General features: G+C 68.3%; 52 protein-coding genes, 2 tRNA genes, 2 pseudogenes and 2 riboswitches (1 of these 58 only partly in view). Of the genes and pseudogenes, 34 read left to right on the top strand and 22 right to left on the bottom strand.

Annotated elements, in window-relative coordinates; all coding sequences use genetic code 11:
* The 3 genes from ligA to AB0J62_RS29495 form a co-directional block, all read left to right on the top strand.
* A protein-coding gene (gene ligA / locus AB0J62_RS29505; RefSeq protein WP_363877850.1) for an NAD-dependent DNA ligase LigA crosses the window boundary here: on the top strand, positions 1 to 2,050 show its 3' portion. The gene continues 59 nt to the left of window position 1, outside the view; only the last 2,050 of its 2,109 coding nucleotides appear in the window; its start codon lies beyond the left edge, outside the window; the stop codon is at positions 2,048 to 2,050.
* Positions 2,051 to 2,492: 442 nt separating this feature from the next.
* Positions 2,493 to 3,659, top strand: coding sequence for a hypothetical protein (locus AB0J62_RS29500; RefSeq protein WP_363877848.1), 1,167 nt, complete (start codon positions 2,493 to 2,495; stop codon positions 3,657 to 3,659).
* Between the two features lie 75 nt (positions 3,660 to 3,734).
* Positions 3,735 to 3,959 carry a hypothetical protein gene (locus AB0J62_RS29495; RefSeq protein ID WP_363877846.1) on the top strand — a complete coding sequence of 75 codons (225 nt, stop codon included), beginning with the start codon at positions 3,735 to 3,737 and terminating at the stop codon, positions 3,957 to 3,959.
* 105 nt (positions 3,960 to 4,064) lie between these two features.
* Here the strand turns inward: AB0J62_RS29495 and AB0J62_RS29490 are convergent, their stop codons facing one another.
* Positions 4,065 to 4,709 carry an ACT domain-containing protein gene (locus tag AB0J62_RS29490; protein WP_363877844.1) on the bottom strand — a complete coding sequence of 215 codons (645 nt, stop codon included), beginning with the start codon at positions 4,707 to 4,709 and terminating at the stop codon, positions 4,065 to 4,067.
* 210 nt (positions 4,710 to 4,919) lie between these two features.
* Between AB0J62_RS29490 and gatC the strand changes: the two genes are divergently transcribed.
* Genes gatC through gatB form a run of 3 tightly spaced genes read left to right on the top strand, consistent with a single transcriptional unit; the run spans position 4,920 to position 8,223 of the window.
* Entirely contained in the window at positions 4,920 to 5,216 is a 297-nt protein-coding gene (gatC, locus tag AB0J62_RS29485) for an Asp-tRNA(Asn)/Glu-tRNA(Gln) amidotransferase subunit GatC (protein WP_134111458.1), read from the top strand.
* A 2-nt stretch (positions 5,217 to 5,218) separates the two neighbouring features.
* Positions 5,219 to 6,724, top strand: a complete 1,506-nt coding sequence (gatA, locus tag AB0J62_RS29480; protein WP_363877841.1) for an Asp-tRNA(Asn)/Glu-tRNA(Gln) amidotransferase subunit GatA — start codon at positions 5,219 to 5,221, stop codon at positions 6,722 to 6,724.
* Entirely contained in the window at positions 6,721 to 8,223 is a 1,503-nt protein-coding gene (gene gatB, locus AB0J62_RS29475) for an Asp-tRNA(Asn)/Glu-tRNA(Gln) amidotransferase subunit GatB (RefSeq protein WP_363877839.1), read from the top strand. Before gatA ends, gatB begins: the two co-directional genes overlap by 4 nt.
* 494 nt (positions 8,224 to 8,717) lie before the next feature.
* Here gatB and AB0J62_RS29470 read toward each other — a convergent pair whose 3' ends face one another.
* The 4 genes from AB0J62_RS29470 to AB0J62_RS29455 form a co-directional block, all read right to left on the bottom strand.
* The gene (locus AB0J62_RS29470; RefSeq protein WP_363877837.1) at positions 8,718 to 9,293 is read right to left on the bottom strand and encodes a hypothetical protein; all 576 of its coding nucleotides are present in this window, start codon (positions 9,291 to 9,293) and stop codon (positions 8,718 to 8,720) included.
* Between the two features lie 140 nt (positions 9,294 to 9,433).
* Positions 9,434 to 10,510 carry a PQQ-dependent sugar dehydrogenase gene (locus AB0J62_RS29465; protein ID WP_363878392.1) on the bottom strand — a complete coding sequence of 359 codons (1,077 nt, stop codon included), beginning with the start codon at positions 10,508 to 10,510 and terminating at the stop codon, positions 9,434 to 9,436.
* Positions 10,511 to 10,600: 90 nt separating this feature from the next.
* Positions 10,601 to 11,887 (bottom strand): cyclopropane-fatty-acyl-phospholipid synthase family protein, encoded by a 1,287-nt coding sequence (locus AB0J62_RS29460; RefSeq protein WP_363877835.1) that lies wholly within the window; start codon positions 11,885 to 11,887, stop codon positions 10,601 to 10,603.
* Complete coding sequence (locus AB0J62_RS29455) at positions 11,884 to 13,263, bottom strand: FAD-binding oxidoreductase (RefSeq protein ID WP_363877833.1); 1,380 nt, start codon at positions 13,261 to 13,263, stop codon at positions 11,884 to 11,886. Before AB0J62_RS29455 ends, AB0J62_RS29460 begins: the two co-directional genes overlap by 4 nt.
* Positions 13,264 to 13,329: 66 nt before the next feature.
* Here AB0J62_RS29455 and AB0J62_RS29450 point away from each other — a divergent pair, with 66 nt between their 5' ends.
* The 5 genes and pseudogenes from AB0J62_RS29450 to AB0J62_RS29430 all read left to right on the top strand — a co-directional run bounded on the left by AB0J62_RS29450 (position 13,330) and on the right by AB0J62_RS29430 (position 16,481).
* Positions 13,330 to 14,259, top strand: coding sequence for a 2-hydroxyacid dehydrogenase (locus tag AB0J62_RS29450; protein ID WP_363877831.1), 930 nt, complete (start codon positions 13,330 to 13,332; stop codon positions 14,257 to 14,259).
* A gap of 21 nt (positions 14,260 to 14,280) precedes the next feature.
* On the top strand, positions 14,281 to 15,375 hold the full coding sequence (locus tag AB0J62_RS29445) for an exo-alpha-sialidase (RefSeq protein ID WP_363877829.1): 1,095 nt from the start codon (positions 14,281 to 14,283) through the stop codon (positions 15,373 to 15,375).
* Positions 15,376 to 15,382: 7 nt separating this feature from the next.
* On the top strand, positions 15,383 to 15,646 hold the full coding sequence (locus AB0J62_RS29440) for a MoaD/ThiS family protein (RefSeq protein WP_363877826.1): 264 nt from the start codon (positions 15,383 to 15,385) through the stop codon (positions 15,644 to 15,646).
* A gap of 21 nt (positions 15,647 to 15,667) precedes the next feature.
* A pseudogene (locus AB0J62_RS29435) lies at positions 15,668 to 15,883 on the top strand (hypothetical protein); the annotation flags it as partial.
* A 58-nt stretch (positions 15,884 to 15,941) separates the two neighbouring features.
* The gene (locus AB0J62_RS29430) at positions 15,942 to 16,481 is read left to right on the top strand and encodes an AAA family ATPase (protein ID WP_363877824.1); all 540 of its coding nucleotides are present in this window, start codon (positions 15,942 to 15,944) and stop codon (positions 16,479 to 16,481) included.
* A 4-nt stretch (positions 16,482 to 16,485) separates the two neighbouring features.
* Here AB0J62_RS29430 and AB0J62_RS29425 read toward each other — a convergent pair whose 3' ends face one another.
* From AB0J62_RS29425 to AB0J62_RS29415, 3 genes are all read right to left on the bottom strand, one after another.
* Complete coding sequence (locus AB0J62_RS29425; RefSeq protein ID WP_363878390.1) at positions 16,486 to 17,412, bottom strand: 5-aminoimidazole-4-carboxamide ribonucleotide transformylase; 927 nt, start codon at positions 17,410 to 17,412, stop codon at positions 16,486 to 16,488.
* A 1-nt stretch (position 17,413) separates the two neighbouring features.
* A riboswitch (ZMP/ZTP riboswitch) is annotated at positions 17,414 to 17,490 on the bottom strand.
* 2 nt (positions 17,491 to 17,492) lie between these two features.
* Positions 17,493 to 17,864, bottom strand: a complete 372-nt coding sequence (locus AB0J62_RS29420; RefSeq protein WP_363877822.1) for a nuclear transport factor 2 family protein — start codon at positions 17,862 to 17,864, stop codon at positions 17,493 to 17,495.
* A 6-nt stretch (positions 17,865 to 17,870) separates the two neighbouring features.
* Positions 17,871 to 18,602, bottom strand: a complete 732-nt coding sequence (locus tag AB0J62_RS29415; protein WP_363877820.1) for a class I SAM-dependent methyltransferase — start codon at positions 18,600 to 18,602, stop codon at positions 17,871 to 17,873.
* A 53-nt stretch (positions 18,603 to 18,655) separates the two neighbouring features.
* On the opposite strand from AB0J62_RS29415, the gene ilvD reads away from it, so the two are divergent.
* The 6 genes and pseudogenes from ilvD (at position 18,656) to serA (ending at position 27,194) form a co-directional block, all read left to right on the top strand.
* Entirely contained in the window at positions 18,656 to 20,323 is a 1,668-nt protein-coding gene (ilvD, locus tag AB0J62_RS29410) for a dihydroxy-acid dehydratase (protein WP_363877818.1), read from the top strand.
* 191 nt (positions 20,324 to 20,514) lie between these two features.
* Positions 20,515 to 22,356 (top strand): acetolactate synthase large subunit, encoded by a 1,842-nt coding sequence (locus AB0J62_RS29405; RefSeq protein ID WP_363878388.1) that lies wholly within the window; start codon positions 20,515 to 20,517, stop codon positions 22,354 to 22,356.
* Positions 22,357 to 22,860: pseudogene (gene ilvN / locus AB0J62_RS29400) on the top strand (acetolactate synthase small subunit); the annotation flags it as partial.
* Between the two features lie 225 nt (positions 22,861 to 23,085).
* A complete protein-coding gene (ilvC, locus tag AB0J62_RS29395; protein WP_134111716.1) occupies positions 23,086 to 24,105 on the top strand; it encodes a ketol-acid reductoisomerase in 1,020 nt (339 codons plus the stop codon).
* 177 nt (positions 24,106 to 24,282) lie between these two features.
* The gene (locus AB0J62_RS29390; RefSeq protein WP_363877816.1) at positions 24,283 to 25,470 is read left to right on the top strand and encodes a serine protease; all 1,188 of its coding nucleotides are present in this window, start codon (positions 24,283 to 24,285) and stop codon (positions 25,468 to 25,470) included.
* Between the two features lie 116 nt (positions 25,471 to 25,586).
* The gene (gene serA, locus AB0J62_RS29385) at positions 25,587 to 27,194 is read left to right on the top strand and encodes a phosphoglycerate dehydrogenase (protein WP_363877814.1); all 1,608 of its coding nucleotides are present in this window, start codon (positions 25,587 to 25,589) and stop codon (positions 27,192 to 27,194) included.
* Positions 27,195 to 27,293: 99 nt separating this feature from the next.
* Here the strand turns inward: serA and AB0J62_RS29380 are convergent, their stop codons facing one another.
* Complete coding sequence (locus tag AB0J62_RS29380) at positions 27,294 to 27,860, bottom strand: class I SAM-dependent methyltransferase (protein WP_363877812.1); 567 nt, start codon at positions 27,858 to 27,860, stop codon at positions 27,294 to 27,296.
* Between the two features lie 146 nt (positions 27,861 to 28,006).
* Here AB0J62_RS29380 and AB0J62_RS29375 point away from each other — a divergent pair, with 146 nt between their 5' ends.
* From AB0J62_RS29375 to AB0J62_RS29350, 6 genes are all read left to right on the top strand, one after another.
* Positions 28,007 to 28,162: a hypothetical protein gene (locus AB0J62_RS29375; protein ID WP_198682109.1), complete on the top strand. Its 156-nt coding sequence runs from the start codon at positions 28,007 to 28,009 to the stop codon at positions 28,160 to 28,162.
* On the top strand, positions 28,159 to 29,208 hold the full coding sequence (locus AB0J62_RS29370) for a 3-isopropylmalate dehydrogenase (protein ID WP_363877809.1): 1,050 nt from the start codon (positions 28,159 to 28,161) through the stop codon (positions 29,206 to 29,208). The genes AB0J62_RS29375 and AB0J62_RS29370 overlap by 4 nt, the downstream gene beginning before the upstream one ends.
* Positions 29,209 to 29,256: 48 nt before the next feature.
* Positions 29,257 to 30,345, top strand: a complete 1,089-nt coding sequence (locus tag AB0J62_RS29365) for a branched-chain amino acid aminotransferase (RefSeq protein ID WP_363877807.1) — start codon at positions 29,257 to 29,259, stop codon at positions 30,343 to 30,345.
* 135 nt (positions 30,346 to 30,480) lie between these two features.
* Positions 30,481 to 30,879 (top strand): hypothetical protein, encoded by a 399-nt coding sequence (locus tag AB0J62_RS29360; protein ID WP_134111481.1) that lies wholly within the window; start codon positions 30,481 to 30,483, stop codon positions 30,877 to 30,879.
* Positions 30,880 to 31,119: 240 nt separating this feature from the next.
* Positions 31,120 to 32,718, top strand: coding sequence for a citramalate synthase (gene cimA, locus AB0J62_RS29355; RefSeq protein WP_363877804.1), 1,599 nt, complete (start codon positions 31,120 to 31,122; stop codon positions 32,716 to 32,718).
* Entirely contained in the window at positions 32,715 to 32,951 is a 237-nt protein-coding gene (locus tag AB0J62_RS29350) for a hypothetical protein (protein ID WP_363877802.1), read from the top strand. Before cimA ends, AB0J62_RS29350 begins: the two co-directional genes overlap by 4 nt.
* Here AB0J62_RS29350 and nagA read toward each other — a convergent pair.
* The 6 genes from nagA to AB0J62_RS29320 all read right to left on the bottom strand — a co-directional run bounded on the left by nagA (position 32,944) and on the right by AB0J62_RS29320 (position 39,916).
* Positions 32,944 to 33,945, bottom strand: a complete 1,002-nt coding sequence (gene nagA / locus AB0J62_RS29345) for an N-acetylglucosamine-6-phosphate deacetylase (protein WP_363877800.1) — start codon at positions 33,943 to 33,945, stop codon at positions 32,944 to 32,946. The genes AB0J62_RS29350 and nagA overlap by 8 nt on opposite strands.
* 131 nt (positions 33,946 to 34,076) lie before the next feature.
* Positions 34,077 to 35,546: a glycoside hydrolase family 3 N-terminal domain-containing protein gene (locus AB0J62_RS29340; protein ID WP_363877798.1), complete on the bottom strand. Its 1,470-nt coding sequence runs from the start codon at positions 35,544 to 35,546 to the stop codon at positions 34,077 to 34,079.
* A gap of 29 nt (positions 35,547 to 35,575) precedes the next feature.
* Positions 35,576 to 36,397, bottom strand: a complete 822-nt coding sequence (locus tag AB0J62_RS29335; RefSeq protein ID WP_363877796.1) for a carbohydrate ABC transporter permease — start codon at positions 36,395 to 36,397, stop codon at positions 35,576 to 35,578.
* 5 nt (positions 36,398 to 36,402) lie between these two features.
* Positions 36,403 to 37,308 carry a sugar ABC transporter permease gene (locus tag AB0J62_RS29330; protein ID WP_363877794.1) on the bottom strand — a complete coding sequence of 302 codons (906 nt, stop codon included), beginning with the start codon at positions 37,306 to 37,308 and terminating at the stop codon, positions 36,403 to 36,405.
* A 78-nt stretch (positions 37,309 to 37,386) separates the two neighbouring features.
* Positions 37,387 to 38,676, bottom strand: a complete 1,290-nt coding sequence (locus AB0J62_RS29325; protein ID WP_363877792.1) for an extracellular solute-binding protein — start codon at positions 38,674 to 38,676, stop codon at positions 37,387 to 37,389.
* A 10-nt stretch (positions 38,677 to 38,686) separates the two neighbouring features.
* Positions 38,687 to 39,916 (bottom strand): ROK family protein, encoded by a 1,230-nt coding sequence (locus tag AB0J62_RS29320; RefSeq protein ID WP_363877790.1) that lies wholly within the window; start codon positions 39,914 to 39,916, stop codon positions 38,687 to 38,689.
* Between the two features lie 155 nt (positions 39,917 to 40,071).
* Here AB0J62_RS29320 and AB0J62_RS29315 point away from each other — a divergent pair, with 155 nt between their 5' ends.
* The 5 genes from AB0J62_RS29315 (at position 40,072) to AB0J62_RS29295 (ending at position 44,166) form a co-directional block, all read left to right on the top strand.
* Positions 40,072 to 40,512: a MarR family transcriptional regulator gene (locus tag AB0J62_RS29315; RefSeq protein WP_363877788.1), complete on the top strand. Its 441-nt coding sequence runs from the start codon at positions 40,072 to 40,074 to the stop codon at positions 40,510 to 40,512.
* Positions 40,509 to 40,643 carry a hypothetical protein gene (locus AB0J62_RS29310; RefSeq protein WP_363877786.1) on the top strand — a complete coding sequence of 45 codons (135 nt, stop codon included), beginning with the start codon at positions 40,509 to 40,511 and terminating at the stop codon, positions 40,641 to 40,643. The genes AB0J62_RS29315 and AB0J62_RS29310 overlap by 4 nt, the downstream gene beginning before the upstream one ends.
* Positions 40,640 to 41,974, top strand: coding sequence for an MFS transporter (locus AB0J62_RS29305; protein ID WP_363877784.1), 1,335 nt, complete (start codon positions 40,640 to 40,642; stop codon positions 41,972 to 41,974). The genes AB0J62_RS29310 and AB0J62_RS29305 overlap by 4 nt, the downstream gene beginning before the upstream one ends.
* 75 nt (positions 41,975 to 42,049) lie before the next feature.
* Positions 42,050 to 43,249 (top strand): alginate lyase family protein, encoded by a 1,200-nt coding sequence (locus AB0J62_RS29300; protein WP_363877782.1) that lies wholly within the window; start codon positions 42,050 to 42,052, stop codon positions 43,247 to 43,249.
* 71 nt (positions 43,250 to 43,320) lie between these two features.
* On the top strand, positions 43,321 to 44,166 hold the full coding sequence (locus AB0J62_RS29295; protein WP_363877780.1) for an alpha/beta hydrolase: 846 nt from the start codon (positions 43,321 to 43,323) through the stop codon (positions 44,164 to 44,166).
* A 105-nt stretch (positions 44,167 to 44,271) separates the two neighbouring features.
* Here AB0J62_RS29295 and AB0J62_RS29290 read toward each other — a convergent pair whose 3' ends face one another.
* From AB0J62_RS29290 to AB0J62_RS29275, 4 genes are all read right to left on the bottom strand, one after another.
* Positions 44,272 to 45,339, bottom strand: a complete 1,068-nt coding sequence (locus AB0J62_RS29290; protein ID WP_363878385.1) for a ribonucleotide-diphosphate reductase subunit beta — start codon at positions 45,337 to 45,339, stop codon at positions 44,272 to 44,274.
* The gene (locus tag AB0J62_RS29285; RefSeq protein WP_363877778.1) at positions 45,321 to 48,194 is read right to left on the bottom strand and encodes a ribonucleoside-diphosphate reductase subunit alpha; all 2,874 of its coding nucleotides are present in this window, start codon (positions 48,192 to 48,194) and stop codon (positions 45,321 to 45,323) included. Before AB0J62_RS29285 ends, AB0J62_RS29290 begins: the two co-directional genes overlap by 19 nt.
* Positions 48,195 to 48,326: 132 nt before the next feature.
* A riboswitch (cobalamin riboswitch) is annotated at positions 48,327 to 48,495 on the bottom strand.
* Between the two features lie 60 nt (positions 48,496 to 48,555).
* Positions 48,556 to 49,137, bottom strand: coding sequence for a DinB family protein (locus tag AB0J62_RS29280; protein WP_363877776.1), 582 nt, complete (start codon positions 49,135 to 49,137; stop codon positions 48,556 to 48,558).
* A gap of 65 nt (positions 49,138 to 49,202) precedes the next feature.
* Positions 49,203 to 50,462 (bottom strand): Fic family protein, encoded by a 1,260-nt coding sequence (locus AB0J62_RS29275; protein ID WP_363877774.1) that lies wholly within the window; start codon positions 50,460 to 50,462, stop codon positions 49,203 to 49,205.
* Positions 50,463 to 50,596: 134 nt separating this feature from the next.
* Between AB0J62_RS29275 and AB0J62_RS29270 the strand changes: the two genes are divergently transcribed.
* A complete protein-coding gene (locus AB0J62_RS29270) occupies positions 50,597 to 51,430 on the top strand; it encodes a class I SAM-dependent methyltransferase (protein ID WP_363877772.1) in 834 nt (277 codons plus the stop codon).
* Here AB0J62_RS29270 and AB0J62_RS29265 read toward each other — a convergent pair.
* The 3 genes from AB0J62_RS29265 to AB0J62_RS29255 are packed head-to-tail and all read right to left on the bottom strand — an operon-like array spanning position 51,417 to position 52,945.
* Positions 51,417 to 51,611 carry a hypothetical protein gene (locus tag AB0J62_RS29265; RefSeq protein WP_363877770.1) on the bottom strand — a complete coding sequence of 65 codons (195 nt, stop codon included), beginning with the start codon at positions 51,609 to 51,611 and terminating at the stop codon, positions 51,417 to 51,419. The two genes, AB0J62_RS29270 and AB0J62_RS29265, sit on opposite strands and share 14 nt — an antisense overlap.
* 9 nt (positions 51,612 to 51,620) lie before the next feature.
* Positions 51,621 to 52,472 carry a 3-methyladenine DNA glycosylase gene (locus tag AB0J62_RS29260; protein WP_363877768.1) on the bottom strand — a complete coding sequence of 284 codons (852 nt, stop codon included), beginning with the start codon at positions 52,470 to 52,472 and terminating at the stop codon, positions 51,621 to 51,623.
* Entirely contained in the window at positions 52,469 to 52,945 is a 477-nt protein-coding gene (locus tag AB0J62_RS29255; protein WP_363877766.1) for a GNAT family N-acetyltransferase, read from the bottom strand. The genes AB0J62_RS29260 and AB0J62_RS29255 overlap by 4 nt, the downstream gene beginning before the upstream one ends.
* A 41-nt stretch (positions 52,946 to 52,986) precedes the next feature.
* Here AB0J62_RS29255 and AB0J62_RS29250 point away from each other — a divergent pair, with 41 nt between their 5' ends.
* The 5 genes from AB0J62_RS29250 (at position 52,987) to AB0J62_RS29230 (ending at position 56,513) form a co-directional block, all read left to right on the top strand.
* Positions 52,987 to 53,775: a fumarylacetoacetate hydrolase family protein gene (locus AB0J62_RS29250; protein WP_363877764.1), complete on the top strand. Its 789-nt coding sequence runs from the start codon at positions 52,987 to 52,989 to the stop codon at positions 53,773 to 53,775.
* Positions 53,768 to 55,285: a glutamate--tRNA ligase gene (gltX, locus tag AB0J62_RS29245; protein ID WP_363877762.1), complete on the top strand. Its 1,518-nt coding sequence runs from the start codon at positions 53,768 to 53,770 to the stop codon at positions 55,283 to 55,285. Before AB0J62_RS29250 ends, gltX begins: the two co-directional genes overlap by 8 nt.
* The gene (locus tag AB0J62_RS29240) at positions 55,282 to 56,169 is read left to right on the top strand and encodes a CPBP family intramembrane glutamic endopeptidase (RefSeq protein ID WP_363877760.1); all 888 of its coding nucleotides are present in this window, start codon (positions 55,282 to 55,284) and stop codon (positions 56,167 to 56,169) included. Before gltX ends, AB0J62_RS29240 begins: the two co-directional genes overlap by 4 nt.
* A gap of 118 nt (positions 56,170 to 56,287) precedes the next feature.
* A tRNA-Gln gene (locus AB0J62_RS29235) sits at positions 56,288 to 56,359 on the top strand.
* 78 nt (positions 56,360 to 56,437) lie between these two features.
* Positions 56,438 to 56,513, top strand: a tRNA-Glu gene (locus AB0J62_RS29230).
* Positions 56,514 to 56,610: the final 97 nt, after the last annotated feature.

The raw sequence follows: 56,610 nt of genomic DNA, 5'->3' as shown, positions 1-56,610 counted from the left end.
GAGCACCGAGATCGACGACCACCGGGCGCGGTACTACCTGGCCAATCCGATCATCTCGGACGCGGACTTCGACGCGCTGATGCACGAGCTGCAGGATCTCGAGGAGCAGTATCCGGAGCTGCGGACCCCGGACTCACCCACGCAGAAGGTCGGCATCCCGATCTCCACGCTGTTCTCCCCGGTCGAGCACCCGATGCGGATGGAGAGCCTCGCGAACGCGTTCTCGGCCGAGCAGATGGAGGCCTGGGCCAAGCGCCTCGAGCGCGAGGTCACGCTCCAGCAGATCCACGACAGCGGGTTCATCTGCGAGCTCAAGGTCGACGGCCTCGCCCTCGACCTGGTGTACGAGAACGGCAAGCTCGTCACCGGCGCCACCCGCGGCGACGGCCGCACCGGCGAGGACGTCACCCCCAACGTCCGCACGATCAAGAGCATCCCGAACGAGCTGAAGGGCGAGGACCTCCCGTCCTTCCTCGAGGTCCGCGGCGAGGTCTACTTCCGCGTCGAGGACTTCGAGGAGCTGAACGCTCAGCTCGTCGAGGCCGGCAAGGACGTCTTCTCCAACCCGCGCAACAGCGCCGCCGGATCGCTGCGCCAGAAGGACCCGCGCGTCTCGGCCGCCCGCCCGCTGCGCTTCGTCGTACACGGCCTCGGCAAGGTCGAGGGGCACCACATCGGCCGCCTCTCGGAGGCGTACGAGCAGCTGCACGCCTGGGGCCTGCCGGTCAGCGACCGCGCCCGGCGGGTCGGCACGCTCAAGGAAGTCAACGAGTTCATCGCGTACTACGGCGAGAACCGCCACTCGGTCGACCACGAGATCGACGGTGTCGTCGTGAAGGTCGACGAGGTCGATCTGCAGCGCGCGCTCGGGTCCACGTCGAGCGCGCCGCGCTGGGCGATCGCGTTCAAGTACCCGCCCGAAGAGGTCAACACGAAGCTGATCGAGATCGAGGTGAACGTCGGCCGCACCGGTCGCGTCACCCCGTTCGCGCACATGGAGCCGGTCCGCGTCGCCGGATCCACCGTGGAGTACGCGACGCTGCACAACGCCAAGGAGGTCGCCCGCAAGGACGTCCGCCCCGGCGACACCGTCGTACTGCGGAAAGCGGGCGACGTGATCCCCGAGGTGCTCGGGCCGGTGGTCGATCTGCGTCCGAAGGGCCTGCCGGCATGGGAGATGCCGACGCGGTGCCCGTGGTGCGACACGGTGCTGGCGCCGGCCAAGGAGTCGGACGTCGACATCCGCTGCCCGAACTCGCAGTACTGCCAGGGCCAGTTGCGTGAGCGGCTGTTCTACCTGGCCGGGCGGTCCGCGTTCGACATCGAGGGGCTCGGGTTCAAGGCGGCCGATGCGTTGATCACCGGCGGCCTGATCGTCAACGAGGCCGACCTGTTCGCGTTGACCGAGGAGAAGCTCGCCGAGAGCGCCTTCTTCACGACCAAGGCCGGAGCCTTGTCGGCGAACGCGCGGAAACTGCTGGCGAATCTCGAAGAGGCCAAGACCAAACCACTGTCACGCGCCCTGGTCGCGCTCTCGATCCGGCACGTCGGCCCGACCGCGGCGGCCGCGCTGACCGAGGTGTTCGACAACATCGACGACATCCGTTCGGCGAGCGAGGAGCAGCTGGCCGAGATCGAGGGCGTCGGGCCGACGATCGCACGGGCGATGATCGAGTGGTTCCAGGTGCCGTGGCACCAGGAGATCGTGGACAAGTGGCTCGCGGCCGGCGTCGTCATGCGCGAGGAGCGCACCGGGCCTAGCCTTCCGCAGATCCTGGCCGGCCTGTCGGTCGTGGTGACCGGGACCGTCGAGGGGTTCAGCCGGGACGAGGCGACCGAGGCGATCGTGGCGCGCGGCGGGAAGGTCGCGAGCTCGGTGTCGAAGAAGACGTCGTTCGTGGTGGTCGGTGACTCGCCGGGATCGAAGTACGACAAGGCGGTCCAGCTCGGCGTACCGATCCTGGACGCGGCCGGGTTCGAGGTCCTGCTGGCCGACGGTGCGGAGGCGGCGAGCGCGGTCGCGACCACTGGATCACCAGACGCGGGATAACGATTCACATCTGCCCCTGATACGGCTCTGTGTGCGCGGTGGATCCGGCGGCTGTGCTGAGCCGTCGGACTGTTAACTTTGCACGTCGAGACGTGGGTCAGAAGGAGCAGATATGACGACGCCGCCGCAGGGGCCATGGGGTCCTGGGCAGCCGGGGGGCCAGCCAGGCGGGCAGCACGGGGGACAGGACGGACGGCCGCCGCAGCAGGCCGGTTGGGGACAGCAGCCCCCGCCGCAGGGCGGCGGTTGGGGTCAGCGCCCACCACAGCAGGGACAGCCCCCTTACCAGGGACACCCGCCGCAGGGTCAGCCCCCGCAGGGTCAGCCTCCTCAGGGCCAGCCGCCATATGGTCAGCCGCCACACGGGCAGCCGCCGCACAGTCAGCCTCCCCAGCAAGGTGGGTGGGGTCCGCAGCCCGGTCAGGGTGGTCAGCAGGGGCCGTTGCAGCAGGGGTGGGGACAGCAGCCGCAGCAGGGCGGTCCGTACCAGCAGCAGTCCTGGGGTCAGCGGCCTCAGCAGCAGGGCGGGTGGCAGCAGCAACCGGGGCAGTCGCCGTGGCAGCCCGGTGGAGCTGGCGGCGGTCCGGGCGGGCGCGACAAGGGCCCGTTCGGCATCAGCAAGGACAAGCTGCCGTTCGTGATCGGCGGCGGTGTGGTCGGCATCATCGTGATCGCGCTGCTCGTCTTCCTCGGCATCCACCAGTTCGGCGGCGACGACACCCCTGAGTCGAACCCGACCACCACGGCGCAGCCGACGGGCGGCCAGTCCACGGGCGGCGACGACGGTGAGCTCGGCGACGCGACCGGCCAGGCGAAGAACGCGACCGAGAAGCTGCAGGGCAACGGTTTCGGGTGCAGTGACCTGTTCAACACCGCGCAGGGCGCACACCGCGGCTGCTTCAAGTACGAGGACCGCTCGCAGGCCGAGGCGCTGTTCCAGTTCAAGCCGGACGGCACGATCATCGCGATCGAGTTCGAGTCGGTGAACGAGGACAACAACAACAACGCCGCGGTCGTGTTCGACCAGGTGCTGCAGGCGGTCGGCAACGACACGTTCGGCGGCGACCAGGTGAAGAAGGTGCAGGACGCGGTCAAGCAGGGCCAGAAGTCGGAGAAGATCGACAGCAGCTGGGGCGAGTTCCAGCTCCGCAACGACGGTGACACCTACGAGCTGACCGGCGCGAAGTCCGGCGAGGAGTCGCTCGACATCCCGGACAAGACGTTCGACACCACCAAGCCGCAGATGCTCGCGGCGCTGAAGGCGAAGTCGTACGTGTGCACGAGCTCCTGCACCAAGGAGATCGGTAAGTACGGCCAGCAGCGCGTGTACTTCTACGCGAGTGACGGCGAGGGCATCAAGGACATCCAGGTCAGTGCCTCCGGCGACACCGCGGACGTGAAGAAGGCGCTGCCGACCGCGCTCAACGACGCGTTCGGGGTGCTCAAGGGCGGCGATACCGGGGCGCTGAAGTCGTACATCCAGGCGCACAGTGACGGGAAGTCGTACGCTTCTTACGTGGCCGGTTGGCGGGTCGAGATCCGCGGGAACAGCTCGGACAGCTATTCCTCGCAGCAGGTCGAGATCACCTACGAGTCGTTCTACGTCTGAGCAATCGCTTGAGTTGTCGCTTGAGTTTTCGCTCGGTTAGTCGTCGGTAGCTGTCTGTTGTTAGTCGGAGGCTGGATGAAGTTCCCCCGGGAGAAGCGGGAGTCGCGGACGGTGGTCGCCCCACCGCCCGAGGCTGGCCGGCGCGTCGACGGCGGCGGGGCGTGGGGTCCCACGCAGTTCGACCTCCCGGACCGGAACGGCAGCAACAGCCAGGCGATCCTGATCGTCGCGCTGGTCGGCGTGGTGGTCTTGCTGATCATCGCGGCGCTCTGGGCGTTCGCCTACTTCCAGCTCACCTGACCCCACGCAGAGCGAAGCCCCCGCCGGCCGGCGGGGGCTTCGGTGTGTCCGTGGACCCAGGTGGACCCGGGTGGCCCCAGGTGGCCCCAGGCGGGCCCAGGGGACCTAGGCGGAGGCGCGGATCGTGACGGCCAGCGAGGCCAGGTAGGACAGCCGCGCCACCTCGGAGCCCAGGAACTCGGGCCCGCCGCGACGGCCGATGACGAGAATGCGCCGATCGGACTCCAGCGGCGCCGCGACCAGCACCGACTCCGACAGACCCTTGTGATCAGGGGCCTCCAGCGTGGTCGCCTTCTCCATCGGGAGCCACTGGCCGGCTACGTCACCGAACTCCGGCGTCGCACTCGTCTCCAGCGCGACCTTGACCTCGCTACCGGTGCCGTCCAGCAGCGCGGCCCAGTCCGCGTGCAGCACGGCGGGCGACTGCTCGACCAGGATGTCGATCGCGTCGGCGGGAGCGGACGTCATCTGCTCGACCGCTTCGAGGTCCATGTGCAGACCGCCGCCGGCGCCGTACCGCGAGAACCAGATGACCTCGACATCGGGCACGCCGTTGCACGCCGAGACGAGGCGGTCGGGCAGCACGCCGGGCGGCAGGTCGACCACGATGTCGTCGACGGCCGTGCCGTTCTCACGCCGGTGCTCCACGATCTCGATCGCGTGGATGTCGGCGTTCACCTCGCCGAGGGCCGTTGACACGGTGCCCAGCGAACCGGGCCGGTCGGGGATGATCAAGCGCAGCAAGAACACCGAACGATCATCTCCCAGCCGATCACCAAGCGCGTAACGCCCTGTCGCCGCCCATGTTACAGAGCGGTAGCCACAAACACGCGCGCCCATCTCATCGAGGTCTTGTCCACAGGTCGGGGGACGAGGAAACGCGACCGTCACGGGCGCCCACTAGGATGGCTCGGGCCGGGAGGATTTCGCCCGGAAGTCCTGCGAACCATTGGATAGTTCATGCCATCGATTACCCGCGAAGAGGTCGCGCACCTGGCGCGACTGGCGCGGATCGAGCTCACCGACGACGAGCTCGACCACCTTGCGCCGCAGCTCGACCAGATCATCGAACTGGTCGGGCAGGTCAGCCAGGTGGCGGCGGACGACATCCCGCCGACCTCGCACGCCCTGCCGCTGACCAACGTGATGCGCGCGGACGAGAACGTTCCGTGCCTCACGCCCGAGCAGGCGCTCTCCGGCGCGCCCGCCCAGGAGGAGCAGCGCTTCCGGGTGCCGCGGATCCTGGAGGAGGACTGACGATGACCGACCTCACCAGGAAGACCGCGGCCGAGCTCGCGGAGCTGATGACGTCCGGGCAGGCCAGTTCGGTCGAGGTGACCCAGGCCCACCTGGACCGGATCGCCGCCGTCGACGGTGACGTGCACGCATTCCTGCACGTCGACACCGAAGGCGCGCTGGCGCAGGCCAAGGCGGTCGACACCAAGCGCGCGGCGGGCGAGCAGCTCGCGCCGCTGGCGGGCGTGCCGCTGGCGTTGAAGGACGTGCTCACCCAGGAGGGTGTGCCGACCACGGCCGGTTCGAAGATCCTCGAGGGCTGGAAGCCGCCGTACGACTCGACCGTCGTCAAGCGGTTGAAGGCGGCCGGGATCGTGATTCTCGGCAAGACCAACATGGACGAGTTCGCGATGGGCTCCTCCACGGAGAACTCGGCGTACGGCACGACCCACAACCCGTGGGACCTGACCCGGATCCCCGGCGGTTCCGGCGGCGGTTCGTCCGCGGCCATCTCGGCGTACGAGGCGCCGCTCGCGATCGGCACCGACACCGGCGGCTCGATCCGTCAGCCCGGTGCGTTCACCGGCACGGTCGGCGTGAAGCCGACGTACGGCGGCACCTCGCGGTACGGGCTGATCGCGCTGGCGTCCTCGCTGGACACGCCCGGTCCGTGTGCACGGACGACGCTCGACGCGGCGCTGCTGCACGAGGCGATCGCCGGGTACGACCCGATGGACTCGACCTCGATCAACCAGCCGGTGCCGGCCGTGGTCGAGGCCGCGCGCAACGGTGATGTCGCCGGTCTGCGGATCGGCGTGGTCAAGGAGCTCGGCGGCGAGGGATACCAGCCGGGTGTCGAGGCACGCTTCCACGAGGCGGTCGAGCTGCTCACCAAGCTCGGCGCCGAGGTGGTCGAGGTCTCCTGCCCGCACTTCGAGTACGCGCTGCCGGCGTACTACCTGATCCTGCCGAGCGAGGCCTCGTCCAACCTGGCCAGGTTCGACGCGATGCGGTACGGCCTGCGCGTCGGCGACAACGGCGAGAACAGCGCGGAGAAGGTGACGAGCCTGAGCCGCGAGGCCGGCTTCGGCGCCGAGGTGAAGCGCCGCATCATCCTCGGTACGCACGCGCTCTCGAGCGGGTACTACGACGCGTATTACGGCCAGGCGCAGAAGGTGCGGACGCTGATCGCCCGCGACTTCGCGAAGGCCTACGAGCAGGTCGACGTCCTGGTCTCGCCGGCGACGCCGACGACGGCGTTCGCGATCGGTGACCGGATCGACGACCCGATCGCGATGTACAAGAACGACCTGTGCACGATCCCGTCCAACCTGGCCGGCAACGCGGCCGCGTCGTTCCCGTGCGGCCTCGCCGACGAGGACGGCCTGCCGGTCGGCTTCCACGTGATGGCGCCGGTGATGCGCGACGACCTGTGCTACCAGGTCGGCGCCGCGCTGGAGTCCGCGCTGGCCGAACAGTGGGGCGGCGTACTGATGACCAAGGCTCCGGAGCTGGGGGTGACCCGATGACTGTTGCTGCAGATGTTCTCGAGATCGACGACGCGCTGGCGCAGTACGACCCGGTGATGGGTCTCGAGGTGCACGTCGAGCTGAACACGAAGTCGAAGATGTTCTGCGGCTGCCCGACCGAGTTCGGCGCGCCGCCGAACACGCAGACCTGCCCGGTCTGCCTCGGTCTGCCGGGTGCGCTGCCGGTGGTGAACGCTCGCGGCGTCGAGTCGGCGATCAAGATCGGCCTGGCGCTGAACTGCGAGATCGCCGAGTGGTGCCGGTTCGCGCGGAAGAACTACTTCTACCCGGACATGCCGAAGAACTTCCAGACCTCGCAGTACGACGAGCCGATCGCGTTCAACGGCTGGACCGAGGTCGTCGTCGACGGCGAGACGTACCGGATCGAGATCGAGCGCGCGCACATGGAGGAGGACACCGGCAAGTCCACCCACGTGGGTGGCGCGACCGGCCGGATCCACGGCGCGTCGCACTCGCTGGTCGACTACAACCGGGCCGGCATCCCGCTGATCGAGATCGTCACCAAGACGATCGAGGTGCCGGGCGAGAAGGCCGCGGCGGTTGCCCGGGCGTATGTGAGCATGCTGCGCGACCTGCTGCTGGCTCTCGGCGTCTCCGATGTCCGGATGGACCAGGGGTCGCTGCGGTGCGACGCGAACGTGTCGCTGAAGCCGCGCGGTTCCTCGACGCTCGGCACCCGGACCGAGACCAAGAACGTGAACTCGTTCCGCTCGGTCGAGCGTGCGATCACCTACGAGATCACCCGGCAGGCGGCGGTGCTGTCGTCCGGCGGCAAGGTCGTGCAGGAGACCCGCCACTGGCACGAGGACACCGGCGTCACCACGTCGGGCCGGGAGAAGTCCGACGCGGACGACTACCGGTACTTCCCGGAGCCCGACCTGGTGCCGGTCGCCCCGTCCCGCGAGTGGGTCGAGGAGATCCGTTCTTCGTTGCCCGAGGCACCGTCTTTGCGGCGGGTCCGGCTGCAGGAGGAGTGGGGCTTCACCGACCTGGAGATGCGCGACGTCATCAACGGCAACGCGCTCGAGTCGATCGTCGCGACGATCGAGCTCGGGGTTCCCGCGGCCGCGGCGAAGAAGTGGTGGCTCGGTGAGCTTGCCCGCTCGGCGAACGAGCAGGGTGTCGACCTCGACGCGCTGCCGGTCGGCCCGGCGCAGGTGGCCGAGGTGCAGAAGCTCGTCGATGACGGCACGTTGAACGACAAGCTGGCCCGACAGGTCTTCGAGGGCCTGCTCGCCGGCGAGGGCACCCCCGCCGAGGTGATCGAGAAGCGCGGCCTGGCGCTGGTCTCCGACGACGGCCCGCTCCTGGAGGCCATCGACCGCGCGATCGCCGCCAACCCGGACGTCGTCGAAAAGGTCAACTCCGGCAAACCCGCCGCCGCCGGCGCCCTCATCGGCGCCGTCATGAAGGACATGCGCGGCCAAGCCGACGCCGCCAAGGTCCGCCAACTCCTCAACGAGAAGCTGGGTATCTGACAGCAGCACACTCAGCCGGGCGCAAGGTACCCACCTAGCGCCCGGCTGACCGTTGTCCTAGCTCCGCCCGCCCGCACCCAACGCGCCCGCCCGCGCCTAACGCGCCCGGCCATACCCGAGCGCTGATCCGCGCCTAACGCGCCCGGCCATACCCGAGCGCCGATCCGCGCCTAACGCGCCCGGCCATACCCGAGCGCCGATCCGCGCCTAACGCGCCCGGCCATACCCGAGCGCCGATCCGCGCCCAACGCGCCCGGTCACACCCGAGCGCCGCCCCGGCGCCCGAGGCGCCCGGCCGCACCTCACTCGCCACGTGGCATCCCGGCACCTTCCGCCGCGGCCGTCTCAGGGGCCAACCCCTGAGACGGCCGGTTGGCCGCCGGGATTCTGGGTCCGCAACCGACCAGCTGAGGGGTTGACCCCTGAGACGGCCGGTTGGCCGCCGGGATTCTGGGTCCGCAACCGACCAGCCGAGGGGTTGACCCCTGAGACGGTCAGGCGGCGTTCTTGCGTTCTTCCGTCGAGGGGTGAGCCTCGGCGATGACCTCGCGTTCGGGGCGGCCGTCGGCGTCGTTGGCGGTGGCGTTGGCGTTGGCGGTGGCGTTGGCGGTGGTGGTGGTGGCGGCCGTGGGGGTGGCCCTGGGGGTGGCCGTGGGGGCGGAGATGGTGGTGTTGGCGAGGAGGGTGCGGGCTACTGCTAGTTCGTCGGTGGGGCAGCGGACTTCGTAGGTGGTGGGGACTACCTGGGTGATGACCGCGTCGGGGCGGTTGTGGATGAGGCCGCGGAACAGGCCCCAGAGGGTGCCGACGATGGCGCCGTACACGAAGCCCCAGACCACGACGGCCAGGCCGTTGAGCGTGGTCTCGGCGACGAGGGTGACGAAGACGGCGGCGAGTACGCCGAGGGCCGCGCCCTGCAGCGCGCCGACGCCGGTGAGGCGTGCGACCGGGACCATCCTGTGTCTGGTTGCTTGGCGGAGTCCGGCGCCGACCACCTCCAGGCGTCCCGCGTCCATCCCGTAACTTCGCAGGTAGTCCACTGTCTGCTGAGCATCCTCGTAGGTGCTCACCGCAGCGATCACACTGCTGGGAACGCCAGGCCCCTGGCCGGTGCGCATACCGATCTCCTCCTCAGGTCGTCTGCTTACTTCACAAGTACCAGACGACCCAAGACTTGAAACGGTTGACAGCTCAGGACGTGCCTCATCTCTCAGCTGCTGATCGTCACCCGCAGAATCCGGTCGTCGCCGTCGCGCGGTTGACCGCGGCCGTCGGTATTTGAGGTCGTCACCCACAACGACCCATCAGGCGCCGCCTCGACCGTGCGCAAACGTCCGTACTTGTTGGTGAAGAACGCCTGCGGCTCGCCGATTCGCTTGCCGTCGGCAACTGGTATCACCCACAACCGCTCACCCCGCAACGACGCCATGAAGATGTGCCCCTGCGCGAACGCGATCCCCGACGGCGAGGCGTCGGCCGTGTGCCACTGCGCGATCGGGTCGGTCATGCCGTCGAGGTGGCTGATCCCCTCGGCGGCCGGCCAGCCGTAGTTCGAGCCGGGCGTGATCACGTTCAGCTCGTCCCAGGTGTTCTGCCCGAACTCCGCGGCGTACAGCTGGTTCCCGTCGAAGGCGAGCCCTTGCACGTTCCGGTGGCCTTTGGTGATCCACACCCGTCCGTCCGGATTCCCAGGCGCGGCCTTTCCGTCGGTGGTGATGCGCAGGATCTTCCCCCCGAGTGAGTTGTCGTCCTGCGAGTTCGGCCGATCCGAGCCGTCACCAGTCCCGGCGTACAGGAATCCGTCCGGCCCGAATCGCAGCCGGCCCCCGTTGTGGATCGCCGCCTTCGGAATCCCCTGCAAGATCACCTGCTGGTCGGACAGCTTCCCGTCCTGGTACGTGATGCGCGCGATGCGGTTGTCGTCGCTGCCCGAGTAGTACGCGTAGATGTACGGCTTCCCCGGGTACGCCGGATCCACCGCCAGCCCCAGCAGCCCACCCTCCGACGAGGACTTCACGTCGTCGACCGTGCCGACGTCCGACACCTGCCCACCGGCGATCCGCTTGACCTTCCCCGAGTCGCGCTCCGCCACCAACGCACTTTTGTCCGGCAGAAACGCAAGCCCCCAAGGCACCTCAATGCCCGTCGCAACCGTCGACGCCACGGTCAACCTCACCGCAGCCGGCCCGCCCACCGTGCTCGCAGTAGGCGGCGCCGACGCAGACCCCGAACTACTCGGAGTCGCCTCCGAGCACCCACTGGCCAACGCCAACGCCGCAACGACCACCGCGGCCCGCCCCCGCCGCCTGACCCTACGACTCACGCCATCTCCTCCGTTAGACCTGCCTACTTACTACACCGCAGGTCAACGAATGGTTCAGCTTCCCCAGGTGGGGCGCAGGGGGAAGTGGGAGTTGCCTCGGGCGTCCGGTTTTACGGCGAGGACCTGGTGGAGCTGGATGGTGTTGTGTTCGAAGCCGGCTCGGCTGGCGGCGAGGTAGAGGCCCCAGATCTTGGCGGTGGCGGCGCCTACTTCGGCGACGGCCTCGTCCCAGTGGGCGACGAGGTTGTCGTTCCAGGCGGCCAGGGTGAGGGCGTAGTGCTCGCGGAGGTTCTCCTCGTGGCGGACCTCGAAGCCGGCGTCCTGGGCCTCGGCGATGATGCGGCCGGAGCCGATCAGTTCGCCGTCGGGGAAGATGTAGCGGTCGATGAAGGCGCCGGTGTGGCGGAAGTGGTTGTCCGGCCGGGTGATGCAGTGGTTGAGCAGCCGGCCGCCCGGCTTCAGGCGGTCGAGCAGGAACCCGAAGTACGACGGGTAGTTGCGGACGCCGATGTGCTCGGTCAGCCCGATCGAGCTGATCACGTCGAAGTCCCGCTCGGGTACGTCGCGGTAGTCCAGGTACCGCACCTCGGCCCGGTCCTCGAGCCCTTCGCGCTTGATCGCCTGGGCGGCCCACTCCGCCTGCGCCGCCGACAACGTCACGCCCAGAGCCTGTACGCCGTACTCGCGGGCGGCGTGCCGGACCATCCCGCCCCAGCCGCAGCCGACGTCGAGCAGCCGCATGCCCGGTTTCAGGTCGAGCTTCCGCGCGACCAGGTCGTACTTCTCGTACTGCGCCTCCTCCAGCGTCGCGTCAGGAGTCGGGTAAACGGCGCAGGTGTAGGTCATCGACGGCCCGAGCACCCACTCGTAGAACGTGTTCGACACGTCGTAGTGGTGGTGGATCGCCGACTTGTCGCGCGCCTTCGAGTGCCGCAGCCCCTCGAACGTACGGCGCCACTTCGGCAGGTGCTCCTGCGGCGGGGGAGGCGGCGGCTTGAGGTGGCTCCAGCCGAGACTGCGGACGATCCGCAGCGCCTCCGCGGCCGACGGCCGCTGGAAGTGGAAGCTGTCGAGGATCAGCCGCATCAGCTCGTACGGGTTGCCCGGGTGGACGCCGGTGATCTCCAGATCGCCCATCACGTACGCACGGACCATGCCGAGGTCGCCGGGCGCCGTCAGGATGTACGACAGCCCGCGTTCGGTGGCCAGGTGCATGTGGATCTGCGAGTCCTCCGGGCCGGCCGAGCTGCCGTCGTACGCCGTGAAGCGGAACGGGAGCCCGTCCGGAATCACGGTCGTGAGGGCTTCGGCGATCGATACCTGGGTCGCGAGCGTCGTCATCGGCGCGTCACCGCCTTCTCGTAGAGCCCGGTGAGCCGGGCATTCGGGTCGTAGCGTTTCTTCACCTCGGTGAGGGCCGGCACGTTGTACAGCCGGTCGAACGTCTCCCGGTCGTAGTAGGCGTCGGAGTACAGCGACTTGTGGCCGCCGAACTCGGTGACCGCCGCCTCGATCCGCCGGTTGACGTCTCCGTCGGCGGCGCCGGGCGCGATCGGCACGGTGCCCCAGAAGCCGACGTTCACGTAGGTCTCGTCCGGCTTGAGCGGATACAGCGGCCACTCCGCGGAACCCCGCAGCCGCAGCGGGCAGAGCCAGACCGGCCGCATGCCGACATTCAGGTCGAACCAGCGCAGGAAGTCCGCGAGCCGCCCGACCGGGATCTCCACATCCTGGACGACTCGCTCACGATCCGGCTGACCGCGGCGCCGGGCGATCCGGGCCGCGACCTGGTGCCGGTTCTCGAAGCCGACGATCTTGTGGAACACGTCGCTCCGCCGCCAGCGCTTCGGCCACAACCGCCGGATGACGGGCTGCTGTGCGCCGAAGGCCGCGGAACACCAGAACCAGTCCGTGTCCCACCGCCAGAGGTAGTCGTGTGCGGTGAGGAAGTCCTGCTGCCGCTGCTGGATCGAGCGGTAGTAGATCTGCTGGCCGGTGTAGTCGCTCGTGCTGATCGCGGCGTCGCTGTTGCGGCCGAGCGTCAGGTAGGCCTCGGCCGGGCTGAACACGACCCCGTCGACGAAGTGCACCGGCTCCCCGTCGTACGTGCCTGAGGCAACGATCTCGTCGATCGCCGGAGCCAGCTCGTCCAGGCCGAGCCGCACGTGCCGCAGCGCGACGTACGGCGAGATCTTGTCCAGCTCGATCCGCAACCGGGTCGCGTACCCGAGCGTGCCGTACGAGTTCGGGAACATCCGGAACAGGTCCGCGTGCTCCCCGTCCGGGCGCGCGGTGACGAGGTCGCCGGCGCCGGTGAGGATGTCGAGCTCGAGCACCGACTCGTGCGGCAGCCCGGCCCGGAACGAGGACGACTCGATGCCGAGTCCGGTCACCGCGCCGCCGAGTGTGATCGTCTTCAGCTGCGGCACCACCATCGGCGTCAGCCCGTACGGCAGGGTCGCCGCGACCAGGTCCTCGTAGGTGCACATGCCCTGGACATCGGCTGTCCGCGCGGCCGGGTCGACGCTGATGACTCCGGTCAGCTTCGAGACGTCCAGACCCGGCCGGTCGAGCTCGGTTCGCGGCCGGAAGAGGTTCGAAGAGCGCTTCGCGAGCCGGACCGGGTCGCCCTGCGGGATCCGCTCGTACGACTCCCGCAGCCGCCCGACGGCCTGATCGTGTGCGAGCGTCGCCGCCAGATCCGATGTCGAAGGCACCGATCAAGAGTACGACGATGCACCCGTTCCGGCACTGGAAAAGGCGGCGGATAGTAGGTTCGTCACATGGCGGATGTGAGGGCTTGGCTGCCCTGGGAGAACCCCGACGACTTCCTCGGCGGCGTGCCCAAGGGGTACGACGTGGACTTCTACGCCGGCGGTGAGCCGCCCGCGTCGCCGGCCGAGGTGGAGTTCTACGTGCCGAGCTACATGGGTGGCGGCGACGTGCTCGACATCGTCCGCGAGATGCCCGCGCTCAAGGTCGTGCAGCTGCAGACGGCCGGTTTCGAGCACGTCCAGTCGCGGCTCGCCGAGGGCGTCACGTTGTGCAACGCCCGCGGCGTCCACGACGCCTCGACGGCCGAGCTCGCGGTGGGGCTGATCCTGGCGACGTACCGGCGGTTGCCGCGGGCCGTCCGCAACCAGGAACGCGAGATCTGGCCGGACTCGTACGACGAGGTCGACGACTCGCTCGCGGACCGGACCGTGATGATCCTCGGGTACGGCGCCATCGGCGAGGCGCTCGAACGGCGGCTGAGCGGATTCGAGTGCGAGGTGATCCGGGTCGCGCGGCGGGAGCGGGACGGCGTACACCCGATCTCGGAGCTGCCGGAGCTGCTGCCCCGCGCGGACGTCGTCGTCCTGCTGACGCCCGCGACGGCGGAGACGCGCGGGATGGTCGACGCGAAGTTCCTGGCGAGCATGAAGGACGGCGCGCTGCTGGTGAACGTGGCGCGCGGGGTCGTCGTGGACACGGACGCACTGCTGACCGAGCTCCGCACGCGCCGGATCAGCGCCGCCCTGGACGTCACCGACCCCGAGCCGTTGCCTGCCGGACATCCCTTGTGGTCTGCTCCGAACGTACTGATCAACCCCCACCGCGGCGGCGCGTCGACGGCGTTCGCCCCGCGGGTGGCGCGGCTCGTCCGTGCGCAGCTCGAGCGCTACGCGTCCGGAGAACCGCTGATCAACGTGGTGGCAGGTCCGCAACGGTAATCATCAGGTAGGAGAACGACGATGTCCGAGGCCGTACTGCTGATCGGGACCAAGAAGGGTCTCTGGATCGGCCGGAGCGACGCTGCCCGAACGGAGTGGCGTCTCGACGGACCGGTCCCGGAGTTCGAGATGCAGGGTGTGTACGCCGTAGGCATCGACACCCGCGGCGACCGGCCACGGCTGTTCGTCGGCGGCACCAGCGAGCACTGGGGTCCGGCGGTGTTCCACTCCGACGACCTCGGCGCGACCTGGGCCGAGCCGCCGGAGGGCTCGATCGGGTTCCCCGAGGGTTCCGACGCCTCACTGGAACGTGTCTGGCAGATCCAGGCCGCGCCGGCCGGCCAGCCGGGAGTCGTGTACGCCGGGACGCAGCCGTCGGCACTGTGGAAGTCGACCGACGGCGGAGTCACGTTCGACCTGGTCAGAGGCCTCTGGGACCATCCGCACCGCAAGGAGTGGGGTGCTGGTTTCGGCGGCCAGGCCGTGCACACCGTGCTGCCGCACCCGACGGACGCCGATCGGGTCAGCGTCGCGATGTCGACCGGCGGTGTCTACCGGACTGGCGACGGCGGCGCGACCTGGGAACCGGCCAACCAGGGCATCCAGGCGAAGTTCTTCCCCGACCCGTACCCCGAGTTCGGTCAGTGTGTGCACAAGCTCGCCGGGCATCCCGACGTACCGGAGCGGATGTTCGCGCAGAACCACCACGGCGTCTACCGGTCCGACGACGGCGGGACGAGCTGGAAGTCGATCGCTGACGGGCTGCCCTCGGACTTCGGCTTCCCGATCGTGGTGCACCCGCACGAGCCCGAGACTGTATACGTATTCCCGTTGGTTGCGGACGGCAACAGGATCCCGACCGATGCGAAGTGCCGCGTCTACCGTTCCCGCGACGCGGGCTCGACCTGGGAGCCCTTGTCCGCCGGCCTGCCCGACGTGTCGTATGTGCCGGTACTGCGGGACGCCATGACCACCGACACCGCGGATCCGGCCGGCGTGTACGTCGGCACGCGTGACGGCTGCGTCTACGCGAGCGCCGACGCCGGCGACAGCTGGGTCGAGGTCGCACGGCACCTCCCCGACGTACTCACGGTGCGCGCCGCGGTGATCGGATGACGGCCGGATGATCGCCGTCCGGCTGCCCACCGTGCTCCGCCCGTTCGCGGGGGGCGCCGAGCGTGTCGAGGTCGAAGGCACGACCGTCGCCGAAGCGTTCGCTGCGCTGGAGCCGCCGTTGCGCCGTCGGCTCACCGACGAGCAGGGCGCGGTCCGGCGGCACGTGAACATCTACCTCCGCGACGACAACATCCGCGACCTCAACGGCCTCGACACCCCACTCACCGACGGCGACGAACTCCTCATCCTGCCAAGCGTGGCCGGCGGCTGAAACAACCTGGAACACCCGACGGTGAAGATGCTCGCGGTCGGGATGGCGGTCGCGGTGCTGATCGACGCCAGCGTGGTCCGGATGATCCTGGTGCCGTCGGTGATGACGCTGCTCGGCGATCGGGCCTGGTGGCTGCCGGGCTGGCTCGACCGCATCGTCCCCGACATCCAGCTCGAGGGCGGCCCGCCGCCCGCACCGCCGGAGCCGGAACGGGAGAAGATCGACCTGCCCGGCTGACCTGGAACGAAAAGAAAAGACTGCAGTTTGCCGGCGGGTTTGGTTAGCGTCGGGCGTCATGAGCGACGTCGTTGTGCTGACCGGCCCGCCGGGCTCTGGCAAGACCACCGTGGCCCGCCTCGTCGCGACCGATGCGCCGCGGCCGACCGTGCATGTGACGACCGACGAGTTCTACCGGGCGATCCGCACCGGCTTCGTCCCGCCGTACCTGCCCGGCGCGCAACGGCAGAACGAGGTGGTGGTCGACGTGATCGTGGCGACGGTCGCGGTCTATGCGCGCGGCGGGTACGACGTGGTGGTGGACGGCGTAATCGGTCCGTGGTTCCTCGCCCCGTTCCGCGCGGCCGCGGCCGCGGCCGATTGGAGGTTGTCGTACGTCGTCCTGCGGCCGGACCTGGACACGACGTTGCGGCGCGGCCGGTCCCGCGGCGGCGTGGAACTGACGGACGCGGACGCGATCACCGGCATGCACGGGGCGTTCGCGGATCTCGGCGAGCTCGAGCCGCACGCGATCGACACGTCCTCGCTCGATCCCGCGGACACCGCGGCCGAGGTCCGCAAAGCCGTTGCCTCAGGCGACTATCTGCTCAGCGCTTGAGGTTTCAATGCCTGAACAGCCGAACTCCCGTCGCCGACCAGGTGATCCCGAGGGCAGCGCACGCGGCGGCGACTTCGGGTGAGCGGATCGATCCGCCGGGCTCGGCGATGTGGCTGACGCCGCGGCGATGGGCCTCCTCGACGTTGTCGGTGAACGGGAGCGCGCCGTCGGACACCATCGAGACGCCGGTCAGCGGTTCGTCCGACCGGCGTGACCACCACAGCTGCGCCTTCTCGCCGGCCAGTCGCGTGCAGTCCACCCGGGACTGTTGCCCGGCCCCGATGCCGATCGCCGTCCCGTCCTTCACCATCACGACGGTGTTGGATTGGGTGTAGCGGGCAACGATCAACCCCAGCAGCAGGTCCCGGGCCGCGTCGTCCGGCAGCGAATCGTCGAGCAGGTCTCGTGTCAGCGGCCGCGCATCCCGCTCCTGCGTCAACCGCAGGCCGTAGAGCTCGCGCGCTTCCTCTGCCGGCGGCTCGAAGCCGGGGTCGGCCTGCAGTACGAGAAAGGTCCCGCGCTTCTTCGCCGCCAGGATGTCGACCACGCCCTCGTCGTACCCGGGCGCGATGATGCCGTCCGACACGACCCGCTTCAACACCGCCGCCAGCTCCGCGTCGACCGGATGCGAGACCGCAACGAAGTCGCCGTACGACGACTTGGGATCGACGTCGCGCGCCCGCGTATAGGCCTCGACCACGCTCCCGCCGAGCGCCGCGCCGGCCGGCGACACATGCTTGTACGACGCAGCCGCCGGTACGCCGAACGTCGCAGCAGCCTCGCGCACCAGCTGCCAACCGGTCAGCGCATCCAGCACATTGATGTACGACGGCTCGCCCGAAACCACCGTGAACGGCGCGCGATCGACCGGCGCCATCACGGCCGTTTGATGCGGATTCATCCCATAACGCACGAGGACCTCCGAGGTCAGTCGGAGGCGCCCAGGCGGACGACGCCTTGTTCTTCGCTCCCCGGTGGTACCCCACCCTCGCCAGTCGCGGTCCAATCAGCTTAGTCGCGCCACGTCCCGGTCCAGTCGTACAGCGGGGCCGTGGTGGCGTACTCGCGGAGATACACGATGCGCCCCTGGTCGAGCCGCGCGACCGTCGCGCCGTCGAACGCGCCGGGCTCGCCCTTCCACGTGCACTCGAAATGCCACTCGGCAACGAGCAGCTCGCCGGCCCCGTCCCGCGACGTGATCTCCCACGCGTCGACGGTGCCGCCCGCGCCGTACCAGGCGTTCATCCACTGCTCGACCCGGGCCTTGCCGCGGTAGACCGGCCCGTAGCACTCGATCACGACGCAGTCGTCGGTCAGAGTGTCTAGAACGCCGGCGATGTCATGCCGCCGCCATCCGTCGATATAGGCCTCGAGTCGGTCCACGGTCGGTCAGCTCCTGGTGGCGTGGAAGATCAGTAGGCGCGAGTCGTCGGTCAGCGGCTCCTGGTGCCAGCCGCCGTGGACGGTGATGTTGGTGAAGCCGGCTGACTCGAGGTCGGTTGTGATGTCGGCGGGGGAGCGGAAGTAGAGGGTGTTGCGGTAGACGGCGTCGTGGCCGTCCGGGAAGAGGTTGTGGGCGTCGAAGACCACTCGGCCGTCGGCATCACCGCCGACCTCGATCAGGTCGAGCCATTCGACGAGGTGGCCGACGGAGGTGTCGCGTTCGCCGTACGTCGTCTCGCGGGTCCACTGCTCCCACGCCCGCGCCGCCGGATTGCGCGACTCGAAGCTGATGACGCCGCCTGGGCGGAGCGCCTTCGCGAGCGCGGCGAAAACCTCGCCCTGGTTGTTGATGTGCATGATCGTGTTGCCGGTGATGATGACGAGGTCTGCGTCGCCGGTGGGATCGACGGCGCGGAAGTCTCCGTCGATCCAGGTGACTGCATCCGCTCCCGGCTGACGGCGGGCGTAGCCGAGCATCGTGGGGCTCGGGTCCACACCGATCACCGCCCGGCCCGGGGCGACGAGCGAGCGGGTGAGCAGGCCGGTGCCGCAGCCGAAGTCCAGGACCTTACGGGCACCGGAGGCCAGCGCGCGGTAGTGGGCGTGGTCGTCACCCGGTGGGTTGTCGAGGTCGTACAACTCGACCAGTCGTTCGTCGCCGTACGGATCGTCACTCACCCGCGAATGCAATCACAGGCGTCGTCGAGTGACGAAGGAATAGAGTGACTCGCATGGTCGATGTGAAGCCCCGCAGCCGGACAGTGACCGACGGGCTGGAGGCCACCGCCAGCCGGGGGATGCTCCGCGCGGTCGGGATGGGTGACGACGACTGGGCCAAGCCGCAGGTCGGAGTCGCGTCCAGCTGGAACGAGATCACCCCGTGCAACCTGTCCCTCGACCGGCTCGCGAAGGCCGTCAAGGAAGGCGTGCACGCGGCCGGCGGCTACCCGCTCGAGTTCGGCACGATCAGCGTCTCCGACGGCATCTCGATGGGCCACGTCGGCATGCACTACTCGCTGGTCAGCCGGGAGATCATCGCGGACTCGGTCGAGACCGTGATGGAGGCCGAGCGGCTCGACGGCTCGGTGCTGCTGGCCGGCTGCGACAAGTCCCTGCCCGGCATGCTGATGGCCGCCGCCCGGCTCGACCTCGCATCGGTCTTCCTGTACGCCGGTTCGATCATGCCCGGCAGGCTCGGCGACAAGGACGTCACGATCATCGACGCGTTCGAGGCGGTCGGCGCGTGCGTCCGCGGCCTGATCACGCGGGAGGAGGTCGACGCGGTCGAGCGTGCGATCTGCCCGGGCGAGGGCGCCTGCGGCGGGATGTACACCGCCAACACGATGGCTGCGTCCGCCGAGGCCCTCGGTATGTCGCTCCCCGGCTCAGCCGCACCGCCGGCGGTCGATCGTCGCCGCGACGGCTACGCGCGCAAGTCCGGCGAGGCCGTCGTGGGGCTGCTGCAGAAGGGCATCACCGCCCGCCAGATCCTCACCAAGGAGGCCTTTGAGAACGCGATCGCCGTGGTGATGGCCCTGGGAGGTTCGACCAATGCGGTGCTGCATCTGCTGGCCATCGCCCGGGAGGCAGAGGTCGAGCTGACCCTCGCCGACTTCAACCGGGTGGGGGAGCGGGTGCCGCACCTGGGCGACCTGAAGCCGTTCGGGCGGTACGTGATGACCGATGTGGACCGGGTGGGCGGGATTCCGGTCGTGATGCGGGCGCTGCTCGATGCCGGCCTGCTGCACGGCGACTGCCTGACCGTGACCGGGAAGACGATGGCGGAGAACCTGGCCGACATCGCCCCGCCCGATATCGACGGCACGATCATCCGTGCGCTCGACAAGCCGATCCACCACACCGGCGGCATCACGATCCTGCACGGCTCGCTTGCCCCCGAAGGCGCGGTCGTGAAGAGCGCGGGCTTCGACTCCGACGTCTTCGAAGGGACGGCGCGGGTCTTCGACGGCGAGCGCGCCGCGATGGACGCCGTACCGGATCTCAACCCCGGCGACGTCGTCGTGATCAGGTACGAAGGTCCGAAGGGCGGGCCGGGGATGCGCGAGATGCTCGCGGTCACCGGCGCGATCAAGGGCGCGGGCCTCGGCAAGGACGTGCTGCTGCTCACCGACGGCCGCTTCTCCGGTGGTACGACGGGACTCTGCGTGGGACACGTGGCGCCCGAGGCGGTCGACGGCGGACCGATCGCGTTCGTCCGCGACGGCGATCGCATCACCCTCGACGTCGCGAACCGCACGCTCGACCTGAACGTCGACGCCGCGGAACTCGAACGCCGCAAGGAAGGCTGGACCCCGAACACACCCGCGATCACCAAGGGTGTCCTGGGCAAGTACACCCGCCTGGTGCGGTCTGCGTCCGAGGGCGCTGTCTGCATTTAGGGACGGATGTATCAAAATATGAGACACGGAGGCGTCGAACTTGACCCGGTCGCGGTCAGTCGGCGAATAATGCCTACATGCGATCGATTCTCCTCGTACTTGTGCGGCGCGCCGACTGACGCGACCACCGAGTCGAGCGCGCCCCTTCAGCCAACCCGGCCGAAGGGGTTTTTTGTTGCACGGGCGACTATCTGAGACCCAGTAGAGCCGGGACAACAGCCACAAGCGAGGATGGATCGGTCGCGAACAGTCAAATCGTGACAGGACAGGAAGGCTCTCTCATGAGTGAGCAGCTGACCGGGGCACAGGCTCTGATCCGCGCACTGGAACATGCCGGAGTGGACACCGTCTTCGGCATCCCGGGCGGCGCGATCCTCCCGGCGTACGACCCGATGCTCGACTCGACCCAGATCCGCCACATCCTGGTACGTCACGAGCAGGGCGCCGGCCACGCCGCCCAGGGGTACGCCGCCGCGTCGGGCAAGACCGGCGTGTGCATGGCGACCTCGGGCCCGGGCGCGACCAACCTGGTGACGCCGATCGCCGACGCGTACATGGACTCGGTGCCGATGGTCGCGATCACCGGTCAGGTGGCCGGTGCCGCGATCGGTACGGACGCCTTCCAGGAGGCGGACATCCGCGGCATCACGATGCCGATCACCAAGCACAACTTCCTGGTGACCGACCCGAGCGAGATCGCCACCACGATCGCGGAGGCGTTCCACATCGCCTCCACCGGCCGGCCCGGCCCGGTGCTGGTCGACGTGACCAAGGACGCGATGCAGACCCAGGGCGTCGACTTCCAGTGGCCGACCGAGCTCGCGCTGCCCGGCTACCGGCCGGTGACCCGCCCGCACCCCAAGCAGGTGCGTGAGGCGGCCCGCCTGATCGCCGCGGCCGAGAAGCCGGTGCTGTACGTCGGCGGCGGCGTGATCCGCGCCCGGGCCAGCGCCGAGCTGAAGGAGCTCGCCGAGCTGCTCGGTATCCCCGTGGTCACCACGCTGATGGCCCGCGGCGCGCTGCCGGACTCGCACGAGCTGCACTTCGGGATGCCCGGTATGCACGGCTCGGTGTCCGCGGTCGGCGCGCTGCAGCGCTCCGATCTGCTGATCACGCTGGGCGCCCGGTTCGACGACCGGGTGACCGGCAAGCTCGACTCGTTCGCACCCGAGGCGAAGGTCATCCACGCCGACATCGACCCGGCCGAGATCGGCAAGAACCGCGCCGCCGACGTGCCGATCGTGGGTGACTGCAAGGAGGTCATCACCGACCTGATCGCGGCGCTGCGGACCGACATCGCGAGCTCCGGCCGCACCCCGTCGTACGACGCCTGGCGCGGCCAGCTGGAAGCGGTCCGGGCGAAGTACCCGGTGGCGTACGACGAGCCCGAGGACGGCACGCTGTCCCCGCAGTACGTGATCGAGCGGATCGGCCAGATCGCCGGACCGGACGCCGTGTACACCGCGGGCGTCGGCCAGCACCAGATGTGGTCCGCGCACTACCTGCCGTTCGAGAAGCCCGGCCACTGGCTGAACTCCGGCGGCCTCGGCACGATGGGGTACGCCGTGCCGGCCGCGATGGGCGCCAAGGTCGCGCGCCCGGACAAGACCGTCTGGGCGATCGACGGCGACGGCTGCTTCCAGATGACCAACCAGGAGCTCGTCACCTGCGCGCTGGAGGGCATCCCGATCAAGGTTGCCGTGATCAACAACCAGTCGCTGGGCATGGTCCGCCAATGGCAGACGCTGTTCTACGACAAGCGGTACTCCAACACCGACCTGCACTCGGCCCGGATCCCGGACTTCGCCAAGCTGGCCGAGGCGATGGGCGGCGTCGGGCTGCGCTGCTCCGACAAGGACTCCGTCGACGCCACCATCGACAAGGCGATGTCGGTGACCGACCAGCCGGTCGTCGTGGACTTCGTCGTACACCGCGACGCGATGGTCTGGCCGATGGTCGCCGCCGGCACCAGCAACGACGACATCCAGATCGCCCGCGACATGGCCCCGAAGTGGGACGGCGAGGAGCTGTAGATGAGTAAGCACACATTGTCGATCCTGGTCGAGAACAAGCACGGTGTGCTGGCCCGGGTCGCGGCACTGATCTCGCGGCGGGGCTTCAACATCGACTCGCTCGCGGTCGGTCCGACCGAGCACCCCGAGGTGTCCCGGATGACCATCGCGGTCAGCGTGGACGAGCAGCCCCTGGAGCAGATCACCAAGCAGCTGAACAAGCTGGTGAACGTGATCAAGATCGTCGAGCTCGAGCCCAGCCAGACGGTTCAGCGCGAACTGCTGCTGGTCAAGGTCAAGGCGGACACCCTGACCCGCGGACAGGTGCTGGAGACCGTCCAGCTGTTCCGTGCGAAGGTGGTGGACGTGGCACCGGACGCGATCACGATCGAGGCGACCGGCAATCCCGAGAAACTCGAAGCCATGCTCCGGGTGCTGGAACCCTTCGGCGTCCGCGAGCTGGTGCAGTCCGGCATGGTGGCGATCGGCCGGGGCAGCCGCTCCATCTCCGACCGCACGCTGCGGCCGGTCCCGGTGCCTCCGCCGCACGTCCAGTCGGGTCCTCCGACCGTGCAGGCGCGACCCGCCGAACGTTCTCACCACGCGAACCACCCGGTGCCGGGCCCGCCGCCAGGCCGAGCCGCCGCCGTACCGAATCAACACTGAACGCGTTCAACGCCCCACCTGGGGAGTATGGCCCGCAAGGCCAGAACTCAATGGAATGGAGAAGTGCCGCAAGTGGCAGCTGAAATGTTCTACGACGACAACGCCGACCTGTCGGTGATCCAGGGCCGCCACGTGGCCGTCCTCGGCTACGGCTCCCAGGGCCACGCCCACGCGCTCTCGCTGCGTGACTCCGGCGTCGACGTCCGGGTCGGTCTGCCGGAGGGCTCGAAGAGCCGGGCCAAGGCCGAGGCCCAGGGCCTGCGCGTGCTCAGCCCGGCCGAGGCGGTCGAGGAGGCCGACGTCATCGTCGTACTCGCGCCCGACCCGGCCCAGCGCAAGCTCTACAAGGAGGCCATCGAGCCGAACCTGGTCGACGGCGACGCGCTCGTGTTCGGTCACGGCTTCAACATCCGGTTCGGCTACATCAAGCCACCCGCCGGCGTTGATGTCTTCATGGTCGCCCCGAAGGGCCCGGGACACCTGGTCCGCCGCGAGTACTCCGAGGGCCGCGGCGTACCCGTGCTGGTAGCGGTCGAGCAGGATGCGACCGGCAAGGCGTGGGACCTGGCGCTCTCGTACGCCAAGGGCATCGGCGGTCTGCGGGCCGGCGGTATCAAGACCACCTTCACCGAGGAGACCGAGACCGACCTGTTCGGTGAGCAGGCCGTCCTCTGCGGTGGTGTGTCGGCGCTGATCCAGAACGGCTTCGAGGTGCTGACCGAGGCCGGCTACCAGCCCGAGGTCGCGTACTTCGAGTGCCTGCACGAGCTCAAGCTGATCGTCGACCTGATCTACGAAGGCGGTATCGCCAAGCAGCGCTGGTCGGTCTCCGACACCGCCGAGTACGGCGACTATGTGTCCGGCCCGCGGATCATCGACGCGTCGGTGAAGCAGCGGATGAAGGAGGTCCTCGGCGACATCACCGACGGCACCTTCGCGGCCCGCTTCATCGCCGACCAGGACGCCGGCGCGCCGGAGTTCGCCGAGTTCCGCAAGCAGAGCGAGTCGCACCCGATCGAGGCCGTCGGCAAGGAACTGCGCGGCCTGATGGCGTGGGTCAAGTCCCACGACGACGACTACGTCGAGGGCACGTCCGCCCGCTGACCCCTCCGGGCCCAGGACAGGTTTCGGGGCCTTGAACACCTTCTCGGGGCCTTGGACAGGTTATTTCCTGTCCAGGGCCCCGCGTTCATGTCCGCGGTCCCGCCGACTGACGCCGGTATTTGACACAATGTGTGACGGTGGTGGTCCGGGTAGGTGATTGCGGGGAGGTGACCGGCGGTGGAGGACGGCAGGAACGGGCTGCCGCGGCCGCCTCGGCGGATCCCCCCGAACGCCGGTTCGCTGACCCAGCTGGAGGTTCCGAGCCGGCTCACCGCACCGCAACCGCCGGCCCGGCGGCCGTGGATCTTCGGCCGGATCCTGGCCGGTCTCGTCGTCGTGCTGGTGATTGCCGCGGGCGGCGCCGGTGCGGGCTGGTTCGTCCACGAGCGGCGCCTGGGCATCAACACCGACGAAGTGCTGAAGTCGGTCGGGCTGGCGGTGGTCCGGGTGCTTGCGACGACCTGCGGCTCGACCGGCGAGGCATCCGGCGTACTGATCGACAACGGCCGGGTCCTGACCGCGGCGTCGGCGGTCGCCAACCCGAGGTCGATCGTGATCGTGACGCAGGACGGCCGGATCCGGCGGGCCAATCTGCTCGGCACGAGCGCTGACGGTGTCGCCGTACTGCAGTCGATCGGGCAGACCGGTACGCCGATGCAGGTCGCCGCGGCCGACCCCGACCCGAAGGCGCAGCGGGCCCTGATCGGTTACACCGCGGCGGGTAAGCAGACGATCAACGAGGTCGGCTCGACGGCCGACCCGCGAGCCTTGAGCGAGGTCGTGAACACCGCCAAGCTAGGCGGTCCGGTCGTCGACAAGTCCGGCGACCTGATCGGGCTCGTCACCGGCGCAACGGTCCAGGCGAGCGCGATCGTCCCGCTCGAGAACCTCCGGGGGTACGTCGATGTGTCGCCCTCGGGCCTCGACGTCGCGACAGCCGGGACCTGCCCGCAGTCGCGCGGTCCGCAGGCCGCCGTCGTCCCGGCGTTGCAGGTCGCCGCGACGCCGCTGAACGTCGAGGTCCGGCGGTTGTTCGGCAACTACGTCACGCTGGAGAACCAGCAGGACTTCCGTGCGCTGCAGTCGCTGTACTCGGCGCGGTTCGCCAAGGGCATGACCGAGGAGCGGGACCTGTACAACCACAAGACGTCGTACTTCTTCAACCCGAAGATCACCGACGTGGCACCGGACGGCTCGTACGCCCGGATGTCGTACGACATCCTGTTCGCGCCGACCGCAACCGGCGCGGGCGGCCAGAACTGCAACCACCTCGACGTGCGCTTCCAGCTGGTCCGGGTGAACGGCAACTTGCTGATCGATCGCACCGTTCCGATGACGACGCCGGTCAGCTGCGACAGTGACTGACCGTCATCCGGGCCCGCGAACCGGGCCGGGACCGGACGCGGTACCATCGAGTCAGCGGGCACAGCGCGGTGCTCTGTTCATCATGAGCCCCTACCGCTTCTGCAGGAGATTCCTCCATGTCTTCACCGACTGACGTAACCCGGCCCGTCGTCCTGATCGCCGAAGAGCTCAGCCCGGCCACCGTCGAGGCGCTCGGCCCCGACTTCGAGATCCGTCACGCGAACGGCGCCGACCGCGCCGAGCTGATCCCGGCCATCGCCGACGTCGACGCGATCCTGATCCGCAGCGCCACCAAGGTGGACGCCGAGGCGCTCGCCGCCGCGAAGAAGCTCAAGGTCGTCGCCCGTGCCGGCGTCGGCCTCGACAACGTGGACGTGAAGGCCGCCACCCAGGCGGGTGTGATGGTCGTGAACGCGCCGACTTCCAACATCACCAGCGCCGCCGAGCTCGCCGTCGCCCTGCTGCTCGCCTCCGCGCGGCGAGTGCCGGCGGCGAACGAGTCGCTCAAGAAGGGCGAGTGGAAGCGCAGCAAGTACTCCGGCGTCGAGCTGTTCGAGAAGACCGTCGGCATCGTCGGCCTCGGCAAGATCGGCGTCCTGGTCGCGCAGCGGCTCGCCGCCTTCGGCATGAACGTGATCGCCTACGACCCGTACGTGCAGGCCGGCCGGGCCGCGCAGATGGGCGTCCGGCTCGCCACCCTGGACGAGCTGCTGGCGACCAGTGACTTCATCTCGGTGCACCTGCCGAAGACCCCGGAGACCATCGGCCTGATCGGCGACGAGCAGCTGCACAAGGTCAAGCCCGAGGTCATCATCGTGAACGCGGCCCGCGGCGGAATCGTCGACGAGCAGGCGCTGTACAGCGCGCTCAAGGAGGGTCGCGTCGCCGGCGCCGGCCTGGACGTGTTCGCATCCGAGCCATGCACGGACTCGCCGCTGTTCGAGTTCGAGAACGTCGTCGTCACCCCGCACCTCGGCGCGTCCACCGACGAGGCGCAGGAGAAGGCCGGTATCGCGGTCGCGAAGTCGGTCCGCCTCGCACTGTCCGGCGAGCTGGTCCCGGACGCGGTCAACGTCCAGGGCGGGGTGATCGCCGAGGACGTCCGCCCGGGAATCGGGCTGACCGAGAAGCTCGGCCGGATCTTCACCGCGCTGGCCGGTGGCGTCGCGCAGCAGCTCGACGTCGAGGTGCGCGGCGAGATCACGCAGTACGACGTGAAGGTGCTCGAGCTGGCCGCGCTGAAGGGTGTCTTCGCGGATGTCGTCGAGGACAACGTCTCGTACGTGAACGCGCCGCTGCTGGCGGCCGAGCGGGGCCTCGAGGTCCGGCTCGTCACCGACCACGACAGCCCCGAGCACCGCAACCTGATCACGCTGCGCGGCACGCTGGCCGACGGTGTGCAGGTCTCGGTGTCCGGCACGCTGGTCGGCGTACGGCAGTCGGAGCGGCTGGTCGAGATCGACGGGTACGACGTCGAGATCGAGCTCGCCGCGCACCTGGCGTTCCTCACTTACGAGGACCGTCCGGGCGCGGTCGGCCAGATCGGCCGCATCCTCGGCGACGCCGACGTGAACATCGCCGGCATGCAGGTCAGCCGCGACCGCAAGGGCGGCAAGGCCCTGGTCGCGCTGTCGGTCGACTCGAAGATCGCCCCGAACGTCCTCGACGACATCGCCGCCGCGGTCCAGGCCGACACGGCCCGCACTGTGGACCTCGAGGCGTGATTTACACGAACGACTGATTTACTGGAGGCGGCCAGCCGCCCGCAGGCGCATGGCGGCCGGCAAGGGCCCGGGCTCAATAGCCCGGGCCCGCTTCAGTTCCTAGTGCCTGGTGGCCAGCAGTACGGCGGCGTCCGGCGCGACCATCACCTCGACGGTCGTGAAGCGCTTGTCCATCAGCCATTCCTGGCGGAGCGTGTCGACGCGGCCCTCGTACATCGGCGGCCAGACAGCCGACGGCGTGAAGTCGTCCAGTACGACGAAGCCGCCGGGCTCGACCACGTCCGCGATGATGTCGCGCGCCGACAGTTTCGCCTCGCGCGCGTCCACGAACAGCAGTGCGAACGGGCCGCGCTCGATCAGCGCGGTCCAGTCGGCCGAGACGACCTCGATCCGCTCGTCGGCGGCGAACAGCTCCGCGACCGCCTGCGCCAGCTGCGGATCGCTCTCCGCGGTGACGATGTTCGTCGACTCCCCGGCGCCGCTGCGCAGCCAGGCCGAGCCGACCCCGCAGCCGGTCCCGAGCTCACCGAGCAGGCCGGTCTTGGACGCGGCGAGCGCGGCGAGCAGCCGGCCGGTCTCGTTCCGCGTCGAGCTGACGAATCCGCGCCGGCCGGACAGGCTGAGGGCCGCCGACACCAGCGGCGGCAGTTCTGGAGGAGCGCTCACCGGCTGAGAGTTGCACAGGTCCGGGCCAGGACCAGCACCGGGATCTCATATACCGGGACATGCTGCCCGCATAGTGGTGAAATAGTCGGACGTGCGAGTAAATTCGTGCGCATCCTGCCGCCCACGACATATTTGGGAGCAGCAGCATGTACGACATGTATCCAGCCAACTGGCCCGCGATCGACGCCCGGGAGCGGAAGGCGGCCCGCCGTCGCCGTACCGCCCGCCCGGCCAGTGACGAGGTCAAGGCTGTCCAAGAGGCCATGAACCGCCGTGACAATGGGGGAGAACCCAAGAAGTGAGCGAGAACAAGAACTTCACGCTGGCCGTCGTCCCGGGTGACGGGATCGGACCCGAGGTCACCACCGAGGCCCTCAAGGTCCTCGACGCGGTAGCCGCGCAGCACGGCGTGACGTTCGAGCGGACCGAGTACGACCTCGGCGCGAAGCGCTGGCACGCCACCGGTGAGACACTGCCGGACGCCGAGCTGGAGGAGATTCGCAAGCACGACGCGATCCTGCTCGGCGCGGTCGGCGACCCGAGCGTCCCGTCCGGCGTACTCGAGCGTGGTCTGCTGCTCAAGCTCCGCTTCACTCTCGACCACTACGTCAACCTGCGGCCCTCGAAGATCTACCCGTCCGTCGGCTCGCCGCTGGCAGCCCCGGGCGAGGTCGACTTCGTCGTCGTCCGCGAGGGCACCGAGGGCCCGTACGTCGGCAACGGCGGCGCGCTCCGGGTCGGCACTCCGGCCGAGATCGCCACCGAGGTGTCGGTCAACACGGCGTACGGCGTCGAGCGGGTCGTCCGCGATGCATTCGCCCGGGCGATGGCGCGCCCGCGCAAGAAGCTCACGCTCGTACACAAGAACAACGTGCTCGTGCACGCCGGTCACCTGTGGAAGCGGACCGTTGACAAGGTCGCCGAGGAGTTTCCGGAGATCACCGTCGACTACCTGCACGTGGACGCGGCGATGATCTTCCTGGTCACCGACCCGGCGCGGTTCGACGTGATCGTCACCGACAACCTGTTCGGCGACATCATCACCGACCTGGCGGCCGCGATCAGCGGCGGGATCGGGCTGGCGGCGAGCGGCAACATCAACCCGGACCGGACCGCGCCGAGCATGTTCGAGCCGGTGCACGGCTCCGCGCCGGACATCGCCGGCCAGCAGAAGGCCGACCCGACCGCGGCCATCCTCTCGGCATCGCTGCTGTGCGAGCACCTCGGCCTGACCGAGGCGGCCCGCGCGATCGAGGCAGCCGTCGAGGCCGATATCGAGGAGCGCACGGGCGCCGCCCGCAGTACGGCGGAGATCGGTGACGCGATCGCGAAGCGCGCGGCGGGCTGAGATGGCCGATGCTCGCATGACCACTTGGTCGAGAGGTACGGTGCGGCTATGAGCGCCCTAGAGTTCACCGTTGAGCCGAACACCCACTTGGCCGGCGACGACCAGCGCGCCCAGATCCTGGCGAACCCGGGATTCGGGCAGTACTTCTCCGACCACATGGCGATCGCCACCTGGACGGCCGAGAAGGGCTGGCACGACGCGCGGATCACCGCCTTCGGACCGCTGGAGCTGTCTCCGGCGACCGCGGTGTTCCACTACGCCCAGACCATCTTCGAAGGGATGAAGGCCTACCGGCATCCCGACGACTCGATCCACCTGTTCCGACCCGAGGCCAACGCGGCCCGGTTCCAGCGGTCCGCGCAGCGCCTCGCGCTGCCCGAGCTGCCGACCGAGGTCTTCCTCGACTCGCTGCACAAGCTGGTCGAGCTCGACAAGGCCTGGGTGCCGGGCGGCGGCGAGACCTCGCTGTACCTGCGCCCGTTCATGTTCGGCTCCGACCCGTTCCTCGGCGTACGTCCGTCGAGCCAGGTGACGTACTGCCTGATCGCGTCACCGGCCGGCTCGTACTTCGCGAAGGGCGTCAAGCCGGTCCGGATCTGGCTGAGCGAGGAGTACACCCGCGCGGCCCCCGGCGGCACCGGCGCGGCGAAGACCGGCGGCAACTACGCCTCCTCGCTGCTCGCCCAGGCCGAGGCGATCGAGGAGGGCTGCGACCAGGTCGCGTTCCTCGACGCGGTCGAGAAGAAGTGGGTCGAGGAGCTCGGCGGGATGAATCTGTACTTCGTCCTCGACGACAACTCGGTGGTCACGCCGGAGCTGTCCGGCACGATCCTCGAGGGTGTCACCCGGGACTCGATCCTGAAGCTGGTCACCGACCTCGGCTACACCGTCACCGAGCGCAAGGTCTCGATCGACGAGTGGCGCGAAGGCGCGGCTTCCGGCAAGGTGCGCGAGGTCTTCGCGTGCGGCACGGCCGCGGTCGTGACCCCGGTCGCCTCGCTGAAGTGGAAGGGCGGCGAGACCCAGATCGGCGACGGCAACGGCGGCCCGGTCACCGCAGCCGTCCGCAGCGCCCTCCTCGACGTCCAGTACGGCCGCGCAGCAGACCCGCACGGCTGGATGACCCGCATCTGCTGAATCGCAGTCGATCAGTGGCCCGGCGCACCTGCCGGGCCACTGCTGTTTCATAGGAATGTTTCATAGGAAGTTCTCAGTCTGGTGCGTGGACCGTTGGTCGCTGCCGGCCGGCCGGGTTCGGTAGGGTCGGGCGCCATGAGCGGGTTTCCGGATGAGGTCGAGGGCTACTACGTCGAGCTGGCCGAGCGCCGGGGATGGTCGGAGGAGACCTCGGCGGCGATCCGGGCGACGGTCGAGCTGATCCGGGATCTGGATCGCGGTACGGCGCCGCGAACGTACGGCGCGGTGGTCGACGACCACGGGACCGACTGGCTGTACGAGGCGGTCTGGCACGAGCGGGAGTGGGTCGTGATCCGGCAGCTCGGGTCCGGCGAGGACGGCGAGGTCACCCGGTACTGGTGGCAGCGGCTCGAGGACGACGAGGGCATGCTCACCGACCAGGCGCTCGACCGCGAGGAGTGGGGATTGCGGCCGTTGTCGCGCGAAGACTTCTATACAGCGTGGGACGATCCGGGTTGGTCCCTGACGGCATGAGCTGTCGGCCTGAACTCCAGTACCCGTCGGAGTACTGAATGTTCGTGATGCGAGACAGTCACGTCATCGTTCGGACATTGTGTGGCAGACTGCAAAACGTCATGAAGAACTACCAGGGCATTATTACGTAGGCGCGCTCAGCAAGCTGTACCTGAGCGCGCAGACCTCTCGCACCTTGCGGGGGGTTTTTTGTTTGCCCAAAGGATCCACCGCAACCTCCCTTCCGGAAGGCCGACCCCCATGAGCATCTCGGATGATTTCCACGTCTACGACACGACTCTTCGCGATGGCGCGCAGCAGGAAGGGCTGGCGCTGTCCGTGGCCGACAAGATCGTGATCGCGCAGTACCTGGACGAGCTGGGGGTCGGCTTCATCGAGGGCGGGTGGCCGGGTGCGGTGCCCAAGGACACCGAGTTCTTCGAGCGCGCCAAGACCGAGCTGCACCTGAAGAACGCGACGTTCGCGGCCTTCGGCGCGACCCGCAAGCCCGAGACCGTTGCCGCCGACGACCCGCAGGTCGCCGCGCTGCGCGAATCCGGCGCGGGCGTCGTCACACTCGTTGCCAAGAGCCACGATGCGCACGTCGAGCGTGCCCTGCGGACGACGCTCGACGAGAACCTGCGGATGGTCGCCGACACCGTGAAGCATCTGCGCGAGCACGGTCAGCGGGTCTTCCTCGACACCGAGCATTTCTTCGACGGGTATCGCGCGAACCGCGCGTATGCGCTGGAGGTAGTACGCGTAGCCGTTGATGCCGGGGCCGACGTGGTCGCGCTGTGCGACACGAACGGCGGGACCTTGCCGCGGGAGCTGCAGGACGTCGTACGGGATGTCCTTGATTCCACCGGCGCCCGGCTCGGCATCCACTGTCACAACGACGCCGGCTGCGCGGTGGCGAACTCGATCGCCGCCGTCGAGGCCGGCGTCACGCACGTCCAGGGCACGATCAACGGGTACGGCGAACGCACCGGCAACGCCGACCTGCTGGCGATCGTCGCCAACCTCGAACTGAAGCGTGGGCACGAACTGCTCCCGCCGGGGAACCTGGCCGAGTCGTTCCGGATCGCCCACGCGATCGCCGAAGTCACGAACGTGCCGCCGTCGACCCGGCAGCCGTACGTGGGCCTGTCCGCGTTCGCCCACAAGGCGGGCCTGCATGCCAGCGCGATCAAGGTGGACCCGGATCTCTACCAGCACACGGATCCGGCGCTGGTCGGCAACGACATGCGGATGCTGGTGTCGGAGATGGCCGGCCGGGCGAGCGTCGAGCTGAAGGGCCGCGAGCTCGGGTTCGACCTCGGCGGTAACAAGGCTGACCGCGACGTGGTCAGCCGGGTGACCGAGCGGGTGAAGGAGATGGAGTCGCGCGGGTACACGTTCGAGGCCGCGGACGCGTCGTTCTCGCTGCTGCTGACCGAGGAGGTCACCGGGAAGCGGGCGTCGTTCTTCGACGTCGAGTCGTGGCGGGTGATCACCGAGTCGCGTGCCGACGGCGAGGCGGTGTCCGAGTCGACGGTGAAGCTGGTCGCGGGCGGCGAGCGGGAGATCGTCACGGGGGAGGGCAACGGTCCGGTCAACGCGCTGGATCACGCGCTGCGGACGGCGATCGAGCGCGCGTACCCGGTGGTGAACAAGTTCGAGCTCGTCGACTACAAGGTCCGCATCCTCGACTCGGGCCACGGCACGGACGCCGTTATCAGAGTCCTGATCGAGACTGCGGACGGCGAGGGCTCGTGGGTGACGGTCGGCGTCGGGCACAACATCGTCGAGGCGTCGTGGGAGGCGCTCGTCGACGGTGTCACTTTCGGTCTGCTGCGCCACAAGGAGGTCGCGCGATGAGCCTGCTCGCGGTCGAGCGAACCATGACGGTCTTCACCGCCGAGGTCGTCGAGACGGGCGGCCTGCTCGCGCGGATCGCCGTACTGCTGAATCCGTACGACGTCCGTGAGCTCGAGCTGTCGCTGGACCGGGGCGAGCTGCGAATCGTTGTGGAGGGCAATGGTTTCGACGCCGGCCGGGTCGCCGCCCGGCTCGAGAAGGTCATCGGTGTACTCGAGGTAGCGGTCAGCTGACCTGGATGCCCGCCAGGTAGACGGCTTCGATCGTGAGGTCGGGCGAGAGCAGGACCAGGTCGGCGACGTTGCCGATGGCAAGCGCTCCGCGGTCGTGCCAGCCGTAGTGGCGGGCTGCGTTGCTCGCCACCAGCTGGGCGGCTTGGGAGACTGGTATGTCGAGGACGCGTACGGCGGTGGCCAGCGCGTCCGCGAGGAAGTGGACCGAGCCGGCGAGCGTCTCGGTGCCGCGCAGGGTGGCGACACCGTCGCGGACCTGGACGTGGCGGTCGGCGAACGAGTACTCGCCGTCACCGAGTCCGGTCGCCGCCATTGCGTCGGTGACGAGGACGGTGCGGTCGGGACCGGCGGTACGGGTCGCCACGGTGAGCGCCTCCGGGGACAGGTGGATGCCGTCGGCAATCAGTTCGCAGGCGACGCGATCGTCGGTCAGCGCGGCGCCGACGGGCCCGGGTCGGCGGTGGGTCATCGCGGGCATCGCGTTGAACAGATGGGTCGCCGTCCGCGCACCGGCGTCGAACGCACGGCGCGTCCAGGTCCCGTCGTCATCGGTATGGCCGACGGCGAACGTGATCTCGTCCCGGTGGCGCTCGATGAGTTCGATCGCACCGGGAAGTTCCGGTGCGATCGTCATCGCCATCGCGCGCCCGCCGGCCGCGCCGATCAACTCGTCGAACACCTTCTCGTCGGGTGCGAGCAGCGCATCTGCCGTCTGCGCCCCACGCCGCCGGTGCGACAGGAACGGGCCCTCGAAGTGAATCCCACGGATGTTCGGCGCGGCCGCTTCCGTGATCGCCTCCGCAGCCCGAACCATCCGATCCAGCCGCATAGTCGCCACCGACGCAACCAAGCTGGTCGTCCCCTGCATCAAATGACTACGAGCAGCCCGAAGCACATCCTCCGACTCACCCGAGTACAACGCCGCCCCACCCCCGCCGTGACAATGCGTATCAACAAACCCCGGCAACAACCACCTCCCCCCAACATCAACCACCACCGAACCATCCACTGCTCGCCCCGGACCGTCAGCTGTTCCCGGGCCTAGGGCCACGATTCGGCCCTCCTCGACCTGCAGCCAACCGTGGACCGGCTCCGGCGTGCAGAGATGTGCGTTCAGGAAGGTGATCACTGTGCGAGTAGCCGGCAGGCGGCTGCCTGCGAGCAGACTCGGGCGCTGCCGAAGGTTTGGATCCAGCCGGCGAAGCCTGTGTAGTCGACGCCGGGGACGCCCATGTCGACGACGATCATGTCCGGGTGCTGGGTCTGCAGTTCGCCGATCAGCTTCTCCTGCCAGTCGAACCGATGAGCGCCGCGAACCAGCAGGATCACCTGACTGTCGGCGCCGTACTCCGAGCGGAACTCACCAACACCAGCCCGCGCCATCCCCGGCCCGTTGTACGTTTCCCCCGACAGCCCGATGCTCTCGACAACCTTCCCGGCGTCGCGCAGCAACTGCTCCACGCCCCAACCCGAAGATCCAGCAGCGGGGGAGTGCGTCGGCTCGAGCCGAATGATCAGGACGGCGTCGCTCCGCACCCGCGGATCTCCGTGCGTCACGACAACCTTCTCGGCCAGCAGAGAGCCCAGCTCGTTGTCCCGCTCCGCCATGTCCGCCTTCGGTCGCGTCCCGAGTCGAGCAAGCCGCTCGTTCGCACTCTCCAACCGTTCCAACGGCAACCGCCCGCTTTCAACAGCCTCCACCAACGCAGCCGCCGCGACATCCACGTCATCCAGGAACGCCCACGATCCCAGACACAGGGCATCGGCCCCAGCCACGATCGCTCGTACGGCGGCTTCCGGCAGCGGCGCCACATCCGCGATCCCGTACATCTCGAGCGCGTCGGTGATCACCACTCCGTCGTACCCGAGCTCCCCACGCAGGATGTCCGTCAACAGCACCTTGCTGATCGTCGCGGGTACGTCGTCCACCTGCGGCACCAGGTCGTGCGACACCATGATGCTGTCGACCCCGGCCTCGATCGCCGCCCGGAACGGATCGAGGTAGCTCGCCAGCAACTCCTCCCCCGAAACGTCGACCAGCGGCGTCGCGAGATGCGCATCGGTCCCGCTCATCCCGTGTCCCGGGTAGTGCTTCGCACACGCACTCACCCCGGCTGCCTGCAGCCCCGACACCCAAGCGGCCGTATGCCGGCTGACAAGTGAGCGATCGGACCCGAAGCAGCGAATCCCGTTCGGGCTCAGCGGATTGACCGCCGTATCGACCGCCGGGGCCAGATCCCAGTCGACACCGGCCTCGACCAGCGAAAGCCCGATCTGATACGCCGCCTGGCGGGTCAGCTCAACGTCGTCCAGCTCACCCAAGGCACGGTTGCCGGGCATCGAGAAACCACCGAGATCCGCCAGCCGACTGACATCGCCACCCTCCTCGTCGATCGACAGCAGCACATGGTCGCGCAGGCCGTGCAGCTGTGCCGCAAGATCCTGGAACTGCGGACCGTCGACGATGTCCCGGCCGAAGATCACGAACCCGCCGAGGCCGGCCTCGATCCGCGTCGGCACCCAGTTCGGCACCGTCGGCCGACCGAGCGCGGGGAACAGCACACCGTGGGCGAGCCGGTTCAGCTCTGTTGTCATAACAGCCTCCATATGAGTCAGCGGAGAGATCAGCCTTTGACCGCGCCGGCCGTCATCCCGCCGACCAGCCGACGCTGGATCAGCAGGAAGACGATCAGCACCGGGAGCGAGAAGATCGCCGACGCCGCGATGGTGGCGCCGTTGTCGATACCGTCGGACGTCTGGAACGACACCAGCCAGACCGGCAGCGTGTAGTTGTTCTGGGACTTCAGGAACACATAGGCGAACAGGTAGTCGTCCCACGCGCTGATGAAGGCGAAGATCGAGGTCGCCACGATGCCCGGCGCGAGCAGCGGGAGCTGGATGTGCCAGAACGCGCCGAACCGGCCGCAGCCGTCGACCATCGCGGCCTCCTCCAGTTCCAGCGGGATCCCGGCGACGAAGCCGCGCAGCGTCCAGATCGTGAAAGGCAGGACGAACGTCATGTAGGTGATGATCAGTCCCGGCACGAAGTCGATCGCGCCGACCGACCGCAGCATCAGGTACAGCGGGATGACCATCGCCGAGCCGGGCACCATCTGCACCAGCACCAGCCCGACGAGGAACGCCCGCCGGCCGATGAACCGGAACCGCGCGAGTGCGATCGACGCGCCCAGGGCAACGACCAGCGCGATCAGCACGGTCGACACCGAGACCAGCAACGAGTTGCGCACGTAGTGCAGGAACGGCCCGTGCGTGAGCGCCGTACGGAAGTTGTCGAGGCTCAGCGGCCACGGGACGAACTCGGGGGTCGCGGACAGGATCTTGCCGGGCTGCTTCAGCGCCGTCGCGAACATCCAGTAGACCGGGAAGATCACCACCAGCGAGACGAGTACGGCGATGGCGTTGGGGACGGCCCGTCTTCTTCTCATGCGGCTCATACGACAGCCTCGTCCTGGGCGAACAACCGCCGTACGTAGAGCACGGACAGTACGGCGAGCAGCAGCACCGTGATGATCGCGATCGCCGCGCCGCCGCTGTAGTCGTTGCGGGTGAAGGCCTCGAGGTAGGAGTAGACGCCGAGCGTCGTCGTGCCGCCGTCCGGACCGCCCTGCGTGAGCACCCAGATCGGCGTGAACGAGTTGACCGACCAGATCACCTCGAGCAAGACCAGTACGGCGAGCACCGGCGCGAGGATCGGCATCGTGACGTGCCGGGCCACGTTCCATCGCCCGGCGCCGTCCAGCGCGGCCGCTTCGTACAGGTCACCGGGGATCTGGCCCATCGCGGCGTACAGCGTGAGCGCGACGAACGGCAGACCCTTCCAGACGATCAGCGCGATGATCAGCGCCAACGCCTGACTCGGCGACGAGAACCAGTCGTGTGCCGAGAAGTCGCCGAACACCTTGAGCTGCGTGATCACCCAGTTCAGTACGCCGTACTGGGGCTCGAACAGCCAGCGCCAGATCATCGTGGCCGACACCATCGGCATCGCCCACACCAGCACCAGGCAGACTGACAGCATCACCCGCGCCCACGCCGACACCTGCATCAGCAGGGAGGCCAGCAGGAAGCCGATCACCATCAGGCCGCCTACACAGGCGACGCTGACGATCAGGGTGCGCAGCAGCGTGAACCAGAAGTCGCTGTCGCCGAGCACCCGGGTGAAGTTGTCGAGCCCGACGAACGGTGCCTCCCCGGTGAACAGGGACCGCGGCCCGAAGTCCTGCAGCGACAGCCAGACCAGCCGCACGATCGGATAGCCGAGTACGGCTGCGAACGCGATCAGCGCAGGCCCGATCAAGCCGTACGGCGTGAACCGTGCGAGCCGATTCCCGCGCACAGCCCGAGCGGTGCGATCTGGGCGCGGTGGCGTTACCGGTGTTGTCTGCGGCGCCTGGGTCAGCGAGGTCATCGGCCGTCAGCGCTGTCCGGACTGGGCGTTGAACGCCTCGGTCGCGTGTTTGTCGTAGTCCTTCGCGGCAGCGGCGATGTCTGCGCCCTTGGCGATCTTCGAGAAGAACTGCTCGTTGTAGCTCTCGGTCTCGAGCGTCGCCTCTCCCGGCGTGGACGGCAGCGCCTGGCTGACAGTGGCCGCCTGCGCGCCGAGCTTCAGCACCTCAGGGACGTTGCCCGTCGGCAGGAACGCGGCGACGACCGGGAGCTGGTGGATCGTCCGGGTCATCGTCTGCTGGAACGCCTTGCCGGTGATGATCTTCAGCCAGTCGACGGCCATGTCCTTGTTCGGGCTGTTCTGGGCGATGCCGATCGTCGAGCCGGCCACGATGACGGGCAGCGGCTTGCCCGGCTCGTAGCCGGGCATGATGAAGTACCCGGCGTCGGCGGCGGCCTTGGCGTTCTTTTCGGCGACCGCACCCGGTTCCCACGCCTTGACGTAGATCATCGCGGCCTTCTGGTCGGCGAAGATCTGGTCCTGGTCGGGGCTGTCGGTGTTGGCGCCGATCGAGGACGGCGTCGAGCAGCCGTTCTGGAACTTCTTCCACTCCGCCAGGCCGGCCTGGTTCTCCGCGCTGCTCATCTGCGCGGTCCACTTGTTGTCCGTGTCGGTGGCGATCGTGCCGCCCTTGCCGAACAGGAAAGGCATCCCGGCGAACCAGTACTGGCCGGGCATGTAGAACGCGGAGAAGTTCGGCGTCGAGGTGTGCGTCTTGGCGAGCTTCCCGCAGTCCGCGATCAGGTCGCCGACGGTCGCCGGCGGTTTGTCGATCCCCGCGGCGGCGAACATCTTCTTGCTGTACATGACGACTTTCGTTCCGCCGTACAGGGGAGTGGCGTAGAGCTTGTCCTGGTACGTCGACGGTCCGGCCAGGCCGGCGAGCCACTGGCCGGACGACTCGAACTCACCCTTCTTGTCGGTCAGCTCGGCCAGCGCTCCGGAGGCGGTCAGCATCGGGGTCTGGGTGTTGCCCATCTCGACGATGTCGGGCGGGTTGTCGGAGGCAAGCGCCGTGGTCAGCTTGGTGACGATGTTGTCCCACTGCTGCACCTCGACGGTCACCTTCACGTCGGGATGCTTCTCGTTGAACTGCTTGGTGACGTCACCGATGATCTTGTTGTCACCGGGACCGCCGGTCATCATCCAGACCGTCAATTTGTTCGTCGGCGCGGCCTTCCTCGGGCCGGAACCGCCACAGGCGGCCAGGCTGAGCGACAGCACTGCGAGCAGAGCCAAGGACTTCCAGGGCTTCATGCCAGTTCCCCTAGTCTGATGGGAGGACAGCTTGGGAGGGGTCGACGGCGCAGCTGTCCAGCTGGGCCACGACACCGGGGGCGGAGGTAGTGATCGAGGCGACCTGGTGGCGGGCCACCCCGATCGCGGTGTAGTAGCCGCTCAGGGCGGCGGCCATCGCACCGAGCAGGCCGCCCGATTCCCCGAGCACAGACCGGCGCAGATCGCTGTGTACGCCGACCGTCTCGTACGTCTCGGCGCTCACCGACTCCAGCACGGAGTCGCTGAACGCACCGGAGAAGCCGCCGGTGAAGACGACCGTGCTCGGCTCGTAGGCCAGGGCAACGATCGACACCAGGTGCAGCAGCGCCTCGTGGATCTCGTCGACGAGTCCGCCGAACCGGTCGGGTTGGGCGAAGACCTCGTCGGCCTTCCTGAGTCGGTGACCGGCTTCCTGCGCGAGAGCGAGCAAGCCGGCGCCGGACAGCAGATCACGGAGCCGTTCCTTGCGGCCCGGCAGTCGCAGCCGGCCGAACTCGCCGAGCAGACCCTCGGGTCCCGCGAGTACCTGCCGGTTGAACGCGACCGCCGAACCGAGACCAGTGCCCAGACTGAGCAGGACGACGGTCTCGTCCCGGGGCAACTCGCCGTAGTGCAGCTCACCCAGCAATGCCAGGTTCGAATCGTTGTCGATGATCGTCGGTACGCCGAGCTCCGCGGCGACCGTCTCGACGAAGGTGGTGCCGAGGATCTGCGGCAGGTTGAACGCGCCGACCACGCGATCCTTGGAGGAGGCAACGACACCGGGCAGTCCGATCGCCACCGAGGTGAGCGGTACGCCGTCGCCGTACCGCTCGACCAGTCCGAGCACCCGCGTCGTGATCCAGGACGCCAGCTCGGCGGCGCCCAGGTCCCGCGGGGTCTCGTCGCGGCAGCGGATGATCGCCGTACCGATGCCGTCGGCGATCACCATCCGGCAGTAGGTGCCGCCGAGGTCGATCCCACAGACCAGCCCGGACTGCGGGTTGAAGGCGAGCGCCGCTCCGGGGCGGCCGGGGCCGTCGCGGACGATCTTGTGCTGCTCAAGCGCCAGCCCGTCGGCCAGCAGATCGTCGACGATCCGGGCCACTGTGGCCCAGCTGAGTCCGGTCTGCTGCACCAGTTGGCGCCGGTCGATCCCGGCGCCGGACAGCAGCGCGGCGATGACCGCCCCGCGGTTCGCCGTCCGGGTGCCGACGCTGCCTCGTTCGAGCTTCGCCATTTATTCTCACGGTGAATAGAATTGGTTGAGACTGAGACGCTAGTCCGGTCCGGCAGGCCGTGTCCAGGGATTGCGAAAACTTCTCCGTCTGTCGTTGGCGCCGCCAATGACAGGCCGAACTGATCAGTCTGGACTGATGAGTTATGGTGGCCGGTATGGAGATCTCAGCGTCGGCGGTGCGTGCGGCCAGCGAGGTGCGAGTGGTCTTCGGCCGGGTCAAACGGCGGCTGAAGGCGCTGGCAGACACCGACGATCTGACGCCGTCGCAGTCCTCGGTGCTGAGCCGGCTCGACAAGGACGGACCGGCGTCGGCGAGCGAGCTGGCCACGGCGGAGCGGATCCGGCCGCAGTCGATCGCGGCGATCCTGGCCGCGCTGCGGCAGGCCGACCTGATCCAGCGGCACCCCGATCCGCAGGATGGTCGCCGGCAGGTGGTCTCGCTGACGTCGGCCGGTCGCCATCGCCTGCAGGGCGATCGCAAGGTCCGGCAGGAGTGGCTCGCCCAGGCCCTCCAGGACCACTGCACCGAAGCCGAGCGCCAGAAGATCATCACGGCACTGGCCCTGCTGGACCGCGCCATCGAGGCGGCCAGATGACCGGCGTGGCGACCAGCCCCGTGGCCGGTGCGGCGGCCGGCTCGGCGACCGGCCTGGTGACTTGCCCTGTGACCGGCGCGGGGACGGGCCTCGTGACCGGCGCGGCGACCGGTCAGGTGGCTGGGCTGTGACGGGGGAGTCGTCGGAGTTCGACCGGCGGCTGATCGCGCCGATGCTCGTTGGTTCGGTGCTGAACCCGATCAACTCGTCGATGCTTGCGGTGGCGCTGATCCCGATCGGCGCGGCGTTCGGCGTACCGCCGTCGCAGACCGCGTGGCTCGTCACCGGGTTGTACATCGCGACCGCGGTCGGCCAGCCCGTCATGGGCCGGCTGGTCGACCTGTTCGGTCCGCGGCCGCTCTACCTGATCGCGACCTCCCTGGTCGGAGTAGCCGGTTTGCTCGGCGCGCTGGCCCCGAATCTCGGCGTACTCGTCGGCTCCCGGGTCCTCCTCGGCCTCGGTACGTCGGCGGCGTACCCGGCCGCGATGTCCTTGATCCGCAGCGAGGCCGACCGCACCGGTATGGACACGCCCGCCGTCATCCTGAGCAGCCTGTCGGTCGCGAACCAGGTGATCGCGGTGATCGGCCCGACGCTCGGCGGCCTGCTGATCGCGCTCGGCGGCTGGCATCTGATCTTCACGATCAATGTCCCGCTGTCGGTGATCTGTGTGGTGCTCGGCTCCCTGTGGTTGCCGCGCCGGGCGCGGTCGCGCGGCGCGGAAGGACTGGACTATGCGGGGATCGCGTTGTTCACGACGACGTTGGTCTCGCTGATGTTGTTCCTGATGCAACCGCGGCTTTCGCGGTGGTACGTACTGGTGCTTGCGCTGGTCCTGGGCGTGTCGTTCGTGATCACGCAGCTCCGCGTCGTCGCACCGTTCATCGATCTGCGAGTGCTGGGCGGCAATCGTCCGCTCATCCTCACCTACACGCGCCAGGTGCTCGCGTACGTCGGCGCATACTCGTTCCTCTACGGCTTCACGCAATGGCTGGAGGAGGCCCGCGGGCTCAGCGCTTCCGCCGCTGGTCTGCTCCTTCTACCACTCTCCCTTGCGGCGGTCGTGGTCACGCTGCTCACCGGCCGGCGCGCAGCGATCCGGGGCAAACTCGTTGCCGGAAGCCTCTGTCTCGTGGCGGCCGCGGCCGCGCAGTTGTTCATCGGCCCGAGCACGTCGATCTGGATCCTGGCCGTCGTCGGTGTCATCGCGGGCGTCCCGCAGGGCCTGAACAACCTCGCCAACCAGACCGCCCTCTACCAGCAGGCCGATCCCGCCCGGATCGGCTCGTCCGCCGGCCTGCTGCGGACCTGCGTGTACGTCGGCGCGCTCATCTCCGCCGCGGCCAACGCCCACTTCTTCCAGCACGGCGCCACGACGACCGGACTGCACGACATGGCGATCTTCCTCCTCGTCGTCGCCGGCCTGCTGGTGCTGGTGACCTTCACGCAGCTCCCGGAATAATTTGGTTAGGAAGGTTTACTAACAGTCGATGCGCCGGGTACCTTGCTGTCTCCGCCCCCACCTCAGGAGACAGCCATGCTCCGACTGCACCGCCCCCTCCTTCTGATCCTGCCCCTGACCCTGACTCTGATCGCGGCGTCCGCCGTGATGGTTGCGGCCCGGCCGAGCGCCGCGGCCACCAAGGCGCCGGCTCCGTTCCAGCATCCCGGTGTCCTTGTCGACAAGGCGCAGCTCGACTTCGCCCGGCAGCAGGTCCTGGCCGGGGCGCAGCCGCAGAAGGCGGCGTACGACGCGATGAAGGCCAGCTCGTACGCCGCCTTGTCGTACACCCCGAAGCCGCGTGCGATCGTCGAATGCGGCTCGAGCTCGAACCCGAACAACGGGTGTTCGGACGAGCGCGACGACGCGCTCGCGGCGTACACCCACGCACTGCTCTGGTACATCACCCGCGACGACCGCTACGCGAAGAAGGCGATCCAGATCATGGACGCGTGGTCCGCCGTACTGAAGGACCACAACAACAGCAACGCGCCGCTGCAGACCGGCTGGTCCGGCGCCTCGTTCTCCCGCGCCGGCGAACTGATCAAGCACACGTACGGCGGTCAGTGGGCGCAGCGCGGGCGCTTCGAGAAGATGCTGCGCGACGTGTACCTGCCCGAAGTACGCAACGGCGCCGGCTGCAAGAACGGCAACTGGGAGCTGATCATGACCGATGCCGCGATCGGCATCGCGGTGTTCCTGGACGACCACGCGGCTTTTGACAAGGCTCTGAGCATTTGGCGCGGCCGACTGCCGGGCTACGTCTACGAGACGACGGACGGTGCGTACCCGACAGCGCCGTCGACCTGCCCGAAGGACACTCGCCAGGAGATCGTCGACTACTGGCAAGGACAGTCGACGTTCTCGAACGGCCTCGCCCAGGAAACGTGCCGCGACTTCGGCCACACCGGCTGGGGCCTCACCGCTGCCACCCACGTCGCCGAGACCGCCTACCACCAAGGCGTCAACCTGTACGCCGAAGCGGGCAGGCGACTGACCGACGGCTACTACTTCCACACCCGCCTGGAGAACGGAGCCGCCGTCCCGTCGAACCTCTGCGGCGGCACGGTGAAGAAAGGTCTGGGCGCCGTCACCGAGGTGGTCTACAACCACTACCACAACCGCCTCGGCGAGCAGATGCCAACAACCCTCGCCTACACCGAGTCCAAACGCCCCGCCGGCGCCAACTACTTCTTCGCCTGGGAAACCCTGACCCACGCAAACAACCCACGCTGACAGCCCTGTTGACGGCGTGCCCAGCTGTACCCCGTACTTAGGGTCATACTTCGTGCCCCTGAGGAGGCAGCATGTCGCTCACCGATCGCGAACAGTCCGAGGTCGAGCAAGCCAATGCGTCCGGCCGCCAACCTGTCGCGTTCGTCCACGGTCTCTGGCTGCTGTCCAGCAGCTGGGACCGCTGGCGGCAGTTGTTCGAGGCGAACGGCTACAGCACGATCGCACCCGGTTGGCCGGACGACCCGGAGACGGTGGCGGAAGCGCGGGAGCACCCCGAGGTGTTCGCGCACAAGATGGTGCAGGCAGTCACCGACCACTACCTCGAAGCGATCCGCGGACTGGACCGCAAGCCGGCCGTCGTCGGGCATTCGTTCGGCGGGCTGATCGCGCAGAAGATCGCGGGTGAGGGCGCGTCCGCGGTGACCGTGGCGATCGATCCAGCGCCGGGACGTGGCGTGCTGCCGCTTCCGGTGTCGGCCTTGAAGTCGGGTTCGCCGGTGCTGGGCAATCCGGCGAACGCGCGGCGCTCGGTCACGCTGACCTTCGACGAGTTCAAGTACGGCTGGGCGAACAACCTCGACGAGGACGAGGCCCGGCAGTTGTACGACGAGTTCCACGTCGCGGCGTCCGGCGTACCGATCTTCCAGGCCGCGGTGGCGAACCTCAACCCGTTCAGCGAGACCAAGGTCGAGTACAAGGCGGAGGACCGCGGGCCGATCCTGCTGGTGTCCGGCGAGAAGGACCATACGGTCCCGCATGCGATCACGCACGCGGCGTACAAGCAGCACAAGAAGAATTCCGGCATCACCGAGTTCGTCGAGATTCCTGGGCGCGGGCACTCGTTGGTCATCGACCACGGGTGGGAAGAGGTGGCTCGGACCGCGCTCGACTTCGTCGGCAAATACGCTCCCGCCTGACCGCCCAGCGACGAGCTGAACGACCAATCGGGCTGGCGAGGGTAAGGAAGGCCCGCGGGGCGGCGAGTGGCTCCGCGGGCCTTCCGATCTGGGGTGATCTTGGGGTCAGTCCCAGCTGAGGCCGCTGGAGGACTGGTACTCGATCACTCGGGTCTCGAAGAAGTTCTTCTCCTTCGTCAGGTCCATCACCTCTGACATCCACCCGAAGGGGTTCCGCGTTTCACCGAAGATCGGATCGATACCAATCTGTTCTGCACGGCGGTCGGTGATGAAGTGCATGTACTGCTCGCACAGCTCCGCCGTCAGCCCGAGCATCCCGTTCGGCATCGTGGACCGGCCGTACGCGACCTCGAGCTCACACGCGTCGGCCAGCATCTGCCGGACCTCGGCCTGGAACGCGGTCGTCCACAGGTGCGGGTTCTCCTGCTTGATCTGGTTGATGCAGTCGATGCCGAAGTTCAGATGGATCGACTCGTCGCGCAGGATGTATTGGTACTGCTCGGCGATACCGACCATCTTGTTCCGCCGGCCAAGCGACAGGATCTGCGCGAACCCGGTGTAGAACCACATCCCCTCGAACACCACGTAGAACGCGATCAGGTCGCGCAGAAACGCGGTGTCCGCCTCCGGCGTACCTGTGCGGAAATCCGGGTCCTCGAGATGCTGGGTGTATTTCAGCGCCCAGGCATCCTTGTCGGAGATCGACGGCACCTCGCGGTACATGTTGAACAGCTCGCCCTCGTCGAGCCCGAGCGACGTGCAGATGTACTGAAACGTGTGGGTGTGCACCGCCTCCTCGAATGCCTGGCGCAGCAGATACTGCCGGCACTCGGGGTTGCTCAGTTGGCGGTACACGGCGAGCACGATGTTGTTCGCGACCAGCGACTCCGCGGTGGCGAAGAAGCCGAGGTTGCGCTTGAGCATCAGCCGCTCGTCCTCGGTCAGGCCGTCCTTGGACTTCCACAAAGAGATGTCGGCCTGCATGGACACCTCGGTCGGCATCCAGTGGTTGTTGCAGGCGGCAAGGTACTTGTCCCACGCCCACGTGTACTTCAGTGGCAGCAGTTGGTTGACGTCCGCCCGCGAGTTGATCATCGCCTTGTCGGCGACATGCACCCGCCCGGCACGGACGTTGATCTCGCTCAGTCCGGTGGTCACTGGCAGGCCTCGCAGTCAGGGTCGTCGATGGAGCAGACAGCTCCGGTGGGCTCGGGAAGCGGCATGTCGGCCGGAATCGGCGCCGGCGGTGCCGCGACCGTGACAGCGACCGCGTTCAGCCGTCCGTCGGTTCCCTTCAACGTCGACTTCTCCACATGCGTTGCTGACTGGGAACGCAGGTAATAGGTCGTCTTGAGGCCATGGCGCCAGGCCGACCGGTACAGCTCGTCGAGCGCACGACCGCTCGGCTTCGCCATGTAGAGGTTCAGCGACTGTGCCTGGTCGATCCACTTCTGCCGCCGCGACGCCGCCTTCACCAGCCACTGCGGGTCGATCTCGAATGCGGTCGCATACAACTCCCGCACGTCCGCTGGGATCCGCTCGATACGGGCCAGCACACCGTCGTGGTACTTCAGGTCCGACACCATCACCTGGTCCCACAGCCCGCGCGCCTTCAGGTCAGCGACCAGGTACGGATTGGCGACGGTGAATTCACCGGACATGTTCGACTTCACGAACAGGTTGCTGTACGTCGGCTCGATCGACTGGCTCACGCCGCAGATGTTGGAGATCGTCGCGGTCGGCGCGATCGCCATCACGTTCGAGTTCCGCATGCCGCCGTGCAGGACCTTCGCACGCAGGGCGTCCCAGTCCAGCCGCTGAGTCTCGTCGACGATCACGTCGCCGTCGCGGGCGGACGCCAGCAGCTCGAGCGAGTCGATCGGCAGGATCCCCTTGCTCCACAGCGATCCGTCGTACGTCGAGTACCGCCCGCGCTCCGCGGCGAGATCGCTCGACGCCTCGATCGCGTGGTAGCTGATCTGCTCCATCGAACTGTCCGCGAACTCGACCGCGGCATCGGACGAGTACGGGATCCGCAGCGCGAACAGTGCGTCCGCGAAACCCATCAGCCCGAGGCCGACCGGACGATGGCGCTGGTTTGCCCGCTCCGACTCCGGGGTCGTGTAGAAGTTCACGTCGATGACGTTGTCGAGCATCCGGACCGCGGTCTTCACCGTGTCGCGGAGCAGGTCGGCATCGAGACCGTCCTCGGTCAGGTGTGCGACCAGGTTGACCGATCCCAGGTTGCAGACCGCGGTCTCCTCGACCGTGGTGTTGAGGGTGATCTCGGTGCACAGGTTCGACGAGTGGACGACACCGTCGTGCTGCTGCGGCGAGCGCAGGTTGCAGGCGTCCTTGAACGTGATCCACGGATGCCCGGTCTCGAACAGCACAGTCAGCATCCGGCGCCACAGCTCGACGGCCTTGACCCGCTTGAACACCCGAATCTCACCACGATCCGCCGCGGCCTCGTACGCGACGTACGCCTCCGCGAAGGCCGTGCCGTACAGATCGTGCAGATCGGTCACTTCGTCGGGGGAGAACAACGTCCACTCGCCACCGGCCTCGACCCGCTGCAGGAACAGGTCAGGCACCCAGTTCGCGGTGTTCATGTCATGCGTACGCCGCCGCTCGTCCCCGGTGTTCTTCCGCAGGTCGAGAAACTCCTCGATATCGATGTGCCACGTCTCCAGATACGCGCACACCGCGCCCCGCCGTTTTCCGCCTTGGTTCACGGCCACCGCGGTGTCGTTGGCGATCTTGAGGAAGGGCACGACGCCCTGGGACTCGCCGTTGGTGCCGCGGATCTTGGCGCCGATGCCGCGGACCGGGGTCCAGTCGTTGCCGAGGCCGCCGGAGTACTTCGCGAGCAGCGCGTTGTTGCGGATGCCGCTGAAGATGCCGGCCAGGTCGTCCTCGACCGTGGTCAGGAAGCAGGACGAGAGCTGCGGCCGGGTCGTGCCGGAGTTGAACAGCGTCGGCGTCGACGACATGAACCGGAACGAGCTGAGCAGCTCGTAGAACTGGATCGCCCGCGCCTCCCGGTCGTCCTCGCGGAGCGCCATCCCCATCGCGACCCGGAGGAAGAAGGCCTGCGGCAACTCGTACCGAACTTTGTCGATGTGCAGGAGATACCGGTCGTACAGCGTCTGCAGGCTGAGGAACGTGAAGTCGAGATCGGCCTCGGGCCTGATCGCCGCGGCGAGCCGCTCGAGGTCGAAGGTGCCGAGCTCGGGGTCGAGCTGGCCGGCCTCGATCCCGGTCCGGACGTACTGCGGGAAGTAGGCCGGGTACGCCCCGGCCATCTCAGCCTGGCTGGCCTGCCGCGGCTCGCCGTGGACACGTCCCAGCGCCTCGCGCCGGATCTGGTCCAGCAGCAGCCGGGACGCGGCGAAGCTGTACTGCGGCTCGGTCTCGACGAAGCCGCGCGCGGCCATCACCAGCGCCAGCTCGACCTCGTGCGGCGCGATGCCGTCGTAGCAGGCGCCGAGGGTTTCATCGAGGATCAGCTCGGGATCGACCGCGTCGAGCCCCGCTGCCGCCTCCGCGACGACCACCCGCAGCCGGTCGACGTCGAGCGGGGAGCGGGTGCCGTCGGCCGCGCGGACGGTCAGCGTCGGCCTCTCGGTGACGCCGGCCGCGTCGGCAGGCGTGCGTACCTTGGTCCGCTCCTCGCGGTACAGCACGTAGGCGCGGGCGACCTGGTGCTCGCCGGCGCGCATCAGCGCCAGCTCGACCTGGTCCTGGATGTCCTCGACGTGCACGGTGCGCCGCGTGGCACCGCGGCTGGTCAGCGCGCCGACGACCCGGCCGGTCAGGTCGGTCACCAGGTCGCGGACCCGGTGGGTGGCGCCGGCGTCGGCGCCCTCGACCGCGAGGAAGGCCTTCGTCACGGCGACGGAGATCTTGGTGGCGTCGAACGGCGTGCTGCTGCCGTCGCGACGGATGACGGTGAGCTCGATCGGCTGGTCTGCAGCGATCCCCGAGGACGCGGATGCGGACGAAGCCGTTGAGGAAGCAAGGGTCACAGGTGTGCTCTCCACAAGAGTTCGGAAGCCTGGAACCACGCGAGCAGGCGCACGACGGGACCGGCAGCACCGGCCGGGATCACTGCCGTCACGCCCTGCGACCCACCCGCGAGGTCTCGGACCGCACGCACCGGCGGTGCATGCGCCGGTGGCAGGTATCCGGACTCGCGGACGCCTCAAGACAGCACGTCCGCTCACCGTTGCGGGGCAGCTCCGGAGTCGCACCGGATTCCCCTGTTGCCTCGAAATGGCCCACATCTTGTGGTGCCGACCACTCCGAACCACCAGCAGTAGTGATGCTAGGTGGAGCGATCTACATCTTGTGGTAGCGCCACGCCGCGTGTCGCACATGTTGTGGTCCTCACGCCGCGACCGCGTAGAGATCCTGGAGCGTCATGATCTCCGAGCCGTGGTGGATCAGCTCGCGATTCAGCCGCAGCACGACATGACCGAACGGCTCGCCCGCGTCCAGTTCATTGGCCTGGCTCAGGCCGACCGTCATCACCTCGTCCTCGTCCAGCGCGGCGATCGCGTCGCGCCAGGCCTCGACCCAGTAGGTCAGCCAGGCGACCGCGTCGCGCGCGTTGCCGTGCAGGTTGATGTCGGCGCGACCCTGCTGACTCGCGCCGAACGTCCACTCCCACCGCTCGAAGAAGGTCTCGGTGAGATGGGCGATCAGCCAGGCGATCGTGCGGGGACCTCGGTGATCCGGCTCGTCGGGCCACTGCGCCACCCACTCGCCGGACCCGAGCGATCGGAAGTGGCCGGCGTAGTGCCGCCGGACGACGGTGAGCGCCTCGCTGCTCGGTCGCCAGAAGTACTGCTCGTCGGTCAACTGTGCGAGTCGCCCGGACAGCACCATCCAGCTGAAGCCGAGCTGGCCGCGCACCATGGCCATCGCCGATGGCCTGTGCAGGATGTCCCAGTCGAACGCCTCCGACATCGCTTCTCCCCTGTACGATCGAACATATGTTCGAATTCTTGCTCGCCGGGGAGATGAAAGTCAATTCACTGGTGTGTCGGTTCTGGCCTCGAGGGAACGGGCCTGCTAGGCGGCTCGATCCGGGTGTCGGCGGCCGGACTGGCGAAGCGTCGTTCGAGCAGCGTGAAGGCGTCGATGAGCTCGGGCGCCTCGTAGACGCGGTTACGCCGTCCGTCGGTGACCTCGCGCAGGATGCGCGCCTCGACCAGACGAGCGAGCCCTTGGTTGGCGGCCTGCAGCGAGCGGTCGATGAGCTGCGCCGCCGCGGCGAGCGTGAGGACCGGCGCGGCAGGCAGCGCGTCGATCAGCAGCTCGGTCGCGGAGCCTGCCCGGACCGGCGCTGCGCGTTCCCGCCAGGCGGCCTTGAGGTCGACGGCGGTCTGCTCGAAACGCGCGGCTTCGGCGGTCGCGTGCGTGCAGGCCAGCGCGAACATCCGCAGCCACGGATTCGCGGCAGCGCGTGCCTTCGGCGTCGTCGCGCGTCCGACGTACCGGAAGGCGGTCAGCGCGTCGACGTACTCCGTGGCGTGTGTGGCGAGCGAGAGCGAGACCGGCGGCACGGTGCGCGTGACCAGGCCCTCGGCGCGCAGGATCAGGTGGATCAGCGCGCGCCCGGTCCGGCCGTTGCCGTCGGCAAACGGGTGGATGGTTTCGAACTGAGCGTGCGCGATCGCGGCCTTCGCGAGCACGGGCAGCCGCGACTCGCGGACGAAGGTGATCAGGTCCTCGAGCAGGTCGGGGATCAGTTGTGCCGGCGGCGGGACGTAGTACGCCTCGGCGGGGGAGCGGCCGCCGATCCAGTTCTGCAGGTAGCGGAGCTCGCCCGCGTACTCCGGGTGCGGCGACTGCGCCATCAGCCGCCGATGCGCCTCGAGCAGATGCTCGACGTCGAGCTTGTCGCCGGCTTGCACGGACTCCGTCACCCAGGTCATCGCGTCGACGGCGCCGAGCACTTCCTCGGCCGTCACATCCCGCGTTCGCTCCCGCAGTGCGTCGGCCTTCAGCAGCCGTCGCGCTCCGACGACGAGCCCTTCGATATGCGACGACCCGACCGCCTCGGCGCGCAGCAGCAGCCGAGCCAGCGCCTCGCTGTTCGTCAGCACCGCCGCGGTCGCGTCGAGCCGCGCCAGATCGCCCGCGGCGTCCTCGAGCACCGCGAGCACGTCGTCGCTCAGGTCGAACTCACGCCCGACCAGCGGATCGGGGAAGTACAGCTCGTACGACCCGCCGAGCCGCTCCGCCCGCGTGAACCCGTCGGGGTGCCCGGGCCACCGATGTAACTCCACCCGCGCCATATCCTTATTCAACCTTATCCACAAACCTTGAACAAGGCCCGTGGATGCGAGCGTAACTGCGGTGGACCTACCTGTGGACCACATGTGGACCGCCTGTGGACCTACTTGTAGGGAGACTGCTGGTTGTGACTCTCGACGCGCAGACGCAGGAGATGGTGGCCGCCAACCAAGCCGACTGGGACGCGCGGGCGCCGCTGCACGCGGCCAGCGCCTTCTACGACCGGCCTGCTGAGTTCTGGTTCGCCGACTACGAGTGGGAGGATCTCGGGCCGCTCGAGGGGCGTGACGTACTGCATCTGCAGTGTCATCTGGGCACTGAAACGATCGCGTTCGCCCGCCGGGGTGCGCGGACCAGCGGGCTCGACCTGTCCGCGGAGTCTTTGGGAGCCGCTCGACGGATCGCCGACGAGGCAGGCGTCGAGGTCGACTACGTGCACGCGAATGTGTACGACGCGGTCGATGCGGTCCAAGGCCGGCAGTTCGACGTCGTCTACACCGGCAAGGGCGCGCTGTGTTACCTGCCTGACCTGAAGGAATGGGCCGAGGTGGTCCGCGACCTTCTCAAGCCCGGTGGCGCTCTCTACATCGTCGAGTTCCACCCGCTGCTGAACTCACTCCGGGAGGTTTCCCTTCCCGGCGAGTCCGACGAGTTGGTCCTTCGCGCCGATTACCTCGAAGGTCGTGGCCCCATTGCCCACGACTCCACCGTCACGTACACCGGTGACGAGGTCCCCGGTCGCCAGACCAGCTACGAATGGCGCCACGGCCTCGGCGAAATCACGACCGCGCTCGCAGGCGCCGGCTTCCACCTCACGAGCCTGCGCGAGTCCGAAGTACTCCCGTGGCCGCGCTGGTCGACGATGGAGCAGACACCCGCAGGCTGGTGGCGCCTGCCGGACGACGCCCCGCGCATCCCACTTCTGTTCGCCCTGAAGGCGATCAGGGTCAGCGCTTCTTAGGGCCGCGGAAGGCGACGAAGATCAGGGCCACGCCGAAGGCGGCGACAATCGGGCCGATCGTCGCCCAGACGGTGCTGCCGGTCATCGAGCTGCCCTTGACGTAGCCGAGGCCCTGCAGGGTCCAGACGGCGCCGATCGCGATGAGCAGTGCGGCGATGGCGGTGGCGACGATCTTTCCCATGGGCCGAGGTTAGCCGAGGAGCGCGTCGCAAAGCGTCACGAGTTGGCGGCGAAGCGGGCGGGCGCGATCGGCAAAGGCCCGCTGCGCTGCCGTGTACTCGGCTTTACCCTCGGGCGTCTCGATGCGGACCGGCGCGTAGCCGAGCGGAGCCAGGTCGTACGGCGATGCCTGCATGTCGAGCGTACGGATGTCACGGGCGAGCTCGAAGCAGTCGAGCAGCAAGGAGCTCGGCGTGAACGGCATGAGCTTGGCTGCCCATTTGTAGAGGTCCATGTTGGCGTGCAGACAGCCGCCTTGCTCCAACGCCGGCTGGGACTCACGCGTCGGCTGCAGGACGTTCAAAGGCCTGGCGGAGGTCGTGAAGAAGCGGAAGGCGTCGAAGTGCGAGCAGGCGACCTTGTGCGACTCGACCACCTGATCGGTGCCCTTGGCCCCTAACCGCAGCGGCCACTTCTCATGCCGTACGTCGGAGGTCCGGTAGACCATCGCCCACTCGTGCAGACCGAAACAGCCGAACTGGGGTTGCCGATCCAGGGTCGACACGAGCAGACGGCGGATCCACGTGATGTTGTCCGCACGGCGCGTGATCTCCGCGGGGTCGAGAGACGCCGTCCCGCCGTCGACGACGTACCCGCGACGGTCGGCGTACTCCGCTGCGTCGAGCAACCGCACACCCGGGCCAGGGTGCCAGATGCGGAGCTGGTTCGGGCGGGTGGAGTAATAGGTGAACAGGAAGTCCTCGACCGGGTGGGACTCCCGCCGCTGACGACGCTCGAGATGTCCGGCCACCAAGGCGTCCACGCGCGCCGCGTGGTCCATCGCGTACGACGACCACTCGGCAAAGGCAAGCGTGGTGGTCATAGGTCGAGCGCGAACGCGTACAGGTCGACGCCCGGGATCGGGGCCCAGTCGCGTTCAGGAAGACGAGTGAAGCCGAGGCGTTCGTAGATCCGGTGGGCTGCGGTCATGTACGTCGCGCTGCTCAGGACTACTCGGCGGAGGCCCTCTTCGCGCGACCGTTCTATACAGCGCTCGGTCAGCGCCGTGCCGATGCCTTGCCCGCGGGCTCTTCCGGCGACGCCGAGCATGCGGAACTCGCCCTCGTCGTCGCGGCCGATCTCCCGGTAGACAGAGCCGACCGGGCAATAGGTCACCGTGCCGAGCAGGCCGTCGTCGTCCACCGCGACCCACAGCTCGGCCTTGGCGGCGCGGTCGGCGGCGGCGCGGAGCGTCATCGCGTACTGACCGCGGACGAACCCGTCGTGCGAGTACGCCTCCACGGTCAGCTCACCAACAGCGTCGTACTCGGACGGCAGCGCAAGGCGGATAGTCACCAGCTAACTGTCTCATCCCGCCTCGACGGTAGGCTCGCCCCGTGCGTATCGCCAGATTCTCTGTGGATGACGAGCCGAAGTACGGCGTGGTCGAGACCGACGACCCCGAAGGACTCGTCGGGACGGTCAACGTTCTCGACTCGGATCCGCTCTACCGGCCGGTGCAGTTCACCGGCGAGCGGTTGCAGCTCGCCGACGTCCGGCTGCTCGCGCCGGTCATCCCGCGGAGCAAGGTGGTCGGCGTCGGCCGCAACTACGCGGCCCACGCCCAGGAGCTCGGCAACGACGTACCCGAGCAGCCGCTGATCTTCCTGAAGCCGAACACCAGCGTGATCGGCCCGCGGGACGGCATCGTCTATCCCGAGCAGACCGGTGACCTGCACTTCGAGGGCGAGCTGGCGATCGTGATCGGGCGGATCTGCCGCGACCTGCCCCGGGAGCGGGCCAACGAGGTGATCTTCGGCTACACGGTCGCCAACGACGTGACAGCGCGCGACCTGCAGAAGACCGACGGGCAGTGGGCCCGCGCCAAGGGGTACGACACGTTCTGCCCGCTCGGCCCGTGGATCAGCACCGAGCTCGACGCCTCCGACCTGCGGGTCAGCACCGAGCTGAACGGCGAGCCCAAGCAGGACGGGCGGACGTCGCAGTTCATCTTCGACATCCCCGAGATGCTGGCCTACATCACTTCCTTCACCACGCTGCTGCCCGGTGATGTGGTGCTCACCGGCACCCCGGCCGGTGTGGGTCCGATGTTGCCCGGTGACGAGGTCTCGGTCACAGTCGAAGGCATCGGAACTTTGACGAACAGGGTGATCGTCCGTGACTGACGACGTACTCGGAGACCTCGAGCCGAGCAAGGTCCGGGTGCGCTTCCCACCGTCGCCGACCGGTCTGCTGACCGTCGGCAACATCCGCAGCGCGCTGTTCAACTGGGCCTTCGCCCGGCACTACGGCGGCAAGCTGGTGCTCCGGATCGAGGACACCGACACCGCCCGCAACACCGAAGAGGGCTACCAGTACACCTACGACTCGCTGCGCTGGCTCGGCCTGACCTGGGACGAAGGCCCCGAGGCCGGTGGCGACTACGGGCCTTACCTGCAGTCCGAGCGGATGGACGTGTACGCCGACGTCGTCGCGAAGCTGCTTGCCGCCGGCAAGGCGTACCACTGCTACTGCTCGCAGGAGGAGCTCGACCAGCGCCGCGAGGCCGCCCGCACCGCCGGCGAGCACAGCGGGTACGACGGTCACTGCCGCAACCTCACACCCGAGCAGATCCAGGCGTACGTCGAGGAAGGCCGCCGACCCGTCGTGCGGCTGCGGATGCCCGACCGCCCGATCGTGTTCGACGACCTCGTCCGCGGCGAGATCACGTTCCTCCCGGAGAACCTGGGCGACTACGTCCTGGTCCGCGCGAACGGCTACCCGCTCTACCCGCTGGTGAACCCGGTCGACGACGCGCTGATGGAGATCACCCACGTACTGCGCGGAGAGGACCTGCTCTCGTCGACGCCGCGGCAGATCGCCCTGTACGAGGCGCTGGCGGAGATCGGGGTCGGCGGCGGCCGGACGCCGCGGTTCGGGCACCTGCCGTTCGTGATGGGCGAGGGCAACAAGAAGCTGTCCAAGCGCGACCCCGGCTCCGGCCTCGGCGAGTACATGCAGCGCGGATTCCTGCCCGAGGGCCTGCTGAACTACCTTGCGCTGCTCGGCTGGTCGATCGCCGACGACCGCGACGTGTTCACGATGGACGAGATGGTGAAGGCCTTCGACATCCGCAAGGTGAACTCGAACGCGGCTCGCTTCGACCCGAAGAAGTGCGAGGCGATCAACGCGGCGCACATGCGGATGCTGCCGGCGGAGGAGTTCGCCGAGCGGATGATCCCGTTCCTGGCCGGCGCGGGCCTGCTCCCGGCGGAGCCGTCGGCGGACCAGCTCGCGACGCTGCGGGCCGCCGTACCGCTGGTCCAGGAGCGGATCAACACGCTATCCGAGTCGGTCGACATGGTCGGGTTCCTGTTCGTCGCCGAGGACGCGTTCACGATCGACCCCGATGCCGCCGCGAAGGTGCTGACCGGCGACGCGGGCGCCGTACTCGATGCCTCCGCCAAGGCGCTCGGCGATTGCGACTGGACGACCGAGGCGATCGAGGCGGCTTTGCGGGCGGCGCTGATCGACGGCCTCGGACTGAAGCCGAAGAACGCGTTCGGCCCGGTCCGGGTGGCGATCTCCGGTCGCCGGATATCCCCGCCGTTGTTCGAATCGCTCGAGTTGCTCGGCCGGGACAAGTCCCTGCACCGCCTCGAGCAGGCCCGGCGTACGACGTCATCGCTGTCATGAGCGAGCTGAGCCCGCGTACGTCGTACGAGCGACTGCTGCGCAATCCTGACGCCCCGCGCGGGTACGTCGTGCTGGGCGCGCTGACGATCCTGGTCGGCTGGATGATCGCAAGCGTCATCATCCTCGGCCTCCAGCAGGCGATTCGGAAGGACCCCGAGGGCACGCTGTCCTGGTTCGGCCTGCTCGCGACGAACCTGACACTGATCGTGCTGATCCCGCTCAGCATGCTCGTCGCCCGAAAGCTCAACCGGCAGGGGCCGGGGCTGCTGTCCTCGGTGGCCGGCGGGTTGCGCTGGCGGCCGCTGGCCTGGTTCGCCCTCGCGGCGATCGTGATCGAACTGCTCGCGCTCGCCGTCGTCCAGTTCGGCGACATCCAGCTCGCCACCGGCGAGCGGCACAGCGGGGGAGCGGCGCCGGACGCGATCGCGGTCATCGTCGTCACGCTGTTCACGTCGACGTTCCAGGCCGCGGGGGAGGAGTACTACTTCCGCGGGTACCTGCTGCAGGCGATGGGTGCGCTGGTTCGCAGTACGGCGATCGTCGTCGTGGTGACCGCGCTGCTGTTCACTGCAGCCCACGGGATCTGGCCATGGCAGAGTCCGGCGTTGTTCGTGGACCGGCTCGCGTTCGGGCTGGTCGCCGCGGTCCTCGTCGTACGCACCGGTGGCCTGGAGGCCTCGATCTCGGCGCACGCGGCCAACAACGTGGTGACGTTCATCTTCGCGGCGCTGACCGACACCGTCAGCGCCAGTCTCGGCGTGAAGGATGCGCCGTGGTCGCTGGTCACGGTCGACGTGGTGAAGTTCGTCGCGTTCGGCGCGGTCGCGCTGGTGATCGCCCGCCGCCTCGGGCTGACCGCGGACAACCAGAAGAGTCTGGTGTGACGGGAGTGACAACGCGCTGGAGGGGGCTCGTTTTGGTGTCCGGTCCCAGCCTCGGGTAAGCTCTCCGAGCCGGGTTGGTGAGGGCGGAAACAAACTCCCAGCGACGGTGAAATGCCTTTGGGGTATGGGGTAATTGGCAGCCCGTCTGATTCTGGTTCAGTTAGTCTAGGTTCGAGTCCTAGTACCCCAGCGGATTGGACCGCACCGATGAGAATCGGTAGAGTTCAACCTCGTTGCCCGGGCCGCAAGGTCCGGCTGACAACCCTCTGGCCCCGTTGTGTAGCGGCCTAGCACGCCGCCCTCTCAAGGCGGTAGCGCGGGTTCGAATCCCGTCGGGGCTACCAGAGAAGAGCGCCGCTGTCCTGCCGGATCTGCTGGATCGGCACTGTCAGGTCACCGGTCAGCTCCGGGTCGTCCGGAAGCCCTTCCTCGAGCGCACTG

It is taken from the genome of Kribbella sp. NPDC049584 (assembly GCF_040675555.1).
In the GTDB taxonomy this organism is placed as follows: domain Bacteria; phylum Actinomycetota; class Actinomycetes; order Propionibacteriales; family Kribbellaceae; genus Kribbella.
Note: the sequence above shows the minus strand (reverse complement) of the source record. Positions and strands in the feature narration are given on the sequence as shown.

Bases quoted from the DNA above. Each gene is read 5' to 3' on its own strand.
- AB0J62_RS29440 (WP_363877826.1), top strand. From the start codon at position 15,383: ATGATCGCCGTCCGGCTGCCCACCGTGCTCCGCCCGTTCGCGGGGGGC.
- AB0J62_RS29350 (WP_363877802.1), top strand. From the start codon at position 32,715: ATGAGCCTGCTCGCGGTCGAGCGAACCATGACGGTCTTCACCGCCGAG.
- AB0J62_RS29365 (WP_363877807.1), top strand. From the start codon at position 29,257: ATGAGCGCCCTAGAGTTCACCGTTGAGCCGAACACCCACTTGGCCGGC.
- AB0J62_RS29260 (WP_363877768.1), bottom strand. From the start codon at position 52,472: ATGACCACCACGCTTGCCTTTGCCGAGTGGTCGTCGTACGCGATGGAC.
- AB0J62_RS29335 (WP_363877796.1), bottom strand. From the start codon at position 36,397: ATGAGAAGAAGACGGGCCGTCCCCAACGCCATCGCCGTACTCGTCTCG.
- AB0J62_RS29280 (WP_363877776.1), bottom strand. From the start codon at position 49,137: ATGTCGGAGGCGTTCGACTGGGACATCCTGCACAGGCCATCGGCGATG.
- AB0J62_RS29300 (WP_363877782.1), top strand. From the start codon at position 42,050: ATGCTCCGACTGCACCGCCCCCTCCTTCTGATCCTGCCCCTGACCCTG.
- AB0J62_RS29375 (WP_198682109.1), top strand. From the start codon at position 28,007: ATGTACGACATGTATCCAGCCAACTGGCCCGCGATCGACGCCCGGGAG.
- AB0J62_RS29430 (WP_363877824.1), top strand. From the start codon at position 15,942: ATGAGCGACGTCGTTGTGCTGACCGGCCCGCCGGGCTCTGGCAAGACC.
- AB0J62_RS29360 (WP_134111481.1), top strand. From the start codon at position 30,481: ATGAGCGGGTTTCCGGATGAGGTCGAGGGCTACTACGTCGAGCTGGCC.
- AB0J62_RS29240 (WP_363877760.1), top strand. From the start codon at position 55,282: ATGAGCGAGCTGAGCCCGCGTACGTCGTACGAGCGACTGCTGCGCAAT.
- AB0J62_RS29265 (WP_363877770.1), bottom strand. From the start codon at position 51,611: ATGGGAAAGATCGTCGCCACCGCCATCGCCGCACTGCTCATCGCGATC.
- ilvC (WP_134111716.1), top strand. From the start codon at position 23,086: ATGTTCTACGACGACAACGCCGACCTGTCGGTGATCCAGGGCCGCCAC.
- AB0J62_RS29495 (WP_363877846.1), top strand. From the start codon at position 3,735: ATGAAGTTCCCCCGGGAGAAGCGGGAGTCGCGGACGGTGGTCGCCCCA.
- AB0J62_RS29310 (WP_363877786.1), top strand. From the start codon at position 40,509: ATGACCGGCGTGGCGACCAGCCCCGTGGCCGGTGCGGCGGCCGGCTCG.
- serA (WP_363877814.1), top strand. From the start codon at position 25,587: ATGTCTTCACCGACTGACGTAACCCGGCCCGTCGTCCTGATCGCCGAA.
- gatA (WP_363877841.1), top strand. From the start codon at position 5,219: ATGACCGACCTCACCAGGAAGACCGCGGCCGAGCTCGCGGAGCTGATG.
- AB0J62_RS29320 (WP_363877790.1), bottom strand. From the start codon at position 39,916: ATGGCGAAGCTCGAACGAGGCAGCGTCGGCACCCGGACGGCGAACCGC.
- AB0J62_RS29460 (WP_363877835.1), bottom strand. From the start codon at position 11,887: ATGACGACGCTCGCGACCCAGGTATCGATCGCCGAAGCCCTCACGACC.
- gatC (WP_134111458.1), top strand. From the start codon at position 4,920: ATGCCATCGATTACCCGCGAAGAGGTCGCGCACCTGGCGCGACTGGCG.
- AB0J62_RS29295 (WP_363877780.1), top strand. From the start codon at position 43,321: ATGTCGCTCACCGATCGCGAACAGTCCGAGGTCGAGCAAGCCAATGCG.
- ilvD (WP_363877818.1), top strand. From the start codon at position 18,656: ATGGTCGATGTGAAGCCCCGCAGCCGGACAGTGACCGACGGGCTGGAG.
- gatB (WP_363877839.1), top strand. From the start codon at position 6,721: ATGACTGTTGCTGCAGATGTTCTCGAGATCGACGACGCGCTGGCGCAG.
- AB0J62_RS29340 (WP_363877798.1), bottom strand. From the start codon at position 35,546: ATGACAACAGAGCTGAACCGGCTCGCCCACGGTGTGCTGTTCCCCGCG.
- AB0J62_RS29315 (WP_363877788.1), top strand. From the start codon at position 40,072: ATGGAGATCTCAGCGTCGGCGGTGCGTGCGGCCAGCGAGGTGCGAGTG.
- AB0J62_RS29450 (WP_363877831.1), top strand. From the start codon at position 13,330: ATGGCGGATGTGAGGGCTTGGCTGCCCTGGGAGAACCCCGACGACTTC.
- cimA (WP_363877804.1), top strand. From the start codon at position 31,120: ATGAGCATCTCGGATGATTTCCACGTCTACGACACGACTCTTCGCGAT.
- AB0J62_RS29445 (WP_363877829.1), top strand. From the start codon at position 14,281: ATGTCCGAGGCCGTACTGCTGATCGGGACCAAGAAGGGTCTCTGGATC.
- AB0J62_RS29325 (WP_363877792.1), bottom strand. From the start codon at position 38,676: ATGAAGCCCTGGAAGTCCTTGGCTCTGCTCGCAGTGCTGTCGCTCAGC.